This is a genomic window from Acinetobacter albensis, assembly GCF_900095025.1.
In the GTDB taxonomy this organism is placed as follows: Bacteria; Pseudomonadota; Gammaproteobacteria; order Pseudomonadales; family Moraxellaceae; genus Acinetobacter; species Acinetobacter albensis.
Genome location: NZ_FMBK01000003.1, coordinates 1 through 57,671 on the forward strand (window position 1 = coordinate 1; position 57,671 = coordinate 57,671).

Annotated in this window: 48 protein-coding genes (1 of these 48 running past the window's edge); 17 read left to right on the top strand and 31 right to left on the bottom strand. The window is 38.9% G+C overall.

Annotation, left to right across the window (positions count from 1 at the left end):
* Positions 1–469 precede the first annotated feature (469 nt).
* The 5 genes from GA0116959_RS02540 (at position 470) to GA0116959_RS02560 (ending at position 4,504) form a co-directional block, all read left to right on the top strand.
* Positions 470–1,393, top strand: a complete 924-nt coding sequence (locus GA0116959_RS02540; RefSeq protein WP_092718090.1) for an MlaA family lipoprotein — start codon at positions 470–472, stop codon at positions 1,391–1,393.
* A 121-nt stretch (positions 1,394–1,514) separates the two neighbouring features.
* Positions 1,515–2,483: an RsbU family protein phosphatase GigA gene (gigA, locus tag GA0116959_RS02545; RefSeq protein WP_092718093.1), complete on the top strand. Its 969-nt coding sequence runs from the start codon at positions 1,515–1,517 to the stop codon at positions 2,481–2,483.
* Positions 2,484–2,596: 113 nt separating this feature from the next.
* Positions 2,597–3,115 carry an anti-anti-sigma factor GigB gene (gene gigB / locus GA0116959_RS02550; RefSeq protein ID WP_053578681.1) on the top strand — a complete coding sequence of 173 codons (519 nt, stop codon included), beginning with the start codon at positions 2,597–2,599 and terminating at the stop codon, positions 3,113–3,115.
* A gap of 24 nt (positions 3,116–3,139) precedes the next feature.
* Positions 3,140–3,964, top strand: a complete 825-nt coding sequence (locus GA0116959_RS02555) for a carbon-nitrogen hydrolase family protein (RefSeq protein ID WP_092718096.1) — start codon at positions 3,140–3,142, stop codon at positions 3,962–3,964.
* Positions 3,965–4,078: 114 nt separating this feature from the next.
* On the top strand, positions 4,079–4,504 hold the full coding sequence (locus tag GA0116959_RS02560; RefSeq protein ID WP_092718098.1) for an organic hydroperoxide resistance protein: 426 nt from the start codon (positions 4,079–4,081) through the stop codon (positions 4,502–4,504).
* Between the two features lie 339 nt (positions 4,505–4,843).
* On the opposite strand, the gene gspE is transcribed toward GA0116959_RS02560, so the two are convergent.
* Positions 4,844–6,331, bottom strand: a complete 1,488-nt coding sequence (gene gspE / locus GA0116959_RS02565) for a type II secretion system ATPase GspE (RefSeq protein WP_092718102.1) — start codon at positions 6,329–6,331, stop codon at positions 4,844–4,846.
* A gap of 100 nt (positions 6,332–6,431) precedes the next feature.
* Here gspE and GA0116959_RS02570 point away from each other — a divergent pair, with 100 nt between their 5' ends.
* Positions 6,432–7,253 carry a hypothetical protein gene (locus GA0116959_RS02570; RefSeq protein ID WP_053578684.1) on the top strand — a complete coding sequence of 274 codons (822 nt, stop codon included), beginning with the start codon at positions 6,432–6,434 and terminating at the stop codon, positions 7,251–7,253.
* Between the two features lie 9 nt (positions 7,254–7,262).
* On the top strand, positions 7,263–8,189 hold the full coding sequence (locus GA0116959_RS02575) for a mechanosensitive ion channel family protein (RefSeq protein WP_053578685.1): 927 nt from the start codon (positions 7,263–7,265) through the stop codon (positions 8,187–8,189).
* 102 nt (positions 8,190–8,291) lie between these two features.
* On the opposite strand, the gene GA0116959_RS02580 is transcribed toward GA0116959_RS02575, so the two are convergent.
* A complete protein-coding gene (locus tag GA0116959_RS02580; protein WP_092718105.1) occupies positions 8,292–10,988 on the bottom strand; it encodes a DUF2339 domain-containing protein in 2,697 nt (898 codons plus the stop codon).
* A gap of 162 nt (positions 10,989–11,150) precedes the next feature.
* On the opposite strand from GA0116959_RS02580, the gene polA reads away from it, so the two are divergent.
* On the top strand, positions 11,151–13,916 hold the full coding sequence (gene polA / locus GA0116959_RS02585) for a DNA polymerase I (protein WP_092718108.1): 2,766 nt from the start codon (positions 11,151–11,153) through the stop codon (positions 13,914–13,916).
* Between the two features lie 217 nt (positions 13,917–14,133).
* Here the strand turns inward: polA and GA0116959_RS02590 are convergent, their stop codons facing one another.
* From GA0116959_RS02590 to ppx, 5 genes are read right to left on the bottom strand one after another with little or no spacing between them, the layout of a single operon-like run.
* Positions 14,134–14,703, bottom strand: a complete 570-nt coding sequence (locus tag GA0116959_RS02590) for a YggT family protein (RefSeq protein ID WP_053578688.1) — start codon at positions 14,701–14,703, stop codon at positions 14,134–14,136.
* Between the two features lie 27 nt (positions 14,704–14,730).
* Positions 14,731–15,561, bottom strand: a complete 831-nt coding sequence (gene proC, locus GA0116959_RS02595) for a pyrroline-5-carboxylate reductase (RefSeq protein ID WP_092718111.1) — start codon at positions 15,559–15,561, stop codon at positions 14,731–14,733.
* A 9-nt stretch (positions 15,562–15,570) separates the two neighbouring features.
* The gene (gene tilS / locus GA0116959_RS02600; protein ID WP_092718114.1) at positions 15,571–16,938 is read right to left on the bottom strand and encodes a tRNA lysidine(34) synthetase TilS; all 1,368 of its coding nucleotides are present in this window, start codon (positions 16,936–16,938) and stop codon (positions 15,571–15,573) included.
* On the bottom strand, positions 16,875–17,699 hold the full coding sequence (locus GA0116959_RS02605; RefSeq protein ID WP_092718116.1) for an acetyl-CoA carboxylase carboxyltransferase subunit alpha: 825 nt from the start codon (positions 17,697–17,699) through the stop codon (positions 16,875–16,877). Before GA0116959_RS02605 ends, tilS begins: the two co-directional genes overlap by 64 nt.
* A 50-nt stretch (positions 17,700–17,749) precedes the next feature.
* Positions 17,750–19,270: an exopolyphosphatase gene (gene ppx, locus GA0116959_RS02610; protein WP_092718119.1), complete on the bottom strand. Its 1,521-nt coding sequence runs from the start codon at positions 19,268–19,270 to the stop codon at positions 17,750–17,752.
* A 249-nt stretch (positions 19,271–19,519) separates the two neighbouring features.
* Between ppx and trxA the strand changes: the two genes are divergently transcribed.
* From trxA to GA0116959_RS02625, 3 genes are all read left to right on the top strand, one after another.
* Positions 19,520–19,846, top strand: coding sequence for a thioredoxin (trxA, locus tag GA0116959_RS02615; protein ID WP_053578693.1), 327 nt, complete (start codon positions 19,520–19,522; stop codon positions 19,844–19,846).
* 329 nt (positions 19,847–20,175) lie between these two features.
* Positions 20,176–21,444 (top strand): transcription termination factor Rho, encoded by a 1,269-nt coding sequence (gene rho / locus GA0116959_RS02620; RefSeq protein WP_053578694.1) that lies wholly within the window; start codon positions 20,176–20,178, stop codon positions 21,442–21,444.
* Positions 21,445–21,865: 421 nt separating this feature from the next.
* Positions 21,866–22,138: a hypothetical protein gene (locus tag GA0116959_RS02625; protein WP_092718121.1), complete on the top strand. Its 273-nt coding sequence runs from the start codon at positions 21,866–21,868 to the stop codon at positions 22,136–22,138.
* A 186-nt stretch (positions 22,139–22,324) separates the two neighbouring features.
* Here the strand turns inward: GA0116959_RS02625 and GA0116959_RS02630 are convergent, their stop codons facing one another.
* From GA0116959_RS02630 to pheS, 3 genes are all read right to left on the bottom strand, one after another.
* On the bottom strand, positions 22,325–22,621 hold the full coding sequence (locus tag GA0116959_RS02630) for an integration host factor subunit alpha (protein ID WP_005007563.1): 297 nt from the start codon (positions 22,619–22,621) through the stop codon (positions 22,325–22,327).
* Positions 22,618–24,999 (bottom strand): phenylalanine--tRNA ligase subunit beta, encoded by a 2,382-nt coding sequence (pheT, locus tag GA0116959_RS02635; RefSeq protein ID WP_092718122.1) that lies wholly within the window; start codon positions 24,997–24,999, stop codon positions 22,618–22,620. The genes GA0116959_RS02630 and pheT overlap by 4 nt, the downstream gene beginning before the upstream one ends.
* Before the next feature lie 225 nt (positions 25,000–25,224).
* Positions 25,225–26,205 carry a phenylalanine--tRNA ligase subunit alpha gene (gene pheS / locus GA0116959_RS02640; protein ID WP_092718125.1) on the bottom strand — a complete coding sequence of 327 codons (981 nt, stop codon included), beginning with the start codon at positions 26,203–26,205 and terminating at the stop codon, positions 25,225–25,227.
* 157 nt (positions 26,206–26,362) lie between these two features.
* Here pheS and GA0116959_RS02645 point away from each other — a divergent pair, with 157 nt between their 5' ends.
* On the top strand, positions 26,363–27,409 hold the full coding sequence (locus GA0116959_RS02645) for a hypothetical protein (protein WP_092718128.1): 1,047 nt from the start codon (positions 26,363–26,365) through the stop codon (positions 27,407–27,409).
* Positions 27,410–27,600: 191 nt separating this feature from the next.
* On the opposite strand, the gene GA0116959_RS02650 is transcribed toward GA0116959_RS02645, so the two are convergent.
* From GA0116959_RS02650 to orn, 3 genes are all read right to left on the bottom strand, one after another.
* Positions 27,601–28,098 carry a pyridoxamine 5'-phosphate oxidase family protein gene (locus tag GA0116959_RS02650; RefSeq protein WP_092718131.1) on the bottom strand — a complete coding sequence of 166 codons (498 nt, stop codon included), beginning with the start codon at positions 28,096–28,098 and terminating at the stop codon, positions 27,601–27,603.
* 366 nt (positions 28,099–28,464) lie between these two features.
* The gene (locus tag GA0116959_RS02655) at positions 28,465–29,241 is read right to left on the bottom strand and encodes a tRNA threonylcarbamoyladenosine dehydratase (RefSeq protein WP_092718133.1); all 777 of its coding nucleotides are present in this window, start codon (positions 29,239–29,241) and stop codon (positions 28,465–28,467) included.
* Positions 29,242–29,381: 140 nt separating this feature from the next.
* On the bottom strand, positions 29,382–29,933 hold the full coding sequence (orn, locus tag GA0116959_RS02660; RefSeq protein WP_053578701.1) for an oligoribonuclease: 552 nt from the start codon (positions 29,931–29,933) through the stop codon (positions 29,382–29,384).
* Between the two features lie 126 nt (positions 29,934–30,059).
* Here orn and rsgA point away from each other — a divergent pair, with 126 nt between their 5' ends.
* The 4 genes from rsgA (at position 30,060) to secB (ending at position 32,388) form a co-directional block, all read left to right on the top strand.
* A complete protein-coding gene (gene rsgA, locus GA0116959_RS02665) occupies positions 30,060–31,118 on the top strand; it encodes a small ribosomal subunit biogenesis GTPase RsgA (protein WP_092718135.1) in 1,059 nt (352 codons plus the stop codon).
* A gap of 95 nt (positions 31,119–31,213) precedes the next feature.
* A complete protein-coding gene (locus tag GA0116959_RS02670; protein ID WP_053578703.1) occupies positions 31,214–31,621 on the top strand; it encodes a rhodanese-like domain-containing protein in 408 nt (135 codons plus the stop codon).
* A gap of 20 nt (positions 31,622–31,641) precedes the next feature.
* Positions 31,642–31,896, top strand: a complete 255-nt coding sequence (grxC, locus tag GA0116959_RS02675) for a glutaredoxin 3 (RefSeq protein WP_053578704.1) — start codon at positions 31,642–31,644, stop codon at positions 31,894–31,896.
* A gap of 36 nt (positions 31,897–31,932) precedes the next feature.
* The gene (secB, locus tag GA0116959_RS02680; protein WP_092718138.1) at positions 31,933–32,388 is read left to right on the top strand and encodes a protein-export chaperone SecB; all 456 of its coding nucleotides are present in this window, start codon (positions 31,933–31,935) and stop codon (positions 32,386–32,388) included.
* A 99-nt stretch (positions 32,389–32,487) separates the two neighbouring features.
* Here the strand turns inward: secB and GA0116959_RS02685 are convergent, their stop codons facing one another.
* From GA0116959_RS02685 to GA0116959_RS02745, 13 genes are all read right to left on the bottom strand, one after another.
* A complete protein-coding gene (locus GA0116959_RS02685; RefSeq protein ID WP_053578706.1) occupies positions 32,488–33,294 on the bottom strand; it encodes an enoyl-ACP reductase FabI in 807 nt (268 codons plus the stop codon).
* Between the two features lie 144 nt (positions 33,295–33,438).
* Positions 33,439–34,173, bottom strand: a complete 735-nt coding sequence (locus GA0116959_RS02690) for a Bax inhibitor-1/YccA family protein (RefSeq protein WP_092718141.1) — start codon at positions 34,171–34,173, stop codon at positions 33,439–33,441.
* Between the two features lie 271 nt (positions 34,174–34,444).
* Complete coding sequence (locus GA0116959_RS02695; protein WP_092718143.1) at positions 34,445–35,266, bottom strand: TatD family hydrolase; 822 nt, start codon at positions 35,264–35,266, stop codon at positions 34,445–34,447.
* An 11-nt stretch (positions 35,267–35,277) separates the two neighbouring features.
* Complete coding sequence (locus GA0116959_RS02700) at positions 35,278–36,270, bottom strand: RsiV family protein (protein ID WP_092718145.1); 993 nt, start codon at positions 36,268–36,270, stop codon at positions 35,278–35,280.
* A gap of 67 nt (positions 36,271–36,337) precedes the next feature.
* Entirely contained in the window at positions 36,338–37,138 is an 801-nt protein-coding gene (locus GA0116959_RS02705) for a hypothetical protein (RefSeq protein WP_092718147.1), read from the bottom strand.
* Positions 37,139–37,257: 119 nt separating this feature from the next.
* Positions 37,258–38,847 carry a peptide chain release factor 3 gene (locus GA0116959_RS02710; protein ID WP_092718150.1) on the bottom strand — a complete coding sequence of 530 codons (1,590 nt, stop codon included), beginning with the start codon at positions 38,845–38,847 and terminating at the stop codon, positions 37,258–37,260.
* Between the two features lie 158 nt (positions 38,848–39,005).
* Entirely contained in the window at positions 39,006–40,010 is a 1,005-nt protein-coding gene (locus tag GA0116959_RS02715) for a Fic family protein (RefSeq protein ID WP_092718153.1), read from the bottom strand.
* A 54-nt stretch (positions 40,011–40,064) separates the two neighbouring features.
* Positions 40,065–40,988 carry a hypothetical protein gene (locus tag GA0116959_RS02720; protein WP_092718155.1) on the bottom strand — a complete coding sequence of 308 codons (924 nt, stop codon included), beginning with the start codon at positions 40,986–40,988 and terminating at the stop codon, positions 40,065–40,067.
* A 50-nt stretch (positions 40,989–41,038) separates the two neighbouring features.
* Positions 41,039–44,206: a type III restriction-modification system endonuclease gene (locus GA0116959_RS02725; RefSeq protein WP_092718158.1), complete on the bottom strand. Its 3,168-nt coding sequence runs from the start codon at positions 44,204–44,206 to the stop codon at positions 41,039–41,041.
* 12 nt (positions 44,207–44,218) lie between these two features.
* A complete protein-coding gene (locus GA0116959_RS02730; RefSeq protein ID WP_213030758.1) occupies positions 44,219–46,102 on the bottom strand; it encodes a site-specific DNA-methyltransferase in 1,884 nt (627 codons plus the stop codon).
* A gap of 24 nt (positions 46,103–46,126) precedes the next feature.
* Complete coding sequence (locus GA0116959_RS02735) at positions 46,127–48,844, bottom strand: ATP-binding domain-containing protein (RefSeq protein WP_092718160.1); 2,718 nt, start codon at positions 48,842–48,844, stop codon at positions 46,127–46,129.
* A 2-nt stretch (positions 48,845–48,846) separates the two neighbouring features.
* A complete protein-coding gene (locus GA0116959_RS02740) occupies positions 48,847–49,527 on the bottom strand; it encodes a DUF4391 domain-containing protein (RefSeq protein WP_092718163.1) in 681 nt (226 codons plus the stop codon).
* Between the two features lie 2 nt (positions 49,528–49,529).
* The gene (locus GA0116959_RS02745) at positions 49,530–52,805 is read right to left on the bottom strand and encodes a helicase-related protein (protein WP_092718166.1); all 3,276 of its coding nucleotides are present in this window, start codon (positions 52,803–52,805) and stop codon (positions 49,530–49,532) included.
* Positions 52,806–53,049: 244 nt separating this feature from the next.
* Between GA0116959_RS02745 and GA0116959_RS02750 the strand changes: the two genes are divergently transcribed.
* Positions 53,050–53,364, top strand: coding sequence for a hypothetical protein (locus GA0116959_RS02750; RefSeq protein ID WP_004782037.1), 315 nt, complete (start codon positions 53,050–53,052; stop codon positions 53,362–53,364).
* A gap of 69 nt (positions 53,365–53,433) precedes the next feature.
* On the opposite strand, the gene GA0116959_RS02755 is transcribed toward GA0116959_RS02750, so the two are convergent.
* The 5 genes from GA0116959_RS02755 to GA0116959_RS02775 all read right to left on the bottom strand — a co-directional run.
* On the bottom strand, positions 53,434–54,375 hold the full coding sequence (locus GA0116959_RS02755) for a recombination directionality factor (RefSeq protein ID WP_092718169.1): 942 nt from the start codon (positions 54,373–54,375) through the stop codon (positions 53,434–53,436).
* A gap of 184 nt (positions 54,376–54,559) precedes the next feature.
* Positions 54,560–55,600 carry a YqaJ viral recombinase family nuclease gene (locus GA0116959_RS02760; RefSeq protein ID WP_092718171.1) on the bottom strand — a complete coding sequence of 347 codons (1,041 nt, stop codon included), beginning with the start codon at positions 55,598–55,600 and terminating at the stop codon, positions 54,560–54,562.
* Between the two features lie 154 nt (positions 55,601–55,754).
* Positions 55,755–56,798, bottom strand: coding sequence for a DUF932 domain-containing protein (locus tag GA0116959_RS02765; protein WP_092718174.1), 1,044 nt, complete (start codon positions 56,796–56,798; stop codon positions 55,755–55,757).
* 32 nt (positions 56,799–56,830) lie between these two features.
* The gene (locus tag GA0116959_RS02770; protein ID WP_092718177.1) at positions 56,831–57,121 is read right to left on the bottom strand and encodes a hypothetical protein; all 291 of its coding nucleotides are present in this window, start codon (positions 57,119–57,121) and stop codon (positions 56,831–56,833) included.
* Between the two features lie 405 nt (positions 57,122–57,526).
* Positions 57,527–57,671 carry the 3' end of a hypothetical protein gene (locus GA0116959_RS02775; RefSeq protein ID WP_092718179.1) on the bottom strand. It continues 1,187 nt past the right edge of the window, so only the last 145 of its 1,332 coding nucleotides appear in the window; its start codon lies off the right edge, out of view — the gene reads right to left on this strand; it ends in the stop codon at positions 57,527–57,529.

Consider the following 57,671-nt stretch of genomic DNA (forward strand, 5'->3'; position numbering starts at 1 on the left):
TCGAGTAATTTCTACCATCAATCAATGAAAATAATTTCGATCAATCAATCAGTAAAAATCCACACAAGTTGTTCTTCATAAGCTCTTAATGATCTTCTTGCTGATTCGTCACCAGCAAGCTAGGTCGGCTATATTACTCTTTATTCATAAAGAGTCAACTGGTTTTATTGATTATTTTTAAACTTCTTTAAGATCCCTAGATTTAACCCTTTAAGCTAAATCCTTGTTTCTCAACAAGTTTTAATCAACATCACCGCCGATGGATGTGCATTCTACAGCATTTTAATCACTACACAACCCCTTTTTTAACGCTTAATGATTGTTTGAGTGATTTTTAGACATTTTATCTTTTTTTCATACACATTTTGATCAAATTTGTTTTAATACTCAGCGGCAAAGACCTGTTAATATATTTTTACTCATATTTTTAGCTTTAAACACTGGCTTATATAAAGCTCTAGGATTTTTTATGCATTCTTCTCATTATGTTTGGGCTAGCCTTTTATCTTTGGGGTTAATTTCTCCTGGGTTTGCAAATGATTCAGTTGAGGGTAATAAATCTTCCATTTCATCTATCCCAGCATCATCTCCAACACAGCAGTCTCAATCCCAGCAGTTGCCTCATTTGAAAGCAGCCTTACAAGAATTAAAAAATGTAAAAGCTCAAGATTTGAAAGTAAATGCCAGTGCGAACCAACCAGAAAGCGAAAAAGATCCATTACAACCACTCAACAGACAGATTTATGCTTTTAATGATGTTTTAGATCGCAATATTGCACGTCCTTTAGCTGTTCAATACAAGGAAAAAGTACCTTCTGATGTTCGTGATTCGTATCATCAGTTTCGTAAAAATTTAGGTGAACCATGGAATGCGTTCAATCAACTGATTCAAGGTCGGCCAGTTCGTGCAGCAGAGTCTTTGGGTCGTTTTACTGTTAATACTTTAACGACCCTAGGTTTGGCAGATCCTGCACAGCATCTAGGCTTAAATACTGAAGATGAAAATTTCGGTACAACCTTGGGTTATTACGGCGTTCCTTCAGGCCCTTATGTGGTTTTGCCCATTTTCGGCCCAAGCACTTTTCGTGATACTGTAGGATTAGCAGCAGATAGTCAGGCACGTTTGCAGAAATATTTATTTGAAGATAATGATGGTCTTTATTGGACAGAACAAACTTTACGTGGCTTAGATGCACGATCACAAATTTTAGATGTCGAAGATGTTTTACAAGGCGATAAATATGCTGCTATTCGCGATATTTACTTGCAACGTAAAAACTTCTCCATTGCAGAAAAAAAAGGACTAGAATCTGAAAATATGTTTATTGATGATGAATTCGATGAGCTTGATAATGGTACAGAACAAGATGACATCGAGAACAATGCTCCATAAGTCTTAATGTTTAATACGCATTTACGTTTTATTTTATTAAAAAGTGATGAATAGAATCTGCCCCTCCTCATCACCAATTTTTTTACATGCGTTAACACTCTCAGGATCAAACAATTTTTATATGTATTTCATTCAACCGACTCGCAATATTCCTTATTTAGATCAGGTAATACGTACGCTTCCTAGTGTACAAATGATTCACATAGATGATATTGATTTGTATGATCCTACTATTATTGCGATTGCAGATGTACAGGATTATGTTACTCACCAATGGTCACTGCCGACGATCGTACTTGCCTTTGAAAATGAAGGTGCTGCTTTAGCTCAAGCTTGGCAGATGGGAGCATTGGCAGGTTGGGTATGGAACAAATTACCGTCTGATCCTGAAGGTGCATTACTCAAAATTGATGCTCAATATAAACGTAATCAAGATAGTCGCGATCTTCCGTCGGCTGCTTATTTACAAAAGTGTTTACTGCCTAATCCAATCGAATTAATGAACTATAAGGTAGAAACACTGTTTCAACCTTCTGCTTATTTGTCAGGTGATTGGTATGATTACTGGAAAATCAGTGATAAAGAAATCATGTTTTATCTGGCTGATGTCTCTGGACATGGCGTCACCAGTAGTTTATTGACTTCGTGGATGGCAGCTTTTCATGGGCGTTCAAAAACACCGCGTGAATTAATTAAAAAATTGAATGGTATGTTGGTCCAAGAAAATATTGAAAAGCATATTACGATGATTGCCGGCGTTTTAAATCTAGAAACCCATCAATTACGTTGGTCAAGTGCTGGTCACTATCCTCCTGCCATTATTTTTGAACCAAATCATCCTCCTAAAATTCTAAATACCAGCAGCTTTCCATTAGGACTTACCGAAGATCTTGAGGTCGAAGAATATGAGTGTGTACTCAAACGCCATGCTCGTTTTATTATTTGTTCAGATGGAGCGCTTGAACCTTTTGATGGCGGCTTGAATGAACAATTTGAAAAACTGGTCTTCCATTTGCAAAATCAATCTTTTCAAGCCCCTGAACATGTTGCAGATGACATTGCGATCTTAAGTTTATGCCGAATGAATTAACTATATAATCAATATGTTAACTTTCAACTAATCAAACCACCACTGTAGACCACTTGAGTCTGCACCAAGCGTATGTGATAATTTTATAATCCTTCTCTGAAAATGGCATTTATATGTCAACAGGTCATGTTGAATATGCAAGCTTGAATGGAACGCATATTTTTAAGCTTATTGGCGAAGTGCGTGCCCAATCTTGTATTAGTTTAGACAAACTTTTGAGTAAAATTGAACAACAATCCAATGTGGTTGGTGCAATCGTAGATTTAACCCAAACTTCATTTATTGACAGTACTGTTTTAGGTGTTCTTGCTAAGCTCGGTATAAAGCTTAAACAAATTCATCATATTCAGGCCATCATGTTATCGACCAATCCAGATATTACTATTTTGGCCAACAGTATGGGTTTGGGTCAGGTCTTTGTGATTTTAAATTATTGTGGTGATCCGAAACTCTGCACGCGAGAATTAATCGAAGAACATATTACTCATAATGCCATGTTAAGTACTGTTTTAGATGCTCATAAAACACTGATGAAATTGAATGAAAATAACCAAAATATGTTTGAACCTTTGGTTAAGCAATTGCAAAAAGAACAAGATAATTTAGAGCAAGTTCCTCAGCAAAACGTTTAAATCATATTTTTAAAGGTGTGCCCGATGAGTTTACTTTCTGTTGTACAAATGAATTCCCAAGATGATATTGAAACTAATTTCATTGTGATCGAGTCATTGATACAACAAAGTAAAGCAGCGGGTGCTGAGCTTATTGTTTTTCCTGAAAACTTCATCTGTTTTGCAGGCGGTAAACAACGTGAAACTGCGCAGCAGTTTGAAAGTATTCAGCAACGTTTAGAAAAATTGGCACATCAATATCAAATTTGGCTAGTCGCTGGCACACTCCCTTGCCCTTTTCGCCCTGATGGTTCGACGATCCAAGATGGTCGTGTTCGTACAGTCAGTTTATGTATTAGTCCTGAAGGTACAAAAGCACGTTATGACAAGATACATTTATTTGATGTACAGGTAGCTGATGCAGTGGGGGGGTACCAAGAATCTCAATTTTTTGAACCAGGCACAGATGTCGTAATCGCAAAAACACCTTTTGGCAATATTGGTCTAATGGTTTGTTATGATTTACGTTTTCCAGAACTGGCCTTAACTTTACGTCACCAAGGTGCAAATATTTTGACTGCACCATCAGCTTTCACCTATACAACAGGTCAAATGCATTGGCAGCTCTTATTGCAAGCACGTGCCATGGATAGTCAATGTACTGTTTTGGGTGCAGCTCAGCAAGGTTGGCACGGTCAAAAACGTCAGACTTGGGGGCATACAGGTGCAACCAATAGTCGTGGTCAAGTTTTAGATATAGTCCACACAGAAGGTACAGCTCTCATCACAGTCCCTTTCGATCTTGTAGAGCAAGAAAAAATTCGTGAATCTATGCCTTTAATGCAGCATCGCAAACTCATAAACTATTAAGTATTTTCATTTTACAATCAAATATTCGATATAGAAAAATTACAAAACAACTGCTTATTATTTCCTGTATATCCCACAGGATAGAAGCTCAAATAAAATTGATAGGGCTAAAACATGTCTTTAGAAAAAACAGTCTATACAGCAAAGGCCAAAGCAACAGGTGGTCGTGATGGGCGTGCTACCTCATCGGATGAAATTTTAGATGTAAAACTGGCTGTTCCTCAAGAGATGGGCGGTGCTGGCGGTGGAACCAATCCTGAACAATTGTTCGCAGCAGGTTATTCTGCTTGCTTCTTAGGTGCAATGAAATTTGTGGCCAGCCGTGATAAATTGAATATTAGTAAAGATGCTTATATTGAAGGTGAAGTGGGTATTGGGCCTATTCCAACAGGCTTTGGTATTGAGGCTAAACTGAATATTCATTTAGAAGGAATGGATCAAGCAGAGGCACAAAAATTAGTCGATGCAGCCCATATTGTTTGCCCATATTCAAATGCAACGCGTGGCAATATTGATGTGACCTTGAATGTGATTACCTAAATTTAATAATTTTAGTCGAGTCGTCCTATCCTAAAATGACGTATTTATAGTCTCTCAGGATAGGACGTTTAGGTGAGTCATGATTTACAATCAACATCTCTGCTTTTTTTCATTAGACTCAAAAAAACAACCTTAAATAAAATCATAAAAAATCTCACTTATAAGCAAATCTTTAATGACTTATTGTATTTTTCATCTTCAAGTAAAATTTAATTGCTTCTTTTCAAAGTTAAATTGAGAAAAATTAAAATTAATTGAGTACATTTTTAAGAGGTAAAAATGCCAAGCTTGATTAAGCTCAGCAACCCATCCCTCTAGATTAACTCAGATATTTTCGCTTTAATCCGCCGCTTCATTCGTCACACGAAGTACTTCTTCTAAAGTCGTTTTACCTGCTAATACTTTACGTAAGCCATCATCACGAATAGAGCCCGATTGCTGACGCGCATAGGCTTCAATTTCGTACTCAGCAGCATGACCATGAACCAAACGACGCATATGATCATCTACAGGTACAATTTCATAAATAGCAGTACGGCCCATAAAACCTGTATGTGAACAATGTTCACAACCTTTAGGTTTCGGCAATTTTAGTTCAATATTGTTTTGTATCGGCTTAAAAATTTCAATTTCAAATGCATCCGCTTCATGCCATGTTGCACAACGTGGACATAGAGTCCGTACAAGACGCTGTGCAATTACGCCAATTAATGAGCTTGCCAGTAGAAATGGTTCAATTCCCATATCTTTAAGTCGTGTAACAGCACCAATCGCAGTATTGGTGTGCAGAGTTGAAAGCACCAAATGACCTGTAAGTGAAGCTTGAACCGCAATTTCTGCAGTTTCTAAATCACGAATCTCGCCGACCATAACAACATCAGGATCTTGACGCAACATGGCTTTTAAAGCACGCGCAAAGGTCATGTCTACTTTCGTATTGACCTGTGTTTGGCCAATGCCTTCTAGTTGATATTCAATCGGGTCTTCAGCAGTTAAAATATTTTTTGAGCCATCATTCAGGTCAGATAAAGCTGCATATAAGGTTGTGGTTTTACCCGAACCTGTTGGCCCAGTCACCAAAATAATACCGTGCGGACGATGGACCAAATGAGTCAGTCGTTCATAGTCAGGTTGCATGAGCCCTAAATGGGTCATATTGAGACGCCCAGCCTGCTTGTCGAGTAAACGCATCACCACCCGCTCACCATGCGACGATGGCAAGGTTGAAACACGTACATCAACTTCACGGCCTGCCAGTCTTAAAGAGATACGCCCATCTTGAGGAACACGCTTTTCAGCAATATCCAATCTGGCCATGACTTTAATACGTGACACCAAAAGTGGCGCAAGTTCACGCCGAGGTTGCACAATTTCTCGAAGTTGACCATCAACACGTAATCGAACGGATAATTTTTTCTCAAAAGATTCGATATGAATATCCGAGGCACCGACACGAATGGCTTCTGAAAGTAAAGCATTGATCAATCGAACAATGGGAGCATCGTCTTCTTGATCCATCAAATCTTCAGCCTCAGGGACAGAATCTGCCAAACTCAGCAAATCAGGGTGATCTTCTAGACCCGCTGCCACTTGTTGAGATTCGCCAGTATCGCCTGCGAAGCTCGAACTGAGGAATTGGTGAAATTCTTGTTCACTACACAATTGATGTTGTGCAGAATATCCCAAATAGCGACGTGCTTCCTGAATCGCCAGCATAGGCGTATTGCTACGACGCATAATAAAAGCCTGATCGCCTTCGTATCGAAGTAATACACCATGGCGTTTAGCAAAACTATAAGGTATTTGTAGTTGTTTAAGTATTTGCATCAAAGTTTATAATGATGGATAAATTGATTTGAGTGTACTCTAAGCGAATGACAGCGTGAAGTCTGTTTTTTACTGATTAAGCAATATAGGAAGTGTGCTGTTGTTTAAAAATAATGAGCTGGTCGAACCAGATCACCCAAACTTAAAATGGTGGGGTGAATATAACTTTGAACTTAATCAGCCTAAAGCATGGCAATTTGGTTCTTTATTGTTTCGCTTGACACGTGGGCTTCAAGAGTGGCGGCTGGAGTTTCATCGCCCACAGGTTCAATATGACTATGAACAAAAATGGCATGAAATCGAAGATCCTAATTTTGGCTTTCCGCAACCTGTCCAAATAGAACGCTATATGTTCAAATCTACTCAAGCCAAGTTGCAATTGATGCCACGCTTGGCTGATCGCTCGGTTGTCATCAAACCAGTCGATCCCATTTATATTCCTGCGGGGCAGCGCGGTACACTTTATATTAGTACGCCTTTGTGGATTGCAGGTTTTGTCGAAGGACAAAGAGATCCATTATTTGATATTCCAGTGATTCTGCCAAAAGATACTTGGTTTGGCCCGAACCATCGTAGTGGAGAAATTTGCTATGCCACTGCTGTAGACGGTCGTACTGAATTACATCTGTTAAAACCACGTTCTTTTCGTGCAGTTACTCCAATTGAATTTCACAATACCAGCCATCAACAGTTACGTTTTGACCGAATGAATGTACCTGTTCCAGCCTTGCCACTTTTTTATAGTGAAAGCACAGGACGTTTATGGACGTCACAAATTAAAGTTTTGCATGAAAGTTTAGACCGACCGCCTCGGATTCGGATCGAAAACCGTACTCCACCGCATGCAGGTGAAGTCATCTATGTTCATCCACCGCGTTCGGCGGCGGGTGCTTTATTCAATATGTTTGATTCATTTTTCTAAGGGGATACTATGCCAGATTCGAATATCCCAAAAGAAATTACCAGCAGTATTAAGGGGATTTTTACCAATATTAATACCGATCGGTTGACTGAAATATTGGTCGCACTGACTTTAGGATTTATTGGGTTCCTGATTGCCAGATTTATTTCAAATGCATTTATTCGTACTATTGGTTCGCGTTTCAATGCCCATCAGCGACTGGTTTGGCGGCGCGGTATTTTCTATTTTATTTTTCTCATTTTTGTGATGGCCAGTCTAAAAGAGGCTGGATTTAAACTCAGTGTCTTTTTGGGTGCGGCAGGTATTTTAACCGTGGCATTGGGTTTCGCCTCTCAAACTTCGGCCAGCAATTTAATCAGCGGCCTATTTTTAATTGGTGAAGGTTCTTTTGAAGTCGGCGATACGATTCAATTGACCCTAATTCGCGGGCATACAATTGAAGGTGAAGTGATTTCGATTGACTTATTGTCAGTCAAATTATTGACGCTTGACAATGTATACGTACGCCTTCCGAACGAACAACTCATTCGAGCCCCAGTACACAACTTGTCTAAATTTCCAATACGGCGTATTCCCATTACTTTAGCCATTAATTTTCATGAAGATATCATTAAAGTTCGTGAAGTTTTAATTGATGTTGCGACCAAATACCCTTTGGTTTTGGCTGATCCAAAACCTGCAGTAACAGTGACAGCCTTTCGTGAATCTTCGATTGAACTATTATTTGCAATTTGGTGCGACCGCGAAAACTTTTTTAAAGTCCGTGATGAAATGCAAGAAAGAATCCGAAATGGATTTTTAGACAATGAAATTGAGATTCCAGTACCTAAAATGGGTTTTGTAGACCGACCACCAAATCAGCATCTTTTAAATGATGAAGAAGTTGATCAATATACAAATGCAGCAGAAATCAAACGCGAACCCAATTTAAAATAATCCAAATTCTCTCCCCCCCTTCAGAGGGGGATTTTATTGATCAATATTTAGATCAAATCGTATATTCTACAATCTGATTCAATAAAGATAAGAAAATGTGGATTAGGTCATATTCTCACTTTCTGGCATCGGAGCAATATAAGCAATGATGAGCATCACAAAACCTGCACCTAAAAATGAAATGACTCGACTTAAAGTCCCAACATGAGATAAATCAAACAGTACCAATTTCAGCGTGACAATCACTAAAATACTGCCACCTAAAATCCAAACTGAACGTAATTTTTTCCGACTGGCGTGGCTCATGCTCATAAAGGCCAAACTGACCCAGAGTAAAGTAAAACTGAGTTGAACCGTGCTATCTTTCCATAAAGCGAGTTCGTTAAAGGGTGTACCCAAATAGACATGTAGTGCACGTAGCACAATATAACTGCTTAACCAAAGCAAACTGAGTACCGTTAATACCGCGACAATCCCCCGATCTAGACCTGATTTAAGCTGTAAAGACAGCATCCAAATAAAACTGATCCACATTGCGATACTGACCAGATCAAAAGGATTCAAGACAGGCATGAAATAGCCTTGAAAAGCCTGTTGGGCCAATATTTGTGAACCGATCATCCAAGATATCATCAGTCCCAAACTACTTCGTGATTGCCATAGCATGGCCCAGTCTGAATGATCTTTCTGCCTATAACACCACGCACAAAACATTAAAGGTAAAATCACCACACTCATATAAGGCATGTTGGGGACTAAGGTTAAGCTACTGAGCGCGAGACTCAGCAAAGCACCCAAACTCATCCATTCTTTTTCACTCCGCAACCCCAATGTAGGACGCAACCACAATAAAGCCAGTATAAAACCCGATACAGCAAAACCGATACGGTTAAAAGGAGATGACCATACAATAACGCCCGGCTGACTTTGATCAAGCACAATAATCAACGCAAAAACCAGTACTGGAATAAGTCCCATCCATTTTGGCCAAATCCATGACCATGTCGCCTTACACGCCAACATCAGTTCATTCATGAGCAAAAACCATCCACTGACGATCAATAAACTCATGACGAATTGGTGTGAATGATCAATTTCATTTAACAGTAATACGATTAGCATGGTCGTTGCAGACAGCATCTGCACACAATGAAAAATAAGAGTAGAATTACTCAATTGATATCTAAAACTCTCTCGGCTATTGGCCATCAAAATGACAGCAAAATAGCTCACACATAAGCTCCAATACATGCCACGCGGAAATACGCTTAATTCGACCCAATAATAAATACTGGATAATCCAGCAACGATGAATAATCCCATCGCAAGATAACGACTAATTCCTGACTTTCGGTACAGCGCATAGGTAAAAATAAGCAGCCCTTCAACGGCCCAACCCATCACACTCCATTGTTCAGGTAAAAGAATGGGCGGGATCAAGACTAAAAAAATCAGCATTAAACTGAAATAGCTTTGTGAAATCAGAGACACTGCATGATGATGCTTAGACGCTTGATACAGGAGTGCATAGACCAAAGCAAAGACCAAACTTGCACCTGCTTGCCAAATTTTTTCATCAAAATACATGAAATAAATGAAAATATAAGCAATCATAGGTGCGCCAAAAATCAGGGCAATATCCAATGCAGGCTTCAGTTTAAATTGCGCAACATCTGCTTTGGCAAGCAACTGACTAAAACGAAAACTCAACCAAACAAAGATGGCTGTATGTAAAACAATCAAGAGGCTTAATGCATTACGTTGGGATACATCTCCTTGATAAAAGGCGTATCCACCACCCACACAAACCGTGACTAAAAATGCAATTTGGTTGAGTATTTTCCAAGGGCGTAAAGTATTTAAAATTGCCACGGCAATATTGATGACCGCGTAATAACCTACCAGTTCAACAGCAGTTGCATTACGTACCGGCAAGGTAAAAGGTGCAAGATAGGCAACCATCAGGGCCATAAGAGCCAGTTCAACTGATTGTTGTTTTAAGCTCAACAGTAAAGTTACAGCCATAATCCCTGTAAAATATAAAGCAGCCATCCATACGTTTGGAATGACCGCATTGTAATAAGCAAAAAATAGCGTCAGAAATAAAGTGGCTAAACCTAAACCCTCTAAGGCCAAGGCAAAACTACGGTTTTTTGAATAAAGAGAATATCCGAACGCTGTAACTACCCCACTCATAGCTGCAACTAAAATCAGTTTAAAAGCTAGACTGAGTTGCCAATGTTCTGTCGCAAATCGCAGTAAAAGCACAACCCCCATAACCAGTACCAGTATCGCCACTTTTAATACAGGATTACCTTGAAAGATCCATTGATTCAATTGATCAGTTAAACCAACGGAAGAAGTGTTTTTTTGAGTGAAGGCAGGCTGAGGAAATTGATTTTTTATCACAGCATCTGGCGAAGAACTAACTTGAGATAAGTGTGTTTGTATTTGATTGAATAAATACTCTAAACGTCGTAGCCAGCGTAGAAAGAAAAAAATCCAGAGCGTAATTCCAGTTCCAACCATCCATGTCCACGCCATGGCAACACCGACAAGCGCAACAATCACAGCAAGATATAAAGGCACTTTAGAGGTTTCTTGAACAGGGAAGCGTATTTCTTCAGCCATTTTTACAGTGGGTGTTTGGATCGCATCAACATAGTGCATGACACTCATCACCAAAGCTAAAGCACACAAATAAGTCAATAGGTGCACATCTAAAAACCAAGCCCCTACACCGACTATAATCAATACCATCAGCCAAATCATCCGGATTTCGCTCTGCCCTTTGTGCATTATTTATGGATCTCAACCTTTGTTTAATCCGATCATACAACAGCTCAGACTTTGATTTTTAAGCATTCATCAGATATTCGGTAACACCTGACTTTATGATGTTCTATGTTCATGGGTAAAATCACGTACAATAGCCCTGTTATTTGAATTAGGACTCTTTCAATGCCACCATTTGTTTTGGTCGATGGCTCATATTTTTTATTTCGTGCATACCATGCACTGCCACCACTAACCACTTCTACAGGTTTACAGACCAACGCAATTCGTGGTGCGATTTCTGCAATTCAAAAATTGATGCGTCGTATTCAACCGACCCACATGGCCGTGATTTTCGATACACCTGAACCTACTTTTCGTCATGTGCTTTCCCCTATTTATAAGGGTGATCGTCCAAGCATGCCTGATGAGTTGTCACAACAAATTCCCTACCTTCACAATTTGATTCGGGCGCTCGGCATTCCTCTCTATACGCTTCCAGGAGCTGAAGCGGATGACGTGATTGGAACGCTGGCTAAACGCGCTGAAAAAGAGGGTCATCAAGTTCTCATTTCCACTGGCGATAAAGACATGGCGCAATTGGTCACGGATAAAGTGACTTTAGAAGACAGCTTTAAAGACAAGCCCATGGACGTCAATGGCGTATTTGAAAAATTCGGCGTGTGGCCCAATCAAATTATCGACTATTTAACATTGATGGGTGATGCATCGGATGGCATTCGTGGTGTACCCGGTGTAGGTGCGAAAACTGCGGCTAAACTTTTAACAGAATACGGTTCAATTGGCGGCATTTTAGAAAATGTCGACCAAATTAAAGGCAAAGTGGGTCAAAGCATTAAAGATAATGTGGAAGGCATTACTCTTGATCACCAATTGGCCAGCATTGTGATTGATTTAGATTTAAATCTCACGCATGACGACCTTAAATTGCGTGATCCAAATGTCGAGCAACTGCGCAGTTTATATACTGAACTTGAGTTTCGTAACCAATTACAATCATTAGATCATCCCAACAATCCAAATAGTTCAGTCTATAAACAAAGTGCTCAAGCCATTCAAGCATCTGCACGTCCGCAACCAAATATTCCAACCGAAGATCAAGCTGATTCGACCAGTGTAGATGATCAATTGGGACAAGCGACGTATCATACAGTACTCAGTCAAGCGGATTGGGATACCTTATTCACACGCCTAAATACCGAAAAACGTTTTGCTTTTGATACTGAAACCACCAGTTTAGATTACCGTATTGCTGAAATGGTCGGATTTTCAGTCGCTTTTGATGCGGATGATGCTTACTACGTTCCGTTGGCACACGATTATGAAGGCGCACCTGAACAACTCAATCGTGAAACAATTCTATCCCAAATTAAGCCTATTTTAGAAAATCCATCCGTTGACAAAATTGGACATCATTTAAAATATGATGCACACATTTTGCAAAATCATGGCATTGAATTACAAGGCTGGTATTTCGATACCATGCTAGCCTCTTATGTTGTTAACTCTGTGGCAACGCGTCATGGCATGGATGATGTGGCACGTTTATATTTAAGCCACTTAACCACGACCTATGAACAGGTTGCAGGCAAAGGCGTTAAACAAAAAACTTTTAATCAGATTGAAATCGAAACAGCCGCACATTATGCCGCTGAAGATGCGCATGTCACTTATCGCCTCTACGAAGTATTGTCTGAAAAATTAAAAGCCTCACCTGAACTCGACAGTATTTTACATAAAATTGAAATGCCAGTGGCACGTGTCCTAACCCACATGGAAGAAAATGGCATTGAACTTGATCTGAAATTTCTTGATCAATTAAGCGTCGAATTTTCAAATACTATTCAAAATTTAGAACAGCAAGTCATTGAATTGGCAGGCGAACCATTTAATGTCAGCTCACCAAAGCAAGTGGGTGAAATATTATTTGAGAAGCTGGGCATTAAAGGCGGTAAGAAAACGTCTACTGGTCAATACAGCACCAGTGAAAGTATTTTAGAAAAAATTGATCACCCAATTAGCGCGCTCATTTTAGAATATCGTGGGCTTTCAAAACTTAAAAGCACTTATACCGACGGCTTACAAAAACAGGCCAATAATAACAGTGCGCGAGTCCATACCAGCTATCATCAAGCCCTAACCGCAACGGGTCGTTTATCCTCAACAGACCCCAATCTGCAAAACATTCCTATTCGTGCAGAAATTGGTCGTCAAATTCGTAAAGCATTTGTCGCACCTGAAGGTCGAGTATTGCTGGCAGCCGATTATTCACAAATTGAACTGCGTTTAATGGCACACCTTTCTCAAGATGAAGCGCTAGTTCATGCATTTCAGCATGGTCAAGATGTCCATCGTCGAACTGCTGCTGAAGTTTTAGGCATTGAACTTGAGGATGTGACGCATGACCAACGCCGTCAAGCCAAAGCAGTGAACTTTGGTCTGTTATACGGCATGTCTGAATTTGGTCTGATTCGCCAATTAGGGTTTAGCCGAGAAGAATCACAGAATTACATTAAGCAATATTTCCATCGCTATCCGGGAATTTATGAATACATGCAACGTACCCGTCAAATTGCATCAGAACAAGGTTTTGTTGAAACGATTTTGGGTCGACGTTTATATACACCTGACATTGATGCACGAAATATGATGGTCCGTAAAGCGGCTGAACGTGCTGCTATTAATGCACCCTTGCAAGGGAGTGCTGCAGATATTATTAAAATAGCCATGATTGAAGTTGATAAAATGCTGCCCAAAGATCAAGCCAAAATGTTATTGCAGGTTCACGATGAATTGGTCTTTGAAGTTGATGCTGATCTGGCCGATGAATTGGCACCCAAATTGGCAGACATAATGCAATCAGTCGTGAAGCTTTCAGTGCCTTTAATTGTTGAAGTAGGTAAAGGCAATAACTGGGATGAAGCACATTAACAAGCTGAAATCAGTATTTTTCTTTTAGTAGATCAACTCTATTGCTCAGTCAAAGTAAGACTCCGCCCTCTACTGTTTAAAGCTGAGCAATATAGCCTGCTAAAAATCTAAATATTTTTTCAGTTTTTGAATAGACTAAATTTTAACTCCTCATACGAGAAGAAAAAATTTCACATAAAAAAAGGACTCGAGTGAGTCCTTTTTTTTACAGCAAATTTTATAAACCAGTTAAAAGCACAATGGCAACTTGGTTCATAATAATTTCTGCAATATATAAAGTCAAAAACGCAATAATCGGTGATAAGTCAATCATTCCCATATTGGGCAAAATTCGACGAAAAGGTGCCAATAAAGGTTCTGCCAATTCTTGAATCACTTCAATATACGGTGAACGAGACTGGGTAAACATCACCACCCAACTCAAAATAATCGTTGCAAAAATCAAGTAACGACAGAAGCGAATTAAGTCTTGAATCATGGTCACAAAAGTTAAAATAACCAAATGAACAGGACTATTCGGCATCGCACCTGATAAATACATGACCCCAAAAATTTTAAGCAAATAGAGTAGTAACACAAGCGCTAATGCTGCGAGGTTAACACGGCCATTTGCGACAGTCGGAAAAATTCGACTAAATATATCAACGATTTTTGTGGCTTTAACGGTAGACAATACTACTGGATTATAAGCATTCACCCCTGCCAATTGCATGAGAAAACGGAAGAATACGAGCAAAATCGCTACGTTAATAATAATGCCAAAAATCAGCGCAGAGTTTGCACCCATACTGGAACTTTCCTAAATAAAAACACGTTATTTACTACTTTCACTTAACTCTTGAGCAAGTTCTTGGCTACGCTTTTGCGCAGCAGCCAAAGCAGCCTGAATATTTTGAGAGATTTGCGCACGATCAAATACTTCAAGTGCAGCTTGGGTCGTCCCATTTGGCGAAGTCACATTTTTACGTAATTCAGCAGGTGTATTTGCACTCGTAATCGCCATTTGTGCAGCGCCCAAAGCGGTTTGCAAGGTTAATGCAGTGGCCACTTTTTCATCTAAACCTAAGTTTTTTCCTGCACGAATCATGCTTTCCATCATATAGAAAAAATATGCTGGACCAGAACCGGAAACTGCTGTGACTGCATCAATTTGAGCTTCTGAATTTACCCAAATTGTCAGTCCAGTTGCAGCTAAAACTTGACTAGCAAGTTCACGACTTTGTGTATCTACCGCAGCAGTCGCATACAAACCATGTGCTCCAGTCTGTACCAAAGCTGGAGTATTTGGCATCACGCGAACAACTTGGTCTGTATCCAAGAGTTGAGCAATGGTGGCTATTTCAGCACCAGCCACAATCGACATCACTAATTTTTCAGCAAACAGACCTTTAAGCGGTTTGAGTACATTGGTCAGTACTTGTGGTTTCACCGCAAAAACAACGATATCCGCATCACGAATGGCAGCAACATTATCATCGGTCACATGCACATCTTTTTCTGAGAGAAAAACTCGTACATTTTCGACAGGATCGGAAACTGTAATACGTGTTGCAGGCAATCCACGTGAAATTAGCCCACCAATTAAGGCTTGGGCCATATTACCACCGCCAATAAAACAAATATTACAATTTAATGCTGCACTCATGAATCCTACTCAACTGATTTTTTTTAACGAAGAGATTAAATTTGGTTGCCAGCCACCGACTTCACAATACTCAGAGTGAGCCAACCAAAAACCTTTGGGTGTAAAAACACCAAGCATAACATTATCTATGCTTAATATTTGAATTGTATGACGCTGCCAAGGAAAAATACGTGCTTCTTGTATTGCTTTTTTTAAAGGCCAAGATCCAACACGCCCCTGTAAGTGAATTTTTTCCCCCGTTTGACGTCGAACCAATTTTAAATTTTTACCCAATAATGTGGTGGACAAACCCACTGGATTTGATTCAACACAATATTCTCCTGACATGAGGTGAAATGTTTGATCCAATTGTACTTGAAGGGTTTCTGGTAAAATATCTGATTCATTCTGAGCAGCGAGATATTCAGCTGCACTCAAACGGTAAATTTTTTGCTGATAGCGGACGTAATAAAACTGATTGAAGTGTAAGGCGGCCTGTGCATCTGACTTAGAACCTATCACTTCCTTGCGTAAGCGCTCAACCATCTCAAAACTTGGACGATATTGATCTTGCCCCTTCATCCATACAGATAAAAGCTGTCGTTGCCGTGCTCTAGAAAGTAAGGCTATTTTTTTTAGATCTAGTTCAGTCGCTGTCGTACATTGGCTTAAATCCTGCTGCACAATCTCTTGAAGAATATCATTGGCATCCTGCATCAAATAACTGGTTCGCGCTAAAGCCTGTTGCATTTTAGGATAACGATTTTTTAGTACTGGCCACAGTTCATGCCGACACCATGCACGATCATAATGAGTATTCAAATTGCTGACGTCTTGAATATTTTGCACATCCAGTTGCTCTGCCCATTGGCAAATCTGCTCACGAGAGATATCTAACAGCGGTCGCCAAAGCGTGAACTGCTCACGAATATCGACTTTTCGCATCGCAGACAAGCCCTGCACCCCTGCACCAGACAGCAAACGTAATATTAAAGTTTCCGCCTGATCTTGTTGATGATGGGCCAGAACTAAAATTTCATTGGGTTTTAGATGTTTTGAATAGGCTTGATAACGTGCTGCACGTGCTTGCTGTTCTAGATTACCTGTTTCAACGCAAACAGCTTCAATCAAGCAAGGAACATTGAGTAATAGACATTGTTCAGCCACAAATTGCCCCCAATTTGCACTGTCTTGTTGCAATTGATGATCAATATAAATGGCACGGACTTTTTCAGGAAAAAAACCAGACATTAAATGCAGTAGCAACATAGAATCCATGCCACCACTACACCCAATTAAAAAAGCACTCTCAGATGGAAAGTGCTGAATTTGATTTAAGACGCTAGACCTAAATTGTCGCTGCCAAACTTCATTAAACGCTGGTAACGTGCTTCGCATCTCTCATTCGCATCCATCGATTGCAATTCTTCTAAAGCTTGTTGTAAAACTTCTTTAAGTGCTTGCATAACTTGTTCAGGCTGCACATGTGCTCCTTCACCTTCATCTACCACATATTCCACAATACCCATTTTTTTGAGTTTATCTGCGGTCAGTGCTAAAGCTTCACTGGCTTGCTCCGCTTTTTCTGCGGTTTTCCACAAAATTGATGCACAACCTTCAGGTGAAATTACTGAATAAATACTGTGAGATAACATAATCACGCGATCTGCTACCCCAATACCGAGCGCACCACCTGAACCACCTTCACCAAGAATAGTCGCAATCACAGGCACTTTTAAACTTGAAAGCTGAGCCAAACTGGTGGCAATCGCTTCTGCCTGACCACGTTCTTCCGCGCCCACACCAGGATATGCACCCATAGTGTCAATAAAGGTAAATACAGGTAAATTAAAACGTTCTGCCATGTCCAGTAAACGTTGTGATTTACGATAACCTTCTGGATTACTCATACCAAAATTATGTTGCAATTTCTCACGCGTGCTACGACCGCGATGTTGACCAACAATCATCACTGGCTGCCCATTAAAACGTGCCAAGCCCCCGATCATTGCACCATCATCACCAAACACCCGATCTCCATGTAAAGCATCGAATTCAGTGAAGATTTCACCAACATAATCCAAGAATTGCGGGCGTTCTGGATGACGCGCAATTTGAACTGTTGTCCATGCTTTAGATTGAGCAGCTTTATTTTTCATAGGTCGACCATTATCCCTAAATTAACAATAACTTGTTAACCAATCATTTGTTAATCGATAAATTGTTCCGACTGAATATTCAATTCAATATCCCAATGCTTGAACTGCACCTGTTCATCGTGCAAGTCTGCTACAAGCAAAGGCCATTGTTTGGCATCGCCAGAAACGCTGAGTTGCCATTGTTGCTCATTGCCGATACTTAATTCAATGGCAGGAAGCATCTCATCGCTACGACTATGATTCAGTAAAACTGCAAGACGCAGCAATAGACTTAAGTGCACTAATTTGCTACCACCGACCTTGGCAACATCCACTCGACTATCACTACGCAGCTTACGACGATGATGCGCAACCAGATGCGAAAGATGATTTTGATCAATTTGTGAGAAGCCTGCAATATCTGAATGTTGCAATAAATACGCGCCATGACGGTGATATCCACCGTGACTAATGGCTAAACCAATTTCATGTAAATAGGCAGCACGTCGCAGTAAATCACCATCTTCAGTGTTTAAATTCAAAGATTTAGAAACACCATCAAGTAAATGCTGAGCAGTTTTGACCACACGTTCTGCCTGCTTAGGATCAGCATTATAACGCCCCATTAACGCTTGCACACTGCGATCTCGAATATCTTCATGCTGGAAACGCCCCAACAAGTCATACATGACACCTTCACGTAATGCACCATCGGAATAGACCAACTGAGTCAGTTCCAGAACATCAAATACTGCATATAAAATGGCAATTCCAGCTGGCAAAACTGCTCGACGGTCTTCTTTCAACCCATCAAAATCAACTTCTGAAATGTGCTTAAATTTGAGTAATTTTTCTTTCAGTTTTTCTAGACCTTCGCGAGTTAAATTTTCTTTTTCATCGCTCCAGCCCATATTGACTGTAATTTGTCGACACGCTTTTATTGTCCCGCTTGAACCGACAACTGTATCCCAGCCTGCTGTTTTATAGGTGTTGGCAATTCCTGAAAGCTCTTTACGCGCCGCAACGACAGCTTTATCAAAGTTTTTCTGATTAATTTCACCATCACTAAAATACGCACTGGTAAAGGCAACACAACCCATTTGTAAAGATTCTGTATGAATAGGTTCGAATTCTTCACCAATAATCAGCTCTGTAGAACCTCCGCCAATATCAATCACCAAACGACGACCGCTATTGACCATGGTATGCGATACGCCTAAATAAATCAGACGTGCTTCTTCACGCCCAGCAATAATCTCGATCGGTTTAGGTAAGATTTCGGCTGCTCTTTGAATAAATTCATGACCATTTTTGGCTTGGCGCAACGCATTGGTCGCCACTATTCGCAACCGGTTCGCTTGCACTGAACTTAAACGTCCTACAAAACGGGCCAAACATGCTAGTCCCCGTTGCTGTGCGGCTTCAGTTAAGTTTTTATTTTCATCTAGCCCAGCTGCCAATTGTACTTTTTCTGACATTGACGCTACTTTTTTCACTTCGCCATGGTCTACACGTGCAATCGCTAGGTGAAAACTGTTCGACCCCATATCGATGGCAGCAAGCAACTCTTCATCAATCAAAAAATCAGACATTATTCAAATGAACCCATAATAATTGTGCTTAGAGTAATTCACATGCTTAGAATTTAAAAGCATTTATCAAGGCAAATAGATGAGTTTTTAATCTAAAGTATAATTGTCAGACACGATGATCAATATCGTCAGCATCAATTAGACAAATTTAATATAATGTTTGAGAATTGACATATCCCACTACATAGTTAAACAGGGCTATGTAATACTAATCATTATTGAACTCACTCAAATTTTTGGAGTATATCCATGGCTGGCAATATCGTAAATACAACTGACGCAAACTTTGAAACTGATGTTTTACAGTCCGACGTTCCTGTACTTGTAGACTTTTGGGCAGGCTGGTGTGCACCGTGTAAAGCGATTGCACCTGTATTAGAAGTATTGTCTACAGAATTTGAAGGCAAAGTAAAAATTGTTAAAGTCGATGTGACTGCTTGCGAAGCAACTGCTGTAAATTACAATATCCGTAACATTCCTGCATTATTAATGTTTAAAAATGGTGAAGTTGTGGCTCAACAAGTAGGTGCAGCACCAAAATCTAAATTAACTGCGTTTATTGAAGAAAATATCTAATTCAAAACTGTAGAATTTGATGTAATACGCTGTCCATGGATGGCGTATTTTTTTCGTCTATAAATTGACAAAAGCTAGAATAGCTCTTATATTGCATATTCAAGGAATAAAGGATTTTCCAATCCATCATTTTCTTACAAAACACAACACATAAAATCGCCGCTCGGCAACAGAAATTGTTTTTACACTCTTCTCTTCGTAACAATCAATCAGTCCTATGAATGGTTATTGTGCAAATACAATTACGTTACTTTTATTGTGTTTAAGCGGCTAAATGTTGCTCCCTTTTCTCATCTGTATCCCAGAATTTTGATTCTATCTGACCACCTATGAATTTAACTGAACTCAAGAAAAAACCGATTGGCGAACTCATCAAAATTGCCGAGTTTATGGGCCTAGAAGGCATGGCTCGTAACCGTAAGCAAGACATCATTTTTGCCATCTTAAAGCGCCATGCCATGAATGGTGAAGAGATTTTTGGTGATGGTGTTTTAGAAATTCTATCTGATGGTTTTGGTTTCCTCCGCTCTGCAGCAGGTTCTTACCTTGCTGGACCAGACGATATTTATATCAGCCCATCTCAAATTCGTCGCTTTAATTTACGTACAGGTGACACCATTACAGGTACGATTCGCCCACCTAAAGAGGGTGAACGTTATTTCGCTTTATTAAAAGTGAATCAAATTAACTATGACACACCCGAAAATTCACGTAATAAAATTTTATTTGAAAACTTAACACCTTTATTTCCAACTGAACAGTTGATTATGGAGTTAGGGAATGGTACCTCAGAAGATTTGACCGCACGTGTAGTCGACTTGGTGGCACCAATCGGTAAAGGTCAGCGTTCAATTATTGTTGCTCCGCCTAAAGCGGGTAAAACAATGTTATTGCAGAATATTGCTCAATCAATTGTCCGTAATAATCCTGAAGTATTCCTGATTGTTCTTCTGATTGATGAACGACCAGAAGAAGTCACCGAAATGGAACGTACAGTTCGTGGTGAAGTGGTTGCATCAACGTTTGATGAAGCTCCTGCTCGTCACGTGCAAGTTGCTGAAATGGTGATTGAAAAAGCTAAACGTCTGGTTGAACATCGTAAAGATGTCGTCATTTTACTGGATTCAATTACTCGTTTAGCGCGTGCTTATAACACGGTCATTCCATCTTCTGGCAAAGTACTGACAGGTGGTTTAGATGCACACGCACTAGAACGTCCTAAACGCTTCTTCGGTGCTGCACGTAATATCGAAGAAGGTGGTTCACTCACCATTATTTCTACAGCCTTAATTGAAACTGGCAGTAAAATGGATGATGTGATCTATGAAGAATTTAAAGGCACAGGTAACCAAGAAATTACGCTTGATCGTCGTATTTCTGAGAAACGTGTCTTCCCTGCCATGAATATCAAAAAATCGGGAACTCGTCGTGAAGAACGTCTGATGAGTGAAGACAATTTACGTAAAGTTTGGATTTTACGTAAGCTTCTTCACCCTATGGATGAACTTGCAGCAATGGAGTTTTTACTAGATCGTATGAAAGAAACCAAAACCAATGATGATTTCTTTGATCAAATGAAACGTAAAGCAACCAGTTAAAATTATTAAATATTTTAGCTGTTCTAAAAAAGCCATCTCTAACGATGGCTTTTTTGTTTGGTTGACTTGATTTACATAAAAACACATTGTGCTGAATTTTATGTAAACAAATTTGCAAGTTAATGATAAATAAAATAATGCTTAAAAAAAATTTATAAATTTTAGGGGTTTATTTATTACTTATCCAATATAAAACACTTCATTGATTGTTATTTTCTGTTAAAAAAACAAAGAAATTCATCTTTTTTTCGTGTTTTTTTTAATCAGCCTAGTAGTATTTAAAAAGGCACAGTGATAGCATATTCGCAGACCAGTTAGACTGCCTTTGCATTTGTTACTGCCTAACAAATATTAGGAAGAATAAAAGCACTTAACAGCCTAACGCAGGTTTTTTTTAATCTCATATTTAGAGAGTGATGCCATGTTATTCAAAAAAATCGCTATTGCTGCTGCAATCGCTACTACTTTAGCTTTTGTTGGTTGTGCTAAAAAAACTGAAGAAGCTGCTGCTGATGCTAACGCTGCTGCTTCTGAAGCTGTAGTTGCTGCTTCTGAAGCTGAAGCTGCTGCTTCTGCTGCTTCTGTAGAAGCTGCTCCTGCTGCTGAAGCTGCTGCTTCTAATGCTGCTGCTGCTGCTTCTGTAGCTGTTGATGCTGCTGCTGATGCTACTGCTGCATCTCAAGCTGCTCACTAATCTGAACGATTAGTAAGTAAAAAAGAGAGCCTATGGCTCTCTTTTTTTATCTTTAAATAAGTTTTTTTTAAAATCTATATCTTACTTTTGCCCATTTAACTCTCCATCTTCAACACATACCAAATTAATATACAAATACCCTTATTCTCTGTTTTTGATCATAAAATTTAATCATAAAAAAGCAGATCAATCGATCTGCTCATTTCCTACGCGCTGGCGAAATTTCTGACCAGCCCGGAAGGTGACTACGCGGCGTGCAGAAATCGGAATTTCTTCACCCGTTTTGGGATTTCGGCCTGGACGTTGACGTTTATCACGTAATTCAAAGTTACCGAACCCTGAAAGTTTGACTTGCTCACCTGAAATGAGCGCTTGGCTAATTTCTTCGAAGAATAACTCAACCATTTGTTTTGCTTCACGACGGTTTAAACTCGTGAGCTCACTTAAATGATCAGCCATTTCTGCTTTCGTTAATGCTGTCATGAAGCCCTCAATGTCGCCTGATAAGTGTTTTGCAACACTTCGATTATTTGATCCATACCAGATTTAATTTCAGCATCTTCCAATGTACGTGATGGATGTTGCCACAACAAAGCAAATGCCAATGAGCGCTTGCCTACTTCAACACCTTGACCAGTATACACATCGAATAACCAAGTTGAGTCTAGTAACGCTCCACCCGTCTGTCCGATAAGTTGCTGAATTTCGCTAACATTAATATTATCACTAATTAAAAGCGCAATATCACGTCTTACCGACGGAAAACGTGATAATTCTGTAAAATTAGATACATAAGTTTGCAAAACAGCCTGTTGATCGAGCTCTGCCACCCAAGTAATGCCCAAATCGAGTTCATTTTCTAAAGATGGATGTAGTCGTCCCAAATAACCGATCGAGTGACCACCCACCAAAATCTCAGCAGATTGACCTGGATGTAACCATGCACGCTCTGAACGAACATACTCAACTTCCACACGTCCAGCCGCCAAAATTTCTTCAACTTCACCTTTTAGATCAAAGAAATCCATAGGTTTCGCTTTGGCATGCCAAGACTCGGCTGTTTTTGCGCCCACTGCAATTAAAGCTAAAGTGGATATTTGTTTCAAATCATGAATACTGTTTGCATCTTGATAATCAAAACGCAAGCCCAATTCAAAAAAACGTACGCGACTTTGTTGACGATTAATATTGTACTGTACACACGGAATCAAGCTCGATAACAAGGTTGAACGCATCGCAGCCAGTTCACTTGAAATTGGATTAGCCAACATCAAGGGATGAACATGTGGATTGAGTTGCTTTTCAAGTTTAGCATCAGCAAAGCTAAAGCTAATCGCTTCTTGATATCCTAAAGTCACTAATGTTTGACGAAGTTGTGGCAGCTCGAACTGATCTTGATGTTTGGCAAGTTTGACATCAATGACAGGTAGACTGATTTGAATATTGTCATAACCATGAATACGTGCGACTTCTTCAATCAAATCTTGATAAATTGCCATATCATAACGATGTGATGGCGGAATAACAGACCATTCGCCTTCAGCTTTGACTGTGACTATACAACCGAGACGTTGTAATGCATCACCAATAAAATCACTTCCAACAGTATAACCCAATAGCTGATCGACTTGAGCTTGCTTCAGTTCAATCGCATCACGCGTCGGCAATAACTCAATTTTTTCCGCCACTGTAATTGGACCAAATTCACCACCTGCCAATTCAGAAATCAACTGGGAGGCACGATTCATCGCCATAAGAGGCAATTCAAAGTCGACACCACGTTCATATCGTTGTGATGCATCAGTATGTAAACCATAACGACGCGCACGACCCGCAATTGCAAGTGGTGCAAAGAATGCAGATTCTAGGAAAATTTCAGTGGTTGCATCTGTTATTGCTGAAGATAAACCGCCCATGATCCCCGCAATAGCCAAAGCTTTTGCATCATCTGCAATCACCATGACATCTTCGGTCAATTCAATTTCTTGTTCATTCAGCAAAATCAGCTTTTCGGCCGTTGTTGCCTGACGCACATGAACGCCACCTTGAACTTTATGGCCATCAAAAGCATGTAAAGGTTGACCCAACTCAATTAAAACATAGTTGGTAATATCAACCAAAATACTGTGTTGGCGAATACCTGAACGAGTTAAAGCCTGTTCCATCCATGCAGGAGTCGCCGCTTTGGTATTTACATTTTTAATGACACGTCCCAAATAACGTGGGCAGCCATCTGTATGTACAAGCACTTGCTTTTGATCAGCAATCGTTGCATTAACTTCTGAAATTTCAGGAGCTGTCACAGCAAGTTGATTGATTACCCCAATTTCACGGGCAATACCACGAATACTAAAACAATCACCACGGTTCGGTGTGATACTGATATCAATCACATGATCATCTAGATTGAGATATTTACGAATATCAACACCGACTGGTGCATCATTTGCTAATGCCAATAAGCCATCAATTTTATCTTCTAAATCAATTTCAGAAGCACCGCACAGCATGCCTTGTGATTCAACCCCACGAAGTTTGCCTTTTTTAATCTTGAAATCACCTGGCAGTATGGCACCAATGGTTGCTACAGGCACTTTCATTCCGATACTTACATTGGGTGCGCCACAAACAATTTGTAAAGGTTCACCTGAACCAATATTAACGGTAGTCACACGCAAACGATCTGCATCTGGATGTTGTTCTACCGTCAATACTTCCCCTACCACCACACCAGTAAAAGGTTTTGCTGCTGGTGAAAGCTCATCGACTTCTAAACCCAACATCGTGAGTTGATTTGATAATGTATCACTATCAATGGCTGGATTAACCCAACTACGCAGCCAATTTTCACTAATTTTCATACCTTCATTTTCCTTAATCTCCCCTAACCCTTCTTTAATCAGAAGGAAAAACACACTTCATTTTTTGGTGAGAGGGATACTTTCTCAAAGTAGCCTTAGGGGGATTTTAATAAACCAATCAATCTAGATTCTTAAATAATGACTAACTTCAAATTTTCGCGGAGTCGCTTTTTTCTTAGAAAAGATGAAGTACTCATTCGCAAAAAAGTTCGTTAAAAATATTTTTTAAGCAAATTGACGTAAAAAACGCACATCATTCTGGAAGAACATACGCAGATCATTTACACCGTAACGCAACATAGCAAAGCGCTCTACACCTAAACCAAAAGCAAAACCTTTGTATTTTTCAGGATCAATTCCGGCTGCTTGTAATACATTTGGATGCACCATACCGCAACCTAAAACTTCTAACCAGCGACCACGCTCATCCATAATATCGACTTCTGCACTTGGTTCTGTGAATGGGAAATAGGAAGGGCGAAAACGAACCGTTAAATCTTTTTCAAAAAATTCATTTAAAAGATTAATCAACAAACCTTTCAGCTCGGCAAAGCTGGTACTTTCCGCAATGTATAGACCTTCAATTTGATGAAACATTGGGGAATGCGTTTGATCCGAATCACAACGGTAGACACGACCTGGACAAACAATACGAATAGGCGGCTGCTGTGTTTCCATAGTACGAATTTGCACACCAGATGTATGGGTACGTAGCAAATGATTGACATCAAAATAGAACGTATCATGCATGGCACGTGCAGGGTGATGTCCAGGAATATTTAAGGCTTCAAAGTTGTGATAATCGTCTTCAACTTCAGGACCGGTTGCTACAGTAAAGCCTGCTTTAGTAAAGAATTGACAAATGCGTTCTTGCACTTGGGTCACAGGATGAATACTACCCACACTCTGCCCACGCCCTGGTAAGGTTATGTCGATCATCTCATTTGCGAGTTTTTGCTCTAATTCGACTTTTTGTAATTCCGTTTGGCGTGCGGTTAATGCGCCTGTCATGGCTTCACGAACACTATGAATCTTTGCCCCGAAAACTTTACGTTCTTCTGGATCCATTTTACCTAAAGCTTTGGATTGTTCCGCAAGCTGGCTCTTTTTCCCTGTAAATTGCACTCGTACTTGATCGAGTGTAGCAAGGTTCTCTGCTGCTGCAATCGCAGCGAGCGCTTCATTGGTCAGGGCTTCCAGTGACATAATAACTCTCAAAGCAACAATTTAAAAATATAATAAAACCAGATATTCTAACAGTTTTTAAGCACGTTGATGAAGCTCCATGTACATGAAAAATTAGATTGGCATCCAGATTTAGAAAAAGTATAAGATAAAGTCAACATTCATGAGATTAATAATAATGGCGCTTGACCCAATTTGGAAACAACAGCTCGCTTTGGTCACTTATGGTAATGAGTATCTGAGTCAAAATTTAAGTTTTAATGATTGGGTACACCATTCAATTTTTAATCAACATTGTCTTCATTTTCGTGATTTATTGACACAACATCTACTGGCTCAGCATTTTCAAATCTGGTTAGAAGGACTAAAAAAACAAGGGACTCAGCGCCTGAGTCTACATAGCTCAAGCCTGTTAAATGATGAAAAAAATCCAAATGCCAATGTTGAGTTATTGGCCATGCCTCATTTTATGGTCAGCCATGAATCTCACAAAAAAACGGCTTGGATTTTGGGTAAAGAATTGGCTGAGTGGTATAGCTCAGAGCAGGATTATGATGTGCCTAAAGCACAACAAGAGCAGCTCCGTCACGAAAGCTTTTGGCGTTTCGAACTCAATCCCAAACTTGCAAAACTCGTAGATGCAGATTTACAACGGCCCAATTGGGATGATATTCAGGCCTATACCGATAATGAATTATTTAAAACTCAATTTGCTGATGGATTCAATGAGCCTGTCCATCGAGATTTTCCTTATTATGGTATTCCACAGACTCAAGTAGAGACGATAGATGGTTTAGCTGCGTATAGCAGTCAATATTTACCTGTATTGCCAAGCAAATATTCCGCAGATTATGCACACCGCACATTACATCGTCTAGAAAGCTTAGCCGCCTACATTCGCCAACAACAGCAAGATCCATTCCATGCTGATGGCACTGAATTAAGTCCAGAACAACAGCTCAATCTACGTCATTTTTCGCAAAAACTAGACGATTTAACCGCAAAATTTATCGTTAAAGTTGCTAATCACTATCAATCTGCACAATTGACGAAAATTGAAATTACCAATCCCCTAGATAGTACAAATTTAGTCACTGAACCAGCTCAAAACCTAAAAATCAACAAGCCTCAAACGCCATCTCATAAAGTAGGCGCATCTGGAGTCATTAAACTGATTCTCTTAACCATCATTATTTGTGTTTGTGCCTATTATTTTGGTCTTTAGTTTTTTGTAATCATTGAAAAAGCCACTTAAAAATTAGGAAAATCTGAGATAGATCAAAATGAGAGGGTATGTATTAAAAAAGCAGAATAAACATCATTTATTCTGCTTTGTTTGATTTTAAGAATGAATCAATATTAAATAAAGCACATCTTTTTCTTCAATCCTGAGTCATAGCTCATAGAAATCGAATATTACAAATCAAGTTTTTTGTGATCAGCCTCTATTTCACTGGTATGCCCTGTAAGACTGCCTTTAAGCAGTTTAAATAATTGTGTCACTTTATTATCAGTTACATTCCAATATTCTGCGCTGATTGCCTCAGCCACCAAAATCCGAATACTAGGATCATGCTTGCCTTCGAACCAATTGTCTGCCCACGGATTCCAGAGAGTTTCAATTAAGGCAGGATCTGTACTCAGTGTGGCATGTCCGCTGATCGAAACATAAATACTGTCAGACGGCTTGGCAAAAGATAAACCAATTTGATGACGACCTGCCTGAATCGCATTCACCAGATCATTGGTATCACGCATCATAAAATAAAGATTTTGACTCTCATTTAGATGCTCAGAATTTAGCATGGTCATGGGCTGAGAATGCAATTCATGCGTCTCAGTGGTATGACTGATCATAGAATATCGTACATCTTTAAGCAGTTCCCATAATTTTTCACGATATTGATCTGACATGATATTTTCTCCTGAAACTCAATTATAGAAATGATTGCGTATTGACTTGCTTACACAGTAATCCGATTTTTGATTTTAATTCACTGATCTTACTGAATTGATACAGTTGAATACTAAAGAAATAGCTTAAAGATCCTGAGAAATAACAAAGAAGAATTTGCTTATAATATTCAGCAGAATGGTAATTGTTAGAGTAATTAAAGCTTCACTTCCTACCACACTCTAAATCATTGGTTTTTTTAGTTTAACCCTTTAAATTTTAATTTAATCACTTGATTATTGTAGACACGACCGTGATCTCATCAGATGATTTAAGGATAAATACGCTGACTCAACCATCAACATACTTGACTTACTATTGGGGTTTTAATCGCTATTTTTGACTTTTTTTGAGGTCAGTTTTTTAAGTACTTCTGAAACTGCGATCATGGCAAAACTTGACGTCACCACCACAGCAGAACCATACCCACCACAACGTAAGCCTGCACTTGCACACACCTCTGCACTTGAAAATGGATTATCAACAGAATACACACAAGTAATGCCAAATTTGTCTTTTGGTTTTTTACAAATCCCTTTGCTCCGTAACTGACTCCGCAATTTGGCTAGCATCGGGTCTTGTTCGGTTTTAGATAAATCGGCGACCCGAATTTTTAAAGGATCAAGCTTCCCTCCTGCTCCACCTGAGACAATTAAAGAGATTTTGTTAAAACGACAATGTAGCATTAAAGCCAGTTTAGCTTTAACGTCATCAATGCAGTCGAGCACCACATCGGGTGGGTTAGATAAAAGTTCTTTGACATTATCAGCGGTTAAATAGTCATCGACCACATTAATTCTAATGCGTGGATTAATAGATAGACAGCGCTCTGCCATCACTTCAATTTTTTCACGCCCCAAAGTTGAACTTAAGGCAGGCAATTGACGGTTAATATTGGATGCTGCAATCACATCCATATCGACTAAAGTTAATTCAGCAATACCTGTCCGCGCCAAAGCTTCAACCGCCCAAGAACCAACACCACCAATACCAATCACCATGACATGACTGTGTTCATACTGACGAAAAGCCTCATCTCCATAAATTTTTTCCACCCCAGCAAAGCGGCGTTCGTATTCATCATCTTGTAGAAGATCAGTCATTCGCTATCTAGTCACTAAAAATTACCGAAGCATTTTATCAAATTCTCACTGGTTTCCATAACCCATATCTAATGTATAATGAACTTCCTAAAAAATATCATTTTTATATAAAAAAAGAGGCTTCCGCCTCTTTATATATTTTAATTCATAATAAAAAAGTATTCTCTGTAATACTTTAATTCCGCAATCGAATCACGAATATCATCCATTGCTAAATGTGAAGCATTCTTTTTCAAACCGCTCATAATTTCTGGACGCCAGCGTTTTGCTAACTCTTTCACACTCGATACATCTAAATTACGATAATGGAAAAATTGTTCTAATTCAGGCATCAAGCGATGCATGAAACGGCGGTCTTGGCAAATTGAATTTCCGCACATGGGTGACACTTTCGGATTAATCCATTTTTTTAAGAATTCAATGGTCTGTTGTTCTGCATCTTCTACTGTAAGCTTACTTCGACGAACACGTTCAATTAATCCAGACTGACCATGTTGACGTGTATTCCATTCATCCATCGCATTTAAGATAAGCGGTGACTGATGGATCGCCAGCACAGGACCTTCCGCTAGAATATTGAGTTTATCATCGGTGACTATCGTCGCAATCTCAATAATTTTATCGTTATCAGTATCTAGACCTGTCATTTCTAGGTCAATCCAGATGAGGCGGGTATCAGGTGTGCTGCTCATAAATGTGCAATCTTATTGGGCTTAAAAACAACTATAGTAGCAAATTAATTGCAACTTGGCTGTAACTCCTACCCCGCTTCATGCTATTTTTGCCATCTCTTAGTTCATGCTTTTTTTAGGATATGAATGGCTTTAATTCGTAAACGTCGTTTAACTGAACAGCAGCAACGTCGCATTCAGAAACAACAGCAAACACGTCAAGAAGAACTCGATACTTCAAATGATTTAGAAGGTCTGGTGGTGCAACACTACGGTCGTCAACTTGAAGTTCAAGCCCTATCATTGCCTGATGAACAACCCATTAAGCCTGAAGTAAAAACAGGTGAACCCGATCCTTTCTGGAAACCGATTGAAATTGGTACTGTTTGGCGCTGTCATACGCGTACGAATCTAGAAGCCTTAGTGACAGGCGATCGAGTTAAATGGCAGGCCGACCCAAATACAGGATTGGGTATTATCACCGCGATTCATCCGCGTCAATCGTTACTCACCCGCCCTGACCGTTATCATAAAGTTAAACCTGTCGCGGCTAATGTGAGTTTGATTGTCATTGTATTCGCCTCCTTTCCTGAAGTCGCACCCAGCCTCATTGATCGTTATATCGTGGCGTGTGCTGACGCAGACATCCCTGCCTTGTTGGTATTAAATAAAGCTGACTTAATTCAGGAAAATGATCCTATTTTGACTTTGATGCAAGAATATCGAGTCTTAGGTTATGAAGTGATGCAATGTCAGTCCAACGGTGATTTGACTGCTCTTGCAGATCGTTTAGCTGGCGAAACTGTCGCTTTTGTAGGGCAATCTGGCGTCGGCAAAAGCTCACTCATTAACGCATTGGTTCCAGATGCAGCGCAAAAGACCAATATTATTTCTGAAAATTCGGCACTCGGTCAGCACACCACCACATCGACACGTTTAATTGCCTTTGGTGAAGGTGCTGCGCTCATTGACTCTCCTGGAATTCGTGAATTTGGTTTGTGGCATTTAAATGCTGATAAAGTCCAACGTGGTTTTCCAGAACTTGAAAATCTACTGGGACATTGTCAATTTCGTAACTGTACACACAAACATGAAAAGCAATGTGCTTTACGTTTAGCCGCAGAATCAGGTGAAATTTTGCAGCGCCGATTAGACAGTTATTTGCGTTTAACCGATGAAATTACTGAAGCACAGCAAAAAAATTAATTTTTCTTAACCCTTAGCCCTTGAAGCGGTGATTTTGATCGCCATATTTATGAGCTATACTCTACGCAATTTTAAAATTGTAATTAAGGTGACTTGTGGAACGTTGGTTCGAATTTATGGGGAATCACCCCTTCTTGTTTGGAACACTTGGGGTATTAATTGTTTTGTTCTTTGTTTTAGAAGGACAACGCAACGGTCGTAAAATTTCACCGCAATCCTTGGGGATTTTAGTCAAAGCTAAAAATGCCATGTTGATTGATTTACGTGATGCAAAAGATTTTCGTGAAGGTCACATCAGTGGCAGCCGCAATATTCCATATAGCCAAATTACCAGCCATATTGAAGAGCTAAAATCTTCAGATCGTCCGCTGGTGTTTATCTGTAACTTGGGCCAAATTGCAGGTACAGCCTTACATCAAGTAGGTCATGCTGATGCTTACCGTCTTGATGGCGGTATTAGTAACTGGAAAGCCCAAGGCTTGCCACTCATTAAAAGTAAATAGTTCGCTTAAGGAAAATTCACATGGCTGAAGTAATCATTTATTCCACCACAGTATGCCCTTATTGTATTCGTGCAAAACAACTGCTTGAGCGTAAAGGCATTGCTTATAAAGAAATTAACTTATCCAATGAAGCACCTGAAGTCCGTGTTGAACTGATGCAACGTACTCACCATCGTACTGTGCCACAAATTTTTATTAACGACCAATTTATTGGTGGTTTTGATCAACTTTATGCTTTAGAGCGTGAAGGAAAATTAAACGAATTACTGGCTTAATGCCGTATCAAATCACTTCATATTAAGGATTAAAGAATGAGTGAAGAACAACAAGCTCAACCGCAACTGGCATTAGAGCGCATTTATACCAAAGATATTTCTTTTGAAGTGCCTGGGGCTCAAGTATTTACCAAAGAATGGCAACCTGAACTGAATATTAATCTTTCATCTGCTGCAGAAAAAATTGATGCAACGCATTACGAAGTTGCATTACAAGTAGTGGTACAAGCCAATAATGCGGGTGACACAGCCTTTATTGTGGATGTCACACAATCAGGTATTTTCTTGGTAGATGGGGTTGAAGAAGAACGTCTTCCTTATATTTTGGGTGCATATTGCCCAAATATCTTGTTCCCATTCCTACGTGAAGCAGTAAATGATATGGTGACCAAAGGAAGCTTCCCACAATTGCTACTTACGCCAATTAACTTCGATGCTGAATTCGAAGCCAATATGCAACGTGCTCAAATTGCTGCGGAAGGTCAAGCTTAATCGCTTTGCTTTTAAAAATAAAAAAGACCGCATGTGCGGTCTTTTTTATTGCTGATTTTTAATTTCCTACTGGATAAAACTAGACGTTTTTAAATCAATTTATTCAGCATCCATCATTAAATCTGCGCTCATTCCTACAGTATTGAAACCTGCATCGACATACATAATTTCACCTGTAATCCCATTTGCCCAAGGCGAACATAGGAATAATGCGGCATTACCTACATCTTCAATGGTTACATTACGTTTAAGCGGTGCAACTTTTTCATTCAAATCAAGCATTTTACGGAATGATTTGATCCCAGATGCCGCCAGAGTACGAATTGGACCAGCTGAAATTGCGTTGACACGAATACCTTCGCTGCCTAGACTTGAAGCCAAATAACGTACACCGGCCTCTAATGATGCTTTCGCCATTCCCATCACGTTATAGTTTGGCATTACACGTTCAGAACCTTGGTAAGTCAATGTGAGTAAACAACCTTGACGAACTTTTAATAATGGCTTAGCCGCACGCGCCATCGCAATAAAACTATAAGCACTGATATCATGCGCTACATTAAAGCCGTCACGGTCTGTAATGTCAGTAAAATCACCATCTAAAGTATGCGCTGGTGCGAAACCAATCGAATGCACGACACCATCCAAGCCATCCCAATGTTTTGCTAACTCTGCAAAAGCTTGTTCAATTTCAGCATCAACTGCCACGTCACAAGGGAAAACCAAAGTTGAATCAAATTGTGCAGCAAAATCGTCTACACGTTTTTTTAGTTTTTCATTTGGATAAGTAAAAGCAAGTTCTGCACCTTCACGATGTAAAGATTGGGCAATACCAAATGCAATCGATAATTTACTTGCAATACCTGCAATTAAAAAACGCTTACCCGCTAAAAGTCCTTGTGCCATGTGAATTCACTCAAAATAATTTATAAGCATAATGCCAAGTCTAAAGCATTTGCGAAATTGCATAATGCGCCTTTTTTAATAGGTTATGTAAAATCATAAAAAAGCTCCCGATTTAGGGAGCTTTTTTATTTAGACCTAAAATTCTTAATCATCACCTTGTAACAGGCTGAGCAGACGTAAAAACGAGTAATACATCCATACCAAAGTTGCAAGTAAGGCAATACCACACAACCACTCCATTGCTTTGGGTGCATGTTGTGCAGCAGATGATTCAATCAAATCAAAATCGAGAATCAGGTTTAAAGATGCAATGACAGCGACAAATGCTGCAAACCCAATCCCCAACCAGTTACTTTCAAAAATAAAAGGAATACTTGAACCAAAAGCCAGACGCATTACAATTTGCACCACAAATACTATGGCGATTGCGATTGATGCTGACATCACTACAGCTTTAAACTTTTCTGTCGCACGGATAATTTGGAAACGATATAAAGCAAACATCACGAGTGTCGTAATAAAGGTCGCCAATAAGGCTTGTAATGGGACACCTGGAAATTTAATTTGGAAAATTACTGAAATTCCACCCAGAAAAGCCCCTTCAAATAAAGCATAAGGAATGGCCAATATTCGTGCTGTATTTGGCTTAAATGTTGCAATCAGGGCTAAAATTATTCCACCAATCGCTCCGACCATAGCGCCTGCATAAGCAAGTGAGATATTGGCCGTGATGAAGCTATAGAAAAACAGTGCCAAACCCACAACTGCTGCAATGACCGTTAATAAAATAGATTTTTGAATTGCACCTTGTACGGTCATGGTGTCATTAAAATCGCTTTGGGTTTCTACCCGAGTCAAAATAGGATTATTACTTTGCATGATTTACTCATTTTTGATTTGAATTATTAAAATAGTATAAATTGCTTTTTGGCTAGGCCTAATAGTTTTTTATTTTTCAACATAATAGCCCTACAAATTAAAACTGATTCAACACTTGAATACAACTTTATTTTTCTGCATTTTATACTCGATTAAGAATACATGATGTCCAACAAACTGATTCGATAAGCTGAATTTAGTATAATAACCATTCACTTTAAGCAGAAAAATGAATGCTTTTTTCTAGATCAAACATAGTCTAACCGCAATTTTATATTTCAAGCTTTAAAGCCTGTAGTGAATTTTGCCAAACTTGTTCTGCCAATAGATCAATCTCAAGATTAAGGCTTTGCGCCAATCCTATTAACACATAAGGTAAATTAGCGGGGGTATTTCTGGTCCGCTGTTCAGTTGAACGTTGACAGCACAACGGCGTCATATCAGGACAATCCGTTTCCAAAACCAGATGCTCGACTCCAATCTCCTGCACAACAGCATGTAATTTTTTTGCATTCGGATTGGTAATTTGCCCTGTCACACCAATTTTGAAACCCAATTTAATCAAAGCTTTGGCTTCTTCCACCCCTCCACTAAAAGCATGTGCAATACCTCCCTGTTTAAAATGTTGCTGTTTTAACAGCGCCAAAGTATCGGCATGTGCTTTACGAATATGTAGAAGAACAGGTTTATTAAAGTGTTGCGCCAACTCTAATTGAGCCACAAAAAACTCTTTTTGCTTTTTAAAAGTTTCAGGATGTTTATGTTGTTTTAAAAAAGTATCTAAACCAATTTCCCCAATGGCAATACATTTTTCATTTTTTAGAAGATTTTCTAAATGATTTAAATGCTCCATTTCATGCTGTTCGATATAAAATGGATGCAAGCCAGGTGCTAAATAACCTGTCGGTGCATCGACCAATTGCGCTAAAAATTGTTGAGTGTTAAGTAAATCTTGAAAACGCGATTGTATAAATCCAATCAAGATTAAACGTTCAACGCCAACTGCTTTTGCTGCATATGCCAAATGTTCCCGATCTTGATCAAAATCAGGAACATCAAAATGGGTATGTGTATCAAACAGTCGGTATGTCATCAAAAATCACATTAAGATTTTGCTTTATTATTTTCAGCAGGGTTACCGGCAGGTGAACTGTTTTTTGTTTGAACTGGAGGTAAATATTCTTTTTTCAGTACTGTTTGTAATTGATCATAAGGAATTGTCAAACGCGGTAATCCTACGACATAAGGTCCAATTTCATATTCCCCATATTGCAATACTAAACCTTGAGTGGATAAGTAAAAATTATCGGAAAGTGTAAATTTCCATACTTGTTCATATTCTTCAAGGTTGTCTGCCAATTTTGAATCCATCACCCAAATTTTAAATACTTCATGGGCTTTATTCTGTAAAATTGCTTTTTGATTTGGCGCTAAAATATCATCAAGCTTCATTTGTTTTTTGTTTTTCAAATCAAAATTATAGTAATGCTGAGAAGATGAACCATGTGCACCGCCCAAATAACTACTTGAATTTAAAACCACGGTCGCCAGTGGAACCGTTGCATTTAAAATTTTAGGCTTAATCATTAAACTAATTTGATGATGGGCACTGAGTGCTTTTAACTCCTTGTCTAATAATAAAAAAATACTTAGATAAGGAGTAATTTGTTTTTCTATTTTTTGTTTTTTTGTTTCCACCGCAATTGATGCAGGTTGGTCTAGAATTTGATTTTGACTATTTGAAGTTGTGACTTCTGTCGTTACCGCTTGTGGCTTATCTTTCAGTAACTTCGGAGAAATGTCTAAAATTTGGTCAAGCTGTTTTAAAATTTGCTCATCAATCAACTCATCTACAAAGGCTTGATTACTGGAGAGCCGTTCTATCGAAATTTCTGGACAGCTATTACCATCACATGCTGGTAGCCCCAGAGCCAGCTTTTCAGTATCTCCGACCAGTTTTACTGTTTCTACTTGCTTCGCAGGTTCAGATTGTGCAGTTTGTTGGTCTTTAGGCTCAGCTTGTTTAGGCTGACATGCCGTTAATGCCATGGTTGTAGCCAGAAAACTGATGGTAAAGAAGACTTTATTTTTAAACATGAGACTGACCTATAACGTTACTCTGGTAAATTGACTGCGACTCCATGCCGATCACTACAGCCATTCACTAGAACATATGCTGATAAACATCACTTTTCAATACCTGTTGCGTTTGTGCTTGGGTTAAATAAATATCTAATTGTGGGCCATCTTTAACAATTTCGTGAGTGCGATAATGTAAACCAACTCCTTCTTGGTCAAAGAACCAATCGGATTGGCCCCAATAGAGCTTTTGAGGTGCATTTTTTTTCACCTCAACTGATTGCTGTTTTAACCATTTTTGATAGGCCTGCTGAACAATTTGATCCATATTTGTTTGCTGTTTGGCTTCAATTAAACTCAACAAGGAAACACTTTGCTGCTTTTTACGATCGGCCACAAAAAAATAGTAACGCTCCTTAACCTTAATACCTTCTTGATTGGTGTCCACGCCCAATTGCATCAGTAAATATTGATTTCGCTGATAAGCAATTCGGGTATACATCGACAATTCATAGGCATTATTTTTCGAAAATTCGGCTTGCCAAGTATCCGATTTTTTGACATAAGCATTGATAGCTTGCTGCAAGCCCATGTCTTGTTTCATAGAAATCTGATCTTGAATAACCACCGCTTGACGTTTTGAAATCCAGTCATTTAACCAATCATCTGTGGTTTGTACAGTTTGAATTTTAACGTCAATACAGTTTTTAGTTTCGCAAAAAGGAAGGGCAATTTTTGCTGCTTGTTCTTGAATATTCAGGTAGGGCAGCACATCGGCTTGCTCTGTTTTAAGTTTTTTTTCTGCAGATTTAGAAGCAGCATCTTGTTGTTTTGATGCATCACAGGCACTGAGTATCAGACCAATGGCCATCAATAATGCACTCATTATTTTCCTGTTCATGCGAATCACTCTTTTTAAAGGAACTGATGAATATCAAAGTGGTAAATTTAAACATTATCAATAATAAAACAGCTTCCTAAAGAAGCTGTTTATCGTTCGTGATTTTAGTGTTCACGTGTCGCACGGAACTGGATATCGGGATAGCGCTCTTGCATTAACTGCAAGTTGACACGACTAGGGGCCAAATAAGTTAAATGACCACCACCATCAAGTGACAACTGATCATGAGCTTTTTTCTTAAACTCATTGAATTTTTTCTCATCATCACATGAGACCCAACGCACTGTATTGATATTCACAGGCTCGTACACACAGTCAACCTTATATTCTTCTTTTAAGCGATAGGCCACGACATCAAACTGAAGTACACCGACCGCACCCACGATCAAATCATTACTCATTTGTGGCATAAAGACTTGAGTTGCGCCTTCTTCTGAAAGTTCCTTCAAACCTTTTTGTAATTGCTTAGATTTTAACGGATCTTTTAAACGAACACGACGGAACATTTCAGGTGCAAAGTGAGGAATACCGGTAAAGTGCAGATTCTCACCCGCAGTAAATGTGTCGCCAATTTGAATGGTGCCATGATTATGCAAACCGATAATATCGCCCGGCCATGCTTGTTCAAGCTGCTCTCGCTCTCCTGCCAAAAAGGTTAAGGCATCACTAATCCGAACATCTTTACCCAGACGTACATGATTCATTTTCAAACCTTTCTCATATTTTCCTGAACAGATTCGCATGAATGCAATACGGTCACGATGTTTTGGATCCATATTGGCCTGAATTTTAAACACAAATCCAGTAAAGCCTTCTTCCGTTGCTTCAACTACACGCTCATGGGTAGGATGTGCTTTCGGTTCGGGTGCCCATTGAATAAAAGTATCAAGCACATGATCCACTGCAAAGTTACCCAAAGCAGTGCCGAATAAAACGGGGGTTTGCTTGCCTTGCAAGAATAATTCACGATCAATCGGATCATTGGCCATTTGCACCAATTCCAATGATTCTTCAAAAGCGGCAAAGGCTAAATCACCGACTTTCTCACGTAAGTCAGGATAGTCATATCCATCACGCTTTTCAATTTCGGTAATGGTTGAACCAAAACCTGCTTTATAAACGTAAAACTTTTCTTCGATCAGGTTATATACGCCAGCGAAATCACGTCCTGTTCCCATTGGCCAAGTCAATGGTACACAACGAATTTTCAAGACATTTTCAATTTCATCCAGTAATTCCAATGGCTCACGTATTTCCCGATCCATTTTATTGACAAAAGAAATGATCGGCGTGTCACGCATACGACAGACCTCCATTAATTTAATGGTTCGGTCTTCTACCCCTTTTGCACCATCAATCACCATTAAGGCAGAATCAACGGCTGTTAAAGTACGATAAGTGTCTTCCGAAAAGTCTTCATGTCCGGGAGTATCGAGTAAATTAATGACATGCTTTTTAAACGGGAACTGCATCACCGAAGTGGTAATGGAAATCCCGCGCTCTTTTTCCATCTCCATCCAGTCAGAGGTAGCAGCACGGTCTGATTTACGACTTTTCACCATCCCTGCAACTTGAATAGCCTTCCCCCACAATAACAGTTTTTCTGTCATGGTCGTTTTACCAGCATCGGGGTGGGAAATAATAGCAAAGGTTCTACGAGCCTTTACCTCTCTAGCTAATTGATCTTTAAACATGAGAAAAATCTACAATATGTACACAGTTATGTACACATTTCTAAATATGTACTAAAACTGAAAAAGTGGGAATTTAAAATTGGCGTAATTGTAGCAGATTTGAATAGGATTTTACTGATTGCGGATATGTCTTGATTTATCCACAATTGAAAGTATTGTTATCTTTTTAATCTATATCTTTGCTTCGGACTTTTCGGCTTATCAGGAATGGTACGTTTAATCAGACCAGCTTCTATTGCAGGATTTAAGTAATTCCTTTGGAATGTTGCTCGATGAGTTAATCCGACCAATTGCATCAATTCAGCTAAAGTATAATCTTCTTGCTTCATTGCCGAAAGTAAACGCTGAACTTGGTCGCTCACTTGTACGTTAACTTGAGCGGTAACATGACCGCTATCTTGAGCGGTATCAGTTGAACTAAGAATGGCATCTAAAATCATCTGTAAGATGAATTCTATAAATGGGGCTGAATCTGTTCGGTCTGTACTTGCTTGCAAAGCCTCATAGTAGGCTTTTTGATTTTGATAGATCAAACTCTCAACAGGAATATTAGCAAAGATTGGATTCCATCTGCTTAATATTAAAGTTTGCCATAGCCTTCCCATGCGACCATTGCCATCCGCAAATGGATGAATGAATTCAAACTCATAGTGAAATACTGAACTTTGGATAAGAGGATGCACTTCGCTATCATTTAACCAATCAAGTAAGTCAACCATCAGTCGATTAATTTGATTTGCAGGCGGAGCCATATGCACCACTCGATCACCTGACATTACACCAACACCACCATGACGATATTGACCGACTTCATCAATTAAACCTGTCATTAAAATTTGATGAGCTTGTAATAGGTCTTTTTCTTGGCTTGGTTGCCACTGCTGAAAGGCTTCATAGGCTTTAATGGCATTACGCACTTCCTGTACTTCTTTTGGCGGTGCAATTACGGTCTTTCCATTGATGATCGCCGTGATCTGTTCCGTACTTAAAGTGTTCCCTTCAATCGCCAGTGAGCCTTGAATGGTACGGATACGATTGGCTTTTCGTAGTTTTAAGCTGTCTTGGATTTCTTCTAGAACAGTCAGGCGCCCAATATTCTCACTAATCTGTGCAATCAGGTAAATGATTTTAGATGTGATGGTATAAGGCGGTTGGTATTTCATTTCGTTCTCAATAATTAAGCATTTCAATTAAAACTTTTCGTTTACCGTTAAAGCCTATAGTATCCCCGTACCAGTCTGATGCTTTAATAAAGCTGCCAATTGTGAACCTGATTTTAGCTTCTCTGTATAAGGACAGCCTTGATTATTGGGAGCCAAATATGGGCAATGCAAATAATACTGATCTAGAAGACCCACCCCATTCTTTTTCTTTTGTAAAATCATTGGTTCAGCATGAATAGGACAACAAACAATATCAATACCTTGTTTTTTATTTTGCAAATCAGATTTTAAATCATCCATACGTTCTATAATACTTTCCGAAGTACTCTGATCCTGAATAATAATATTAAAGTCTTGAGCTGAAAGACTAAATTCAGGTGCGGATGTATCTGTCATTAATGCTAAGTCTTGTCGAGATAAATTTTCACGATATTCACATAAACGAACCTGCTTATTCTTAAAATACCAACCTGTACACCCCCAATAGAAATCTTGTGGATTAACATAAACTAAATTACGTGCCCACTGCAATTTCATAGGTCTTTGACATTTAGGGCATGTCTTTGCCATGGTATCTGCAAAAGCATTCCACTGAAGGACATGTGTTGTTTCAAGATCAATATCTACTTTATGAATATTATTTTCATTCTGTTGAAATCTATCAGCAGCAATAATTTGACTATCATTTTTAATACCTTGCTTTAGAAAATTTCTTTCCTCATCAAGCTCATACAGCCTTTTACGTTGTTGTTCAGTAATACGTCCTGATTCATTCAATTTTCTACGCAAAAATTGAATTTCTTGATTAAGCTCATGTATTTGATCTTGTTTTTTGTCTCGTTCATCGTAGACAGTCTTTGTCACGATTTCTTTTGCCGTGAAATAGGTTTTGACTGTAGAAACGACTTCAGAAACTACGCTCACTGCTGCACTGAATAAAGATCCAATGCCAGAAAACAACATATCAAAAAAGCCCATAATTTCCTCGTAAAAGAAAGTCTATGACTTAGTCATAGACTTTCGATTGCTTATTTCACTAAATTCATCAAACTACCAAAACTATCAATCACAGAATACTGAACGATATCCTCCAATGATTGATTTTCTTGATTTAAAGTAGCGAAGAACTTTTTAGCACTGTCAACTTTACGCTGCTCTTTTTCCCTTAGGTCACTGTCTAGCATTGAGCCTTTAGTTTCTGCAACGAAATATATTTGGCGCACTTTATCCTTATTGAAAGCAATTGCCCAATCAGGGTTATAGCTACCGAAAGGCGTAGGAATCTGGAAACGATCAGGGAGTTTAGCGTAGACGACCACCTCATCTGCACCATCCAGCTCCTCAACAAATTTACGCTCATTATCAGAATCGGTGACGACATAATCCCAGATATGACGTTCTGCCTTATATGCCTGTAATGGAATATTCTCATTACTCACAAAAATTTCATTGTCAGGATAAGTCTTATCTAAAGGATTATATTTCAGTCCTTGAATGACCATTTTTGCTTGCTGTTCATTGATGATACGGCTCATTTCACGAATGAAAGCTTCTGGATTCGACTTAAACTGCGCAAATATCGCAGCGTTAATTTCCTGTAAAATACGTGCAACCGTTTTACGAGTGAGATTGGTATCATCGGCAATATTCCCAATCAGGTCATAGGTCACTTGAGAATGAATAGAAATATTCGCAACCTCAGTTTTTGAAGTCACCTTCCCAAACATTTCTTTGGCTTTGACTTGCTCATAGGTGGATTCATCATTCTGCGTCGCTTCTGCAAGTTTATAACTCAGCGTTTCCACAAATTTGTTGTTACGCTCTTTAGCCGTACGTTCAACAGCACTAATGCTTTGCTCAATGAGTTTTTCAGAATCTAAATGAATTTGATAAACGGCTTTACGGTTAATACGAGACCATAAAGCCTGAAACTCTTTACGTTCTAAATTGGCTTGGTTGATCGTATTGGTCAGCTTCTTATTGCCATCGTCTGCAATGCCTTCCAGAGCTTTAGGATCAAACAGCCCATCAATCAGCTTGTGAATTTGCTCAGTATAAGCCACTAAACTTTCAGGTAATTCTGCTAACGTGCCTTGATCTTTCGCTTCGTGATACTTTGGCGTTAACTGATCATTGTCATCAATATAATCGTGCTTAGACAAATGCTTATTAATCTGCTTTGCCATCAATTCAGTGACTTCAACACTAGACCCATCAGATAACTTAAAGATTTTCCCTTTAAAGTAATCAGGGGTCGCTTGTGTCGGGCGATTCTGAATCGTATTCAGAATTTCTGATTGTAGATTCGACACAAACTCTTTGTAACTTTCATTGGTCACAACTGTGAGATTATTCAGTTTATGAATTTCTCCTAAGGCTCCTTGAAAATGATTGGCATCCATACGTTCGCCATATTTATTTACTGCAAGGCGCATACCACGGCCAACTTCTTGGCGACGAGAAATTACATTATCTGAATGCTTTAAAGTACAGATCACAAACACGTTCGGGTTATCCCAACCTTCTCGTAATGCCGAGTGAGAGAAAATAAAACGTGTTGGCTCTTCAAAAGACAGTAAGCGTTCTTTGTCTTTTAAAATTAGGTCATAAGCATCTGTATCATTAGAAACTTGTTTTTCTTCTGATCTTGGATCAATTTTTGGGTTATGAAGACGTTTGTTCTTATCAATCGAAAAATAACCGTTGTGAGTACGGTCTACCTCAATTGTTTTTAGATAGTCAAAATATGGGTCATTTTCTAAGTTTAGATCCAGAACTTCATTGAGTACCTGTTGATACTGTTCTTTGAAGATTTGAACATATTCCCCATCGACAGGATTATTATTCTCATCGTACTGACGATATTTTGCCACTTCATCAATGAAGAAAAGACTCAGGACTTTAATACCCTGATTGTATAATTGACGCTCTTTTTGAATGTGTGCACGAATCGTTTCACGGATCTGAATGGTACGCATGATCTTTTCATCAACATGCCCCAATGCTTCACCAACATGAATTTTGGTACCATTCAAGAAAGTCACCGAGTTATCTCTTGCATCAATGTCTGAGACGACATAACGGTCATTGTATTGTTCAGCTTTATTGGAAATATCGTAAAGGTTATCGCCTTTACTTACCTTCCTTACTTCACGCTTGAAACCATTCTTGGTTTCAATCTCAAGTTCCAAACGAGCGACAGGAGCAGATTTAGATACAATGATGTCTTGTAAGTATAAATATCCATGTGTACCTGACAAACCTTGGACTTCAACACCTTTTACAGTGATTTTTTTCACCAGTTTTTGGTTATAGGCATCCAAAGCATCCAGACGGTAAATAAGGTTATAATTACGCTTATGTGTCGCGGAATAGCGCAAAATAAATAACGGGTTGAAGTTAGATAAAGACTCTAGGGTTTTATCCGCGCCCATCTTTTGCGGTTCATCTAAGATTAAAATTGGACGGTTACGACTAATCACATCAATCGGGCGACGCGATTGGAATTCATCTAGTTCATCATAGATACGACGGTTATCTTTACCTGTGGCATTAAATGCTTGGACGTTAATGACCATGACGTTGATCCCACCATTCGAGCTAAAGCTTTCCAAATGGTCTAATGCTTTGGAATCATAGATAAAGAAACGGGCCTTTTTGCCGTATTGCTCTTGAAAGTGATCAGCCATCATATTTAGGCTTTTGTAAACGCCTTCACGAATGGCAATGCTTGGTACGACCACAATAAATTTCGACCAGCCATACTGCTTATGCAGTTCAAACATAGTACGAATATAACAGTAGGTTTTACCTGTACCTGTTTCCATTTCAATATCAAGGTTTAATGGACTTTTGGTCAGGTTCTTGCCTTTGCCATTATCATCCGTGATGAGTTGAGATGATCTTTGTAATCCACTTGCCGCTTGTACGTCCTGAATGTTTTTCAGTACAGCTTGTAGATCAAAAATATGGGCATTCTCAAAACCAACATCTGCAATCACTTTTTTAGCCTTGCCACCTTGTAAATCCAAGGTTTCTTCAAGCATATCAACCTGTGCAGTTGCTTTTTTAACTTTAGCTGCACCTTGGTCGATCATGTAACGATGACCTTCAGAACGTGGTTGTCCTTTAAAGCAATCCACAATCGCTTGTACTGAGTCTTTCTGATAACCAAGGGTTTTAAAACGGATTTCCATTATCTAACCCTCTTAAAGAAACTTGACTTCGGTATCAGGAGAGAGCTGTTTAAAGCGTTCTTTGATATTGGTTTTATCATGGTCCAGATGAATGGCTTTTTCTGCTGATACGAAGCGTAAAGGATGATCTTTAGCAACTTCATCCACCACATCAAAGTTCAATTCATCAAAACACGCTACAAGGCTATTACCTGCAACATAAAATACTTCTTTTCCTGCAACAGTTTTACGTTCAATTGGTAATGACAGCTCAAGCCCCCAATCAAGCATGACTTGGAATAACAAGTCCTCAGATGTACGATCTTCTTTAATATTTGAAGCTAAATCCAGCATATCAGCTTGTTTTAAAGCATCAGGAGTGTAATAGACATCCTTCATATTGGTTGAGTCTATTTTTAGGACTCGGAAGCCAATATCTAAATTTTCTTTGCCTTCTTTATCTTTATTGTCTTCTACAATTTTTTTACCTGCACGACGGATACGGTCTTTAGATATTTCAGCAATACTTTTATAACCAGCCTTGAATGCTTCTGATTTCTCATCTGTTTTTTCAGGCAATTGAACCATGATGAATTTTCGGTTGCCACTATCTTCTGCATTTAACTTCATTACAGCATGTGCTGTAGTCGAAGAACCTGCAAAAAAATCTAAAATAATAGAATCTTTATCAGTATTAGCGATTTGAAGAATTCTAGATAATAAGCGAGTAGGCTTTGGCCCATCAAAATATCCCTTATCATCGAATAATTTTTTTACTTCCTGCCGTCCTTCTTGATTATGTCCTACATCGTTATGCAGCCATAATGTAGTCGAAACCATCCCATCCTGCACCTCAGACAGAAATCGCTTTAAACGAGGTACATTGTCACCATTCTCACCAAACCAAATCCTATTATCTTTTACTAATTCATTAAATTTATTTTTATTTACCCTCCAACATGAACCATGTGATGGATTAATAATTTTTCCAGATGGTGTAGTTATAGGATAATCATATTCTTTAGAGTAGGTTTTTACAGACAAATCTCCCGAAACCCATTTCCCTCGGTAATCGTTATCTGGGTTTTTATACCTTGCATTTGCTTCTTCTGTTCTCGGAAGTTTTCCAACTTTAAAGCTATTGATATTCTTCGCATAGATTAAGACATAGTCATGACTAGAGGACAAATATTTAGCATCATTCTTCGGTGAGAAAGCTCTTTGCCAAACTACTGTCGCAACATAATTACCTATAAAAATTTCATCACAAATCTTTTTGATATTATCTTTTTCATAATCATCAATACTAATAAAAATAACGCCATCGTCTTTTAACAAGTTTTTAGCTAATTTTAGTCGAGAATAGATCATACTTAGCCAATCTGAATGAAAACGGCCATTGCTATCTGGATTTGCAACTAACTTGTTGCCCTCTTCATCCACTTGGTTAGAACGCTCAAAAAACTCATCGGTACTTTCGGCAAAATCATCTTCGTAAATAAAGTCATTACCTGTGTTATATGGTGGATCAATGTAGATCATTTTGACCTTGCCCAAGTAATTCTCTTGCAGAAGTTTTAAGGCTTCTAGGTTGTCACCTTCGATAAACAAGTTTTCTGTTCTATCAAAATTTACACTCTCCTCACGGCACGGGCGCAAAGTTTTCGCAATCGGTGCATTGGCGGTTAGAATGGCTTCTTTTTTACCGACCCAATCTAGCCGATAACGTTCTTGCTCACCATCAACAATCACTTGCGATAGCTCTTGTTTAAGCAAATCAAAATCAATAGCTTTTTTTAGCTCACCATTTTCACCTTGTGCTTCTGTAACACAGTTTGGAAATAGTGCTGCAATCTTTTCGATGTTGCTATCGACTAGGTTAGGGCTGTGCATTTTTAACTGGTCTTGGTTTGACATCTTCATCATCTCAATCATTTAATCTTAAAAATCTAAACTTTCCATATCCCAGTTTTCACCAAAATATGGACGTAATTGTTCAAGTGCTGATGGCAACTCACCAGTACAAGTCACCCCTAAATAATTGGCTGCTCGGGTTGCACCGACATATAAAAATTTCTGATATAAATCAGGATACTGCTGTAACAGTTGATCTACGCCAACAAAAAATACAGCTTCAAATTCTAAGCCCTTAATATATTCGATACTACATACTCGCACATCCGTTGCATTGCCTACACTTTGACCTTGCAAACATGCAATTACTTTTAAATTAAGGTCATCTAAATTTTCTGTAAGTTTTTTCGCCATCGGCTGTACATCAGCTTCATCTTTTACCAAAACCACAATAGAAGGTAAAATTTGTTCTTCTGTATGATTGGTATTCACCAAACGCTCAATTTCCCCAATGCGTTGAGTAATCCAATAAGCAATATCATCTAAATCATCATGATATTCTGCGATCACTGGAGCTAAACCCTCAAAGTCTGTAAACTTTGGCAATTCAGAACGTGCCTGTGTATCTTGCTCATCCATCAAATCTAAAATGGCATGGGTAAATTCATTTAATTTTGGACTCTGACGATACACTGTATTAATACGTGCAATTTTTAAATCAGGTGAAATCCACTCGAGTAAAACTAGATCTTTAATCCCTTGTGTAGTTAATCGTTGGTTAAAGTCACCACACGCAAAAAATGAATTAAGTAATGGATTCGTCATGGCTTGCATACAAGCAAGTTGTAGCGCAGAAAAATCTGTGGCTTCATCCACCATAATTTGGTCTTTAAACAAACCTTCACGTAACCCCTTAAGCTCTTGAAAAGCAATTTCATTAAGGTTTCTAACAATGTATGGCTCTTTCAGTAAATCTTTTAAATTACGTAAAATCACCAACAAAATTAAATCTAATTCTGCTTGTGAGATCTTTTGTACCTCTAATTTTTCTTTGCTATAAAAATGTTGGTAATGCTCTTCTTTCCTAAATTTTTTATACAATCCTACAGGTTTTTTATAAACACGTTTCCAACAGTTTAGATTATGACGTAAACCATTTTGTAAAGTAATACTTCGCCCCAATTGTAGTAATCGCTCTTCTGAAGGAAGCTTTTCCCCTAACCATTCAGCAGTTTTGGCATCCTTACTATCTTTCTTAAACGTTTTTTTCAAATAGTGATAACGTGCTAATTTTTTTAAGAATTTTTGATATTCAACTAAAGCTTTTGCTTCTTGTGAATGCGTGACAGAGCCAGCTTCTACTTCATCATCATCGTAATCAGCCTCTTCATCATCTTCTTCAGCATCCACATTTTTGAAGTTATTTAAAAAGCGAGCTAAATCTTTTAAAATATCTTCATTCTTGTTAATCAGTAAATTTCGCTCTTCTTGAATAATTTTATCGCTCACTAATTTTTCACTTTCGATCATTTTTTTAATTTGATTTTCTAGTTCAAAAAGTTGGCGATATTTACTCAATACTTTCGTATCACTTTCAATAATGTTACGAATTTTTACAATGAGTTTTTCATCATTTAAACCCGAGGCTTGCTGTAAAATTTTAATGCCGTTGTTTAACTCTAAATTTAAAGCATTTTCTATATAAGATTGAAAACTACTATATAAAAACTGTGGATCATCAACATATTGTTGTTTGATATTTTCACTTGTTTCTATCGAGAATCCTGAGCCATTTGTCGAGCTTCTTAAAATGCTAAAGTTCTTACGTGCAATATTTTTAGAATAATCTAACCAGGTCTTTAGATTATCTCTAATGGCTATGCCTTCTATATTAAATGCTTTAAATAAATATTCTTTTAATAGCTCTGAAGGCGTAAACATTAGCCAATCATTAAATCCTTGACCATCCCTACCTAATTTTTTTAAAAGTCCTTCTTCAATCTCAGATAGCACCCCTTGAGATTTATCAAGTTTTTGTCCTAGACGTTTAATTAAAGTTGTGGTTTTACCTGTACCTGGTGGCCCTAAAATAATACGTTGTGAGTTTACGGGTAAACGAAAAATTTCATCTTGGTATTCATCAAGCGCTGCTTGGTTACGTAAAGACATGCCTGAGCGTATATTACGGGTCAAATTTTTAATTTTACCTGCTGTGGTCTGTTCTTCTTCGGCAATTGCTTGTAAATATGCTTCTACATCTATACCTTGCTCTTCTAAATTATCAAGCAATGCTCTAAAAGACTCTAGGTTAATTTTTTCTTCTTCTGAAAAAATTTCAACTGCAAATCCATCCCATAATTGTTCAACTTGGCGTGGTGTAAATTTAATTTTTTGACCAATATAATATTCTTGTTCCTTAATCGGAAAATCTGCACCTGGCGATAAAGATGCAATTCGCCCCATAGGGGCACGATAACTAACAAAATCAATTAGTTTTGTCCGCCAAACACTCAAGCCTGTTGGTGGAGCAACCTGTGAAATATAAATACTCCGACAATAATTTCCGTCAACATCTTCCAAATCCACACGCATAAATACAGGTTCAGAAGCTAAAATTAAACTATCTCGTCGAATAGAATCAGAAGCAGTTTCTAAAGCCAAAAAAGCATTATCAGTAAATGAGTTAGCAGTAATTACATCCTGTGAATAACCTGACAGTTTTAATGCATCTTTTGCTTTATTTGAAATATCAGCAAGAATATCCACTGTATCTTGCGCAATTTCTTGAATTCCTTTATCTAACATGCTTACCCCCTTCTTACTTGAGCGAGTTGCGATTCTAATTCACTCACTTTTTTATTTAATTCAACCTTCCGATTAAATTGCCTTTCATTTCTTAACTTAGACTGCAACTGATTAAGCTGCTTTCGCAAGCTTTCAAGTTGTTGAGATTTTTGCAACTGAAGTTCAATAGAAACCGATTCATTATCGTTTTCCTGATCTTTACTTAATGCAATCGGCAATATCTGTGCGATGAAATGTTCATATAGATCAGCCAGTTTTAAGTAAATAGGCAATTCAACACGATCATGATCTTCTAGCCACTCAGAAGCATAATATTGACCTATCACCATTTTAGTTTTGTCTGCTTGATTCAAACGCTTATAGGTTGCAACAACTTTCACTTTATCTTGATAAACAACTTCAAAAATAATTGGAGTGAGAATGAGTTTATCAATGAAAGATAGTATTGACACATCTAAATCTTCAACCCGACTTTTTACTCGAAAGATTTGAATTTCCTTCAAATCTTCCTGATCTTGGAGGTGAATTGTAGATGAAGCCAACTTGTACGCCCACCGTATATTTTCCACTTGATTAACAAATAGCTGTTCGATCTTGCTATTGGCTTTACCTTGCTCATAAAACTTATTTTTCGGAATTAACCGATCCACTTTAGCCTGCTGCGGAAACTTGTATAACTTCATGCTTAAGGTTCTTCAATCACAATAAAGCTAATCAGCTCAAAGTCGTTCAATCCAGAAACCACATCTACCAACGCTGATGTAGTCAAACCTGAAAACAAGCTATCAATATCCTTCTCAGCTTTTACGTCCTGAATGGTATGAATCACAATATCCAACAATTCTGAATATTGGCTCATATCTCGTCCATCATTGGTTTTCTCATTAAACTTTTCATACGCTTCAGGAATCGGATGATCTTTTCCTCGACATGCTTTACGTGCTACATCCAATAAATATTTGGCTTGGGTATAGTCATAAACGACTTCACCGCCTTGATTAATATAAACTAAGTAATATGGATATAAGCGGTTGCTTTGGCTGTTAGGCGACTCAGGATGTCGTGCTCTTAGGGTGAAAATGACTCCCGCATTTAAACCGAGTTCTGGCTGTGCAGGCACAACAGTATGTAGTCCATTCGGCAATCGCTCCAATTCAGGATGCTCTTCCATATAGCCAAGCAAATCCATACGGAAGTCATTCAAACCTAAATCAGTAATAGAAACCCCTGTGTTGGCATCTTCCAAGTCTAAAACTTCAGTTTGTAGCTTCTGTAATTGTTCACGACGATAGGCAATATCATTAGCTTGGGCACTGAGGACGTTATCATCTCCCGTACTGGTCATATCAACGATCACCATGCGATTCTCGACCCGTTCACGCAAGTTAATATATTCATCTAGGCTAATGTCAGGCCAGTAATTAACGAGCTGAATGACGCTGTTTGATGAGCCAATACGATCCACACGCCCAAAGCGTTGAATGATGCGTACAGGATTCCAGTGAATATCGAAATTAATCAAATAATCACAGTCCTGTAAGTTTTGTCCTTCAGAAATACAGTCCGTTGCAATGAGCACATCAATTTCTCTGGATTCTTCAGGGAATACGTCTGCTTTTTGCTTTGATTGTGGAGAGAATAGAGTGAGCAAGCCCTGCATATCATAACTTTGACGGCTTCCCACTCTGGTCTTAATCGTTGAAGTATTATCACTGCCGATCACTTTGGCACTGTGCAGACCGTAGGCTTCAAGCAAAATCGGAGCAATATGCTCATAGATATAATTCGCTGTATCCGCAAAGGCAGTAAATATGATAACTTTACGGTTATTAGCATTAATTGGGTTCTGAATTTTCTCAACAACATGCGCTTTAAGATGTTGTAGTTTGGCATCCTTTTCAGCGTTAATTGGCTGAATCATTCGCAGTAAACCAAGAATAATGTGGTAGTCACCGTCTAGATCCGTTTTCCAGCTCAACAGATCCATATCAGCCAAATGAATTTTTAGCTTATTGCCAATAAGGTCTTCAGTATTAAGTAACTCACCATTTTCATCCTCATCATAGCCAAAGTCGGGTGAAATACTGACCTCATCATCCGCCTGACGAGCTTCAAAGTCCGCAATTTTAGCGAGTACATTTTCAATATTTTTCTTTAAAACGTTCAGCGTCAGCCTAAACGCATGGACAGAACTTTCGAGACGTTTTAGCAAGTTGACCGTCATCAAAGCCTGTAAACTTTTTTCACGGTCTACCTGTCTTAATTTACCTTTGCCTTCTACACGCGTATCAAAAATTTCTTCATATTTTCTTAAGGCACTTGGAAAGATATAACTGACTGGTGCATAGACTGACATCTTGATTAAAGAAAGATCTGCATAAATTTGATTCAGAGAAACACTATCCTGATCGGTTGATAATGCACAACGGAATGAAATTGGCTTGAGTCGTTGAGGGAACTGTCCAATATCTTTGGTGTCATAGAAAGTTTGAATGTGCTTTCTTGAACGAGCAATCGTCACGCTATCTAACAGCTTAAAGAAATCGAAATCTAGAAGGTTAAGAATTGCTTGAGTTGTCCGTTGGGCAGGATCTAGTTTTGCCCAGGCATTAAAGCTGGCCTGTGCTCTACGGAATATGGTTTCGATATCACGTTCAGTATCGAGCTTATTTTCCAATAAAGCTGCATTGCCTTCATAAGCAAGGGCGAGCTGATTTTTAAGGTCAGTAAAGTGATTATTTACTGGTGTAGCAGACAACATCAGTACTTTGGTTTTCACGCCTTGACGAATCACTTGATTCATTAAGCGGTCATAACGTGTTTCACGATCCTTAAACGTACCACGGTTACGGAAGTTATGCGATTCATCAATCACAACTAAGTCATAGTTACCCCAATTGATTTTCGCCAAATCTATACCTAGGGTTTCACCACCTTTACGAGAGAGGTCCGTGTGATACAGCACATCGTAGCTAAAACGGTCTTTAGCAAAAATGTTCGTGACTAGGTTGGCGTTATAATTCGTCCAGTTTGCTCCCAATTTCTTAGGACATAAAACCAGAACGCTCTTATTGCGTAATTCATAGTATTTGATTACGGCCAATGCAGTGAAGGTCTTACCTAACCCCACACTATCCGCCAAGATACAGCCATTATAGGTTTCTAGTTTATTGATGATGCCTACTGCTGCATCTTTTTGGAAATTGAACAGCTTATTCCATACTAAGGTATCTTGATAACCTGTCAGGTCATTAGGCATGACATCTGCATTGATATCTTCCAAGAAGTCTTTGAAGATGTTGTAAAGCATTAAGAAATAAATGCGTTCAGGTGGATTTTCCTGATATACAGACTCAATGTGTCGAATAATTTCACTGGTGACATCTTCAACTTTTGAGGGATCATTCCAAATTTGATTGAATAGCTGAATATAGGTTTGCACCATCGGCTGCTCATCAAAGCAGTTCACCATGTTGGAAATGGCATTGCCTTTTTCAAAACCAAGTCCCATCGGGGTAAACCCCTGAATAGGCATATAGGTTAAAGACTGCTCAGGTTTCTGAATACTGATGAATTCCTGCATCGGTGCATTGCTATTATTTGACTTAAATTTTGCTTTTCGTCGTATCCAATCTGCACATTCTTTAGCAATTGCTTTTTGTGATAACTGATTTTTTAAGTGAATTTCAAATTCTGTTCCATACAGGCTGCTTTCACGGTCTTGTTTAGGAATAACAAACTCACGTTTTTCCTTTTTTAGCTTATCTGTGACGTTATCAGTGACAAAGGTTGGAGATGTAAAAACAAATTGCAGCTCTTCGATCTTTTCTAATTCTTTTTTTAAAGCAGCATAGGCATAAATGGAAAAGTATGAAGCAGCAATCTTCAATCTAGACTTACTACTTAGATTTTCCCCAATATCTGAGCCTAATTTGTTGTTGATGTTATCAATGAGTTTCATTAGCAAAAAAAATAAATTTAATTCTAAATATAATATCTTATTGTTATGTAATATGCTTATACCCTATTGTCTAACTGCAAAAAAATCACTATAAAACTCGTAACTTTCAATGAATTTTTAGATAAAACAATTTTACAAATCAAAATCAACGTGCAACCTTCTTATATCAACAAAAAATAAATTTATTTCTTTTGTAAATACAATTTGTTATAACTAAAAAATCATCAGAACATCACATTCCCCAATGGCTAATTTATCTACTGCAATTCAACATTTTTTAATGGCTGCTCCATCAACAAAAAATGAAATCATATCATTTCTGCAAGCTTATTCTCCGTATGTACAGCTACAATTCATCAGTAGCATCTATATCGGAAGAGATCACTTACACGCTGAACAATTAAGCCCCCTTTCTGAAATTTCTACAATTGTTGCTAGCCACATCAACCCACAAGAATATAGCCAATTAATTTATGAAAAAGGATTAAATGTAACAGTATATTTGAAAAAATTTTTATTCTGTTCTAATAATTCATACTTTGATATCAATCAACTCTAACAACAAGTTTGAAAATAATTCAGCCTAAACTAGCTTAGGCTGTTTTTTCAATTTAATTTCACATCATAATCAATTCACCGCCCTCACACTCCCCTTCAGCCCCTGCTGCATTTCCTGCACAAACCCTTCCCCTTGATTTGGCTTCGATTTTGCTTTGGCTCTCGCTATAGACTGTGTCTGTTCAACTCCTTGGTTCACAGTTTCATCTGCATCACTATAAAACTCCTCGACCAAATCCAATCCCTCCTCTGCATTGACTTCAAACTGTGCATTGGCAAAACCCTGCCTTGCAGTCTGATCTAACGCCGTTTGATTAAAACCTGCTTGTTTACTTTGCTGGTCAATCTCTTGCGCCATTTGAATAGCTTGTTGCAGATTAACCCCATCTTTCAATGTTAAATCCACATAGTACACAGGCGTACGATAGCTTTGTGTGGTGGACTTGCCTCGTAGTATAAGTTGCAGTGGTAGGCATGAAAGTAAACCATTCGATGCAGCGTGGTAGTAACTCAGTCGTGCTGCCAAAGTCCGAATGCTGTTAAAGCCAGTGGTTCTAAAAATAAATGTACCGAGTTCATCCGATTCATCTAAGTTCACATGCAAACGCCCATAAGGCTTACAGTTGCCTCCTTGAGCTAAAGGACATAAATCAGGGGATGGGCAGGAATGTTGTTCTACGCCTTGATTGGTGAGTCGCTGACAGGTTTCACCATTGCCTACACAGACAGGCCGTCCTGTTTGACGGTCAAACAAGGTGTACTCAGCCCTTAGATTCAGCTCAGGATCATTGAAGATCATCCTTACTGGAATGGTACGGAGTTTTTGATTCGGTGCTTTACTGCGTAATTGCTCATCAAGCGGATGTTTGATCCACCCCTCTTTGCTTTGGATTTGACTGGTAATGGTAAATTGGTCGTCCTTTTCAGGCAGTCGTTTACCGTTCTTTTCAACAACTTTACCAATACTGATACGTCCAAGGATCGGTGGTGTGATTGCTAAACCTTTAATCATGATAATTTTCCTCTAAATAAAATTTTACTGTTGACCCTTTGTTATGTAAGCAAATACAAAACCGTTTAAAGATCAGATGAAATGCAAAGACCGCCATTGTTGGCCTACCGCTCCTTCGGGAGTCGGTAGGTCGGGGGTGGTTTTTTGCGCTTTTTTGAAGACTGGAAATATCGACGTGATGAATTCAGTCATTGGTATAGATCTGAAAGCGTCGTGTCCCTGCTTTGTTTTGCGGAAACTGCTCAAGCATTTCTGGGTGAAGTTTGAGTAAGGCTTTGCTGTCTAAACTGATTGAATCTTTGGATTTCTTCCACGTCACCGAACCATTGGCAAAGGTTGCTCGTTCAGCATCCTTCATCAACATCTGGATTTGATGCTTAATTTCATCAAAGTTATTTTGATGCTGCTCAATGTCATGCTTTTCTTGAATCAGTTGAGCAAACAATTGATTGGCTTGTTCGTTATGACTCAAGTCTTCAACAGTCAACGGGATATGCTGGGGATAAAGCTGCTGTATGGCTTTGGCTGCCGATTCACCGGCATCCACATCAGGCGGTGTGTCTTTTTCCACACACTCCCAGAAGTAACGCTCTGCATTAATAATATGTTTGATCACAGATTCGGAGCGTGTCACTTTAAAGATTTTGGTTTCATGTCCACAGATCAGCACACAAACATGTGCCGCTCGTTTGCCTGTCACTGCCAATTGATGTTGTACCTGGCACAATACATATAAAGGCACGCCATCTCGCCAAAGTTTTGCACCGTACTCACCTGCTGTTTTGCATTCCAGAATTTGGACTTCATCACTACCCACAACGGAGTAGTCCAGATTGGCAAGCATAAAATGCTTATCAGGATCTGGATGCTGAAGCACTGCATTGATTCTGCGTACCTTGTTATTGGTATGCATGCTGTAGTATTCAGCCACCAATGGCTCTAGCTGCTTGCCCCAATAGAGTGGGGCGACACCTGAACTTTCATCCTCAATCGTTTGTTTGACTCGCCCTGTCTTTATCATCCATAGTTCGAGCATCGACATATAGGGATTCAATCCACAGGCTGCTGCACAATCACTACTGCCAACACCTTGTCGTCTGACCTCAAGCCAGTCAGATTGAGTCATATTTTTGGTATTGACCAAGCGTTTTGCTGTAAACAATTTTGGGGCAATAAAGGGTTTGCTCGCTTGTTGAATGGATGGGTTAAATATTGCTGTATTCATATTGGATTCCTCATTTTTATATGGGTGATGGCAAATAAAGGGCATAAAAAAACCACACCCGAAGATGTGGTTTAATTATTTTTAAAATGTAAATTTATCTTTAGAATCGAAAGGATAGGTCTAACTTTCCATTGCAAAAACTTAACCTTCTACGCTATGACACCATGCGTAAAGCCTGTTCTAGTCCACGTTGCTTGATCGCTGCTCCTGCACCAAACCAAGCTGAATCGAGTCGATGATCTGTACTCATGGCACGTCGTTCATGATCAATAAATTCTGTAATTGAACACAGTAATCCATAGGCTGTTCCTTTAGCAGAACTCAACTCAGCACCACGTCCCTGACCATTAAACATATCCATTGCTTTAGTCATCGCCTTGGCATTTGGCTCAGCTTTTTCCTTGGCATTTACCTGCGCTGCCTGAGTCGCAACATCACGGTAGAACTGAATAATATTGTCCTCCTGATTTGCCACACTCATGCTGGTGTTGTTGAACACTGCATCAAAGAAAGCTGCTGCTTCTCCTTGGGTGACTCTACGCTGACTGAGTTGCTTCATTTCGTACATGTGTTCATCCCATGCACGTACTGAAATGCCCAATTGCTGTTTGACCTTATCTGCATCAAACTTGGTGCTATGCGGAACCTTCACTACACCTGCACTACTGTTCTGACCACGTAAAGCAATCGCCAAAGTGTTGTTGCAGACGACACGGATGGAAGTAAATTGTGCTGTTGTCGCCAGTGTTCCATCACATGCAGTTGCAAGAAGAATATAGCCATTACTGACATCCTTTCCTTTTAGTGCTGAACTTTGTCCTGTCCGTGCCAGCGCCCAGAATTTCTTGCCACCGTTAAGCACGCCTGCGGTTTCCAATTCAAAGCCTGATTGTTCAGTTAGATCACGATAGAACTCTAAGATCTCACGAGGTTGGACTTCCTGAAAACGTTGACTGACCACTGACAAAGGTGCATGGGTATCAGAACGGTACAGTACACGCTGTTCTTCATACGGCATGATGATGCTTTGCCCACGTTCATTCTGTGCCATATAACTGACATTGGATGACTCGATACGCCAGTCCATGCCTGCCTGCTGTGCCCAGATTTCAATCGGTTGGTTTTGACTTAGTTGATTCCCTAGTCCATGCCAAGGGGTTTCACCGACATAAGCCATTTGTTCAAGTTGATGTGCCATGTTTTATTCCTTTTAATTGTTACATTTCGAATTTAATGCAGGTATTGAATAGGAAACTTTTGATAGCAAGCCTGACAAAAACAGAGTGTCTGTAGTGATGGAGTGGATTGCTCAGTGACAGCACTAAATAATCCTCTCAAGACTGTTCCGGCAATACCACCTACAATCGGAGGTAGATTGAAAGACTTTGCGACCGTCGTTCCCAAGACCGCCAAAGCAGTCGGTGATGCAACATTTAATAACGCATTACCGTTAGCATGCTGGATATTAGATTCAACAATGATGATTTGATTGGAACGGCAAAAGGGACAATTCAAGCTCATAGCTCGACTCCTAAATTCAGTGCATAAAAAAGGTCTGCTCAATGGCAGACCTTTATTTCCATGCGCTCCAAAAAGAGCTTCATGATTCTCATTAGGATGTTATATATCTGATTTTTTTTGGAATCATTACGTATCAATTATTATTCAGGAACTGAATAGCCACCACTCTCCCAGATAAATATCGTCTATTCTTTTTGCATAAGAGAGAAAATTATGAGTGGATAACGTATACCCTTAAATTCAAAGATGAAGCTGTTAAATTGATTACTGAAATGCAGTGAAAACCAACTCCTTGAAGCAAAATTAATTACCGATCTAGGGAATCTGAATCTGTCGTTTCAACATTAATCAATAACATCAAGACAACTTTGTAGAACTATAAATCCTCTGTTCTTTCAATTATTGCTAACGTTCAACAAAGTCAAAATTTCCCACATTTTTCGGAATGTCAGCTAATACAACTGGCTTATTTTCACAATTCGGTTCTACGAGAGTTAGGGGAAGATCCACATTGATTTTTCTGTTCTTTAAATTATTCTTAATGGCATCA

Excerpts from the sequence above, each read along its gene's own strand:
- GA0116959_RS02540 (WP_092718090.1), top strand. The coding sequence starts at position 470 with ATGCATTCTTCTCATTATGTTTGGGCTAGCCTTTTATCTTTGGGGTTA.
- gigA (WP_092718093.1), top strand. The coding sequence starts at position 1,515 with ATGTATTTCATTCAACCGACTCGCAATATTCCTTATTTAGATCAGGTA.
- gigB (WP_053578681.1), top strand. The coding sequence starts at position 2,597 with ATGTCAACAGGTCATGTTGAATATGCAAGCTTGAATGGAACGCATATT.
- GA0116959_RS02555 (WP_092718096.1), top strand. The coding sequence starts at position 3,140 with ATGAGTTTACTTTCTGTTGTACAAATGAATTCCCAAGATGATATTGAA.
- GA0116959_RS02560 (WP_092718098.1), top strand. The coding sequence starts at position 4,079 with ATGTCTTTAGAAAAAACAGTCTATACAGCAAAGGCCAAAGCAACAGGT.
- gspE (WP_092718102.1), bottom strand. The coding sequence starts at position 6,331 with ATGCAAATACTTAAACAACTACAAATACCTTATAGTTTTGCTAAACGC.
- GA0116959_RS02575 (WP_053578685.1), top strand. The coding sequence starts at position 7,263 with ATGCCAGATTCGAATATCCCAAAAGAAATTACCAGCAGTATTAAGGGG.
- GA0116959_RS02580 (WP_092718105.1), bottom strand. The coding sequence starts at position 10,988 with ATGCACAAAGGGCAGAGCGAAATCCGGATGATTTGGCTGATGGTATTG.
- polA (WP_092718108.1), top strand. The coding sequence starts at position 11,151 with ATGCCACCATTTGTTTTGGTCGATGGCTCATATTTTTTATTTCGTGCA.
- GA0116959_RS02590 (WP_053578688.1), bottom strand. The coding sequence starts at position 14,703 with ATGGGTGCAAACTCTGCGCTGATTTTTGGCATTATTATTAACGTAGCG.
- proC (WP_092718111.1), bottom strand. The coding sequence starts at position 15,561 with ATGAGTGCAGCATTAAATTGTAATATTTGTTTTATTGGCGGTGGTAAT.
- tilS (WP_092718114.1), bottom strand. The coding sequence starts at position 16,938 with ATGCGAAGCACGTTACCAGCGTTTAATGAAGTTTGGCAGCGACAATTT.
- GA0116959_RS02605 (WP_092718116.1), bottom strand. The coding sequence starts at position 17,699 with ATGAAAAATAAAGCTGCTCAATCTAAAGCATGGACAACAGTTCAAATT.
- ppx (WP_092718119.1), bottom strand. The coding sequence starts at position 19,270 with ATGTCTGATTTTTTGATTGATGAAGAGTTGCTTGCTGCCATCGATATG.
- trxA (WP_053578693.1), top strand. The coding sequence starts at position 19,520 with ATGGCTGGCAATATCGTAAATACAACTGACGCAAACTTTGAAACTGAT.
- rho (WP_053578694.1), top strand. The coding sequence starts at position 20,176 with ATGAATTTAACTGAACTCAAGAAAAAACCGATTGGCGAACTCATCAAA.
- GA0116959_RS02625 (WP_092718121.1), top strand. The coding sequence starts at position 21,866 with ATGTTATTCAAAAAAATCGCTATTGCTGCTGCAATCGCTACTACTTTA.
- GA0116959_RS02630 (WP_005007563.1), bottom strand. The coding sequence starts at position 22,621 with ATGACAGCATTAACGAAAGCAGAAATGGCTGATCATTTAAGTGAGCTC.
- pheT (WP_092718122.1), bottom strand. The coding sequence starts at position 24,999 with ATGAAAATTAGTGAAAATTGGCTGCGTAGTTGGGTTAATCCAGCCATT.
- pheS (WP_092718125.1), bottom strand. The coding sequence starts at position 26,205 with ATGTCACTGGAAGCCCTGACCAATGAAGCGCTCGCTGCGATTGCAGCA.
- GA0116959_RS02645 (WP_092718128.1), top strand. The coding sequence starts at position 26,363 with ATGGCGCTTGACCCAATTTGGAAACAACAGCTCGCTTTGGTCACTTAT.
- GA0116959_RS02650 (WP_092718131.1), bottom strand. The coding sequence starts at position 28,098 with ATGTCAGATCAATATCGTGAAAAATTATGGGAACTGCTTAAAGATGTA.
- GA0116959_RS02655 (WP_092718133.1), bottom strand. The coding sequence starts at position 29,241 with ATGACTGATCTTCTACAAGATGATGAATACGAACGCCGCTTTGCTGGG.
- orn (WP_053578701.1), bottom strand. The coding sequence starts at position 29,933 with ATGAGCAGCACACCTGATACCCGCCTCATCTGGATTGACCTAGAAATG.
- rsgA (WP_092718135.1), top strand. The coding sequence starts at position 30,060 with ATGGCTTTAATTCGTAAACGTCGTTTAACTGAACAGCAGCAACGTCGC.
- grxC (WP_053578704.1), top strand. The coding sequence starts at position 31,642 with ATGGCTGAAGTAATCATTTATTCCACCACAGTATGCCCTTATTGTATT.
- secB (WP_092718138.1), top strand. The coding sequence starts at position 31,933 with ATGAGTGAAGAACAACAAGCTCAACCGCAACTGGCATTAGAGCGCATT.
- GA0116959_RS02685 (WP_053578706.1), bottom strand. The coding sequence starts at position 33,294 with ATGGCACAAGGACTTTTAGCGGGTAAGCGTTTTTTAATTGCAGGTATT.
- GA0116959_RS02690 (WP_092718141.1), bottom strand. The coding sequence starts at position 34,173 with ATGCAAAGTAATAATCCTATTTTGACTCGGGTAGAAACCCAAAGCGAT.
- GA0116959_RS02695 (WP_092718143.1), bottom strand. The coding sequence starts at position 35,266 with ATGACATACCGACTGTTTGATACACATACCCATTTTGATGTTCCTGAT.
- GA0116959_RS02700 (WP_092718145.1), bottom strand. The coding sequence starts at position 36,270 with ATGTTTAAAAATAAAGTCTTCTTTACCATCAGTTTTCTGGCTACAACC.
- GA0116959_RS02705 (WP_092718147.1), bottom strand. The coding sequence starts at position 37,138 with ATGAGTGCATTATTGATGGCCATTGGTCTGATACTCAGTGCCTGTGAT.
- GA0116959_RS02710 (WP_092718150.1), bottom strand. The coding sequence starts at position 38,847 with ATGTTTAAAGATCAATTAGCTAGAGAGGTAAAGGCTCGTAGAACCTTT.
- GA0116959_RS02715 (WP_092718153.1), bottom strand. The coding sequence starts at position 40,010 with ATGAAATACCAACCGCCTTATACCATCACATCTAAAATCATTTACCTG.
- GA0116959_RS02720 (WP_092718155.1), bottom strand. The coding sequence starts at position 40,988 with ATGGGCTTTTTTGATATGTTGTTTTCTGGCATTGGATCTTTATTCAGT.
- GA0116959_RS02725 (WP_092718158.1), bottom strand. The coding sequence starts at position 44,206 with ATGGAAATCCGTTTTAAAACCCTTGGTTATCAGAAAGACTCAGTACAA.
- GA0116959_RS02730 (WP_213030758.1), bottom strand. The coding sequence starts at position 46,102 with ATGTCAAACCAAGACCAGTTAAAAATGCACAGCCCTAACCTAGTCGAT.
- GA0116959_RS02735 (WP_092718160.1), bottom strand. The coding sequence starts at position 48,844 with ATGTTAGATAAAGGAATTCAAGAAATTGCGCAAGATACAGTGGATATT.
- GA0116959_RS02740 (WP_092718163.1), bottom strand. The coding sequence starts at position 49,527 with ATGAAGTTATACAAGTTTCCGCAGCAGGCTAAAGTGGATCGGTTAATT.
- GA0116959_RS02745 (WP_092718166.1), bottom strand. The coding sequence starts at position 52,805 with ATGAAACTCATTGATAACATCAACAACAAATTAGGCTCAGATATTGGG.
- GA0116959_RS02750 (WP_004782037.1), top strand. The coding sequence starts at position 53,050 with ATGGCTAATTTATCTACTGCAATTCAACATTTTTTAATGGCTGCTCCA.
- GA0116959_RS02755 (WP_092718169.1), bottom strand. The coding sequence starts at position 54,375 with ATGATTAAAGGTTTAGCAATCACACCACCGATCCTTGGACGTATCAGT.
- GA0116959_RS02760 (WP_092718171.1), bottom strand. The coding sequence starts at position 55,600 with ATGAATACAGCAATATTTAACCCATCCATTCAACAAGCGAGCAAACCC.
- GA0116959_RS02765 (WP_092718174.1), bottom strand. The coding sequence starts at position 56,798 with ATGGCACATCAACTTGAACAAATGGCTTATGTCGGTGAAACCCCTTGG.
- GA0116959_RS02770 (WP_092718177.1), bottom strand. The coding sequence starts at position 57,121 with ATGAGCTTGAATTGTCCCTTTTGCCGTTCCAATCAAATCATCATTGTT.